This window comes from Cellulomonas sp. SLBN-39 (genome assembly GCF_006715865.1).
Lineage (GTDB): Bacteria > Actinomycetota > Actinomycetes > Actinomycetales > Cellulomonadaceae > Cellulomonas.
Genome location: NZ_VFOA01000001.1, coordinates 2686423 through 2743368 on the forward strand (window position 1 = coordinate 2686423; position 56946 = coordinate 2743368).

52 protein-coding genes (2 of these 52 cut by a window edge) are annotated in these 56946 nt (G+C 75.4%); 35 read left to right on the forward strand and 17 right to left on the reverse strand.

The genetic code is table 11. The features are described 5' to 3' along the window. Nucleotides 1-455: the 3' portion of a hypothetical protein gene (locus tag FBY24_RS12430; protein ID WP_142160966.1), read on the forward strand. Its footprint begins 115 nt before the window's first position; 455 of the gene's 570 nt are visible here — the last part of the coding sequence; the start codon falls outside the window, past its left edge; the stop codon is at nt 453-455. 9 nt (nt 456-464) lie between these two features. Here the strand turns inward: FBY24_RS12430 and coaA are convergent, their stop codons facing one another. Then, nucleotides 465-1442, reverse strand: coding sequence for a type I pantothenate kinase (gene coaA / locus FBY24_RS12435; protein WP_142160968.1), 978 nt, complete (start codon nt 1440-1442; stop codon nt 465-467). A gap of 99 nt (nt 1443-1541) precedes the next feature. On the opposite strand from coaA, the gene glmS reads away from it, so the two are divergent. Together glmS and FBY24_RS12445 are read left to right on the forward strand one after the other, a co-directional pair. Next, on the forward strand, nt 1542-3398 hold the full coding sequence (glmS, locus tag FBY24_RS12440) for a glutamine--fructose-6-phosphate transaminase (isomerizing) (RefSeq protein ID WP_142160970.1): 1857 nt from the start codon (nt 1542-1544) through the stop codon (nt 3396-3398). Then, nucleotides 3395-3751 carry a holo-ACP synthase gene (locus FBY24_RS12445; RefSeq protein WP_142160972.1) on the forward strand — a complete coding sequence of 119 codons (357 nt, stop codon included), beginning with the start codon at nt 3395-3397 and terminating at the stop codon, nt 3749-3751. The genes glmS and FBY24_RS12445 overlap by 4 nt, the downstream gene beginning before the upstream one ends. A gap of 35 nt (nt 3752-3786) precedes the next feature. Here FBY24_RS12445 and FBY24_RS12450 read toward each other — a convergent pair whose 3' ends face one another. Then, nucleotides 3787-4773, reverse strand: coding sequence for an LLM class F420-dependent oxidoreductase (locus tag FBY24_RS12450; RefSeq protein ID WP_142160975.1), 987 nt, complete (start codon nt 4771-4773; stop codon nt 3787-3789). 83 nt (nt 4774-4856) lie between these two features. Between FBY24_RS12450 and FBY24_RS12455 the strand changes: the two genes are divergently transcribed. From FBY24_RS12455 to FBY24_RS12485, 7 genes are all read left to right on the forward strand, one after another. Beyond that, nucleotides 4857-6365, forward strand: coding sequence for a bifunctional ADP-dependent NAD(P)H-hydrate dehydratase/NAD(P)H-hydrate epimerase (locus tag FBY24_RS12455; protein WP_142160977.1), 1509 nt, complete (start codon nt 4857-4859; stop codon nt 6363-6365). Next, nucleotides 6362-7030, forward strand: coding sequence for a nucleoside/nucleotide kinase family protein (locus FBY24_RS12460; protein WP_142160979.1), 669 nt, complete (start codon nt 6362-6364; stop codon nt 7028-7030). Before FBY24_RS12455 ends, FBY24_RS12460 begins: the two co-directional genes overlap by 4 nt. A gap of 13 nt (nt 7031-7043) precedes the next feature. Beyond that, complete coding sequence (gene alr / locus FBY24_RS12465) at nt 7044-8261, forward strand: alanine racemase (protein WP_142160981.1); 1218 nt, start codon at nt 7044-7046, stop codon at nt 8259-8261. Continuing rightward, entirely contained in the window at nt 8258-8815 is a 558-nt protein-coding gene (gene tsaE, locus FBY24_RS12470) for a tRNA (adenosine(37)-N6)-threonylcarbamoyltransferase complex ATPase subunit type 1 TsaE (protein WP_142160983.1), read from the forward strand. Before alr ends, tsaE begins: the two co-directional genes overlap by 4 nt. Further along, complete coding sequence (tsaB, locus tag FBY24_RS12475; RefSeq protein ID WP_142160985.1) at nt 8812-9489, forward strand: tRNA (adenosine(37)-N6)-threonylcarbamoyltransferase complex dimerization subunit type 1 TsaB; 678 nt, start codon at nt 8812-8814, stop codon at nt 9487-9489. The genes tsaE and tsaB overlap by 4 nt, the downstream gene beginning before the upstream one ends. After that, a complete protein-coding gene (gene rimI, locus FBY24_RS12480; protein WP_255432374.1) occupies nt 9486-10001 on the forward strand; it encodes a ribosomal protein S18-alanine N-acetyltransferase in 516 nt (171 codons plus the stop codon). Before tsaB ends, rimI begins: the two co-directional genes overlap by 4 nt. A 106-nt stretch (nt 10002-10107) precedes the next feature. Then, a complete protein-coding gene (locus FBY24_RS12485; RefSeq protein WP_142160987.1) occupies nt 10108-10989 on the forward strand; it encodes a sulfurtransferase in 882 nt (293 codons plus the stop codon). 58 nt (nt 10990-11047) lie between these two features. On the opposite strand, the gene FBY24_RS12490 is transcribed toward FBY24_RS12485, so the two are convergent. After that, nucleotides 11048-11671 carry a malonic semialdehyde reductase gene (locus FBY24_RS12490; RefSeq protein WP_142160989.1) on the reverse strand — a complete coding sequence of 208 codons (624 nt, stop codon included), beginning with the start codon at nt 11669-11671 and terminating at the stop codon, nt 11048-11050. Nucleotides 11672-11795: 124 nt separating this feature from the next. Between FBY24_RS12490 and tsaD the strand changes: the two genes are divergently transcribed. Further along, nucleotides 11796-12836: a tRNA (adenosine(37)-N6)-threonylcarbamoyltransferase complex transferase subunit TsaD gene (gene tsaD / locus FBY24_RS12495; protein WP_142160991.1), complete on the forward strand. Its 1041-nt coding sequence runs from the start codon at nt 11796-11798 to the stop codon at nt 12834-12836. Nucleotides 12837-12876: 40 nt separating this feature from the next. Here the strand turns inward: tsaD and FBY24_RS12500 are convergent, their stop codons facing one another. Beyond that, nucleotides 12877-14025 carry a glutamate--cysteine ligase gene (locus FBY24_RS12500; RefSeq protein WP_142160993.1) on the reverse strand — a complete coding sequence of 383 codons (1149 nt, stop codon included), beginning with the start codon at nt 14023-14025 and terminating at the stop codon, nt 12877-12879. After that, nucleotides 14025-15209 carry a class I SAM-dependent methyltransferase gene (locus FBY24_RS12505; RefSeq protein ID WP_142160995.1) on the reverse strand — a complete coding sequence of 395 codons (1185 nt, stop codon included), beginning with the start codon at nt 15207-15209 and terminating at the stop codon, nt 14025-14027. Before FBY24_RS12505 ends, FBY24_RS12500 begins: the two co-directional genes overlap by 1 nt. Nucleotides 15210-15494: 285 nt before the next feature. Between FBY24_RS12505 and groES the strand changes: the two genes are divergently transcribed. Next, nucleotides 15495-15788, forward strand: coding sequence for a co-chaperone GroES (groES, locus tag FBY24_RS12510; protein ID WP_140457262.1), 294 nt, complete (start codon nt 15495-15497; stop codon nt 15786-15788). A gap of 211 nt (nt 15789-15999) precedes the next feature. Here the strand turns inward: groES and FBY24_RS12515 are convergent, their stop codons facing one another. Beyond that, nucleotides 16000-16296, reverse strand: coding sequence for a WhiB family transcriptional regulator (locus FBY24_RS12515; RefSeq protein ID WP_142160997.1), 297 nt, complete (start codon nt 16294-16296; stop codon nt 16000-16002). A 242-nt stretch (nt 16297-16538) separates the two neighbouring features. Between FBY24_RS12515 and FBY24_RS12520 the strand changes: the two genes are divergently transcribed. The 14 genes from FBY24_RS12520 to FBY24_RS12585 all read left to right on the forward strand — a co-directional run bounded on the left by FBY24_RS12520 (nt 16539) and on the right by FBY24_RS12585 (nt 32680). After that, nucleotides 16539-17579 (forward strand): MerR family transcriptional regulator, encoded by a 1041-nt coding sequence (locus FBY24_RS12520; protein WP_142160999.1) that lies wholly within the window; start codon nt 16539-16541, stop codon nt 17577-17579. 308 nt (nt 17580-17887) lie between these two features. Beyond that, nucleotides 17888-18547: a response regulator transcription factor gene (locus tag FBY24_RS12525; protein WP_142161001.1), complete on the forward strand. Its 660-nt coding sequence runs from the start codon at nt 17888-17890 to the stop codon at nt 18545-18547. 106 nt (nt 18548-18653) lie between these two features. Next, on the forward strand, nt 18654-20174 hold the full coding sequence (gene guaB, locus FBY24_RS12530; protein ID WP_140457258.1) for an IMP dehydrogenase: 1521 nt from the start codon (nt 18654-18656) through the stop codon (nt 20172-20174). A gap of 81 nt (nt 20175-20255) precedes the next feature. Next, the gene (locus FBY24_RS12535; RefSeq protein WP_142161003.1) at nt 20256-21380 is read left to right on the forward strand and encodes a GuaB3 family IMP dehydrogenase-related protein; all 1125 of its coding nucleotides are present in this window, start codon (nt 20256-20258) and stop codon (nt 21378-21380) included. A 388-nt stretch (nt 21381-21768) separates the two neighbouring features. After that, nucleotides 21769-22809, forward strand: a complete 1041-nt coding sequence (locus tag FBY24_RS12540; protein WP_142161005.1) for a zinc-dependent dehydrogenase — start codon at nt 21769-21771, stop codon at nt 22807-22809. A gap of 184 nt (nt 22810-22993) precedes the next feature. Next, nucleotides 22994-24574 (forward strand): PTS mannitol transporter subunit IICB, encoded by a 1581-nt coding sequence (locus tag FBY24_RS12545; RefSeq protein WP_142161007.1) that lies wholly within the window; start codon nt 22994-22996, stop codon nt 24572-24574. Next, the gene (locus FBY24_RS12550) at nt 24571-25005 is read left to right on the forward strand and encodes a PTS sugar transporter subunit IIA (protein WP_142161009.1); all 435 of its coding nucleotides are present in this window, start codon (nt 24571-24573) and stop codon (nt 25003-25005) included. The genes FBY24_RS12545 and FBY24_RS12550 overlap by 4 nt, the downstream gene beginning before the upstream one ends. A 240-nt stretch (nt 25006-25245) precedes the next feature. Then, nucleotides 25246-26007: a DeoR/GlpR family DNA-binding transcription regulator gene (locus FBY24_RS12555; protein WP_142161011.1), complete on the forward strand. Its 762-nt coding sequence runs from the start codon at nt 25246-25248 to the stop codon at nt 26005-26007. Continuing rightward, a complete protein-coding gene (gene pfkB, locus FBY24_RS12560; protein WP_142161013.1) occupies nt 26004-26957 on the forward strand; it encodes a 1-phosphofructokinase in 954 nt (317 codons plus the stop codon). Before FBY24_RS12555 ends, pfkB begins: the two co-directional genes overlap by 4 nt. Before the next feature lies 1 nt (nt 26958). After that, nucleotides 26959-27420, forward strand: a complete 462-nt coding sequence (locus FBY24_RS12565; protein WP_140457251.1) for a PTS sugar transporter subunit IIA — start codon at nt 26959-26961, stop codon at nt 27418-27420. Further along, nucleotides 27417-28931: a PTS fructose transporter subunit IIC gene (locus FBY24_RS12570; RefSeq protein ID WP_142161015.1), complete on the forward strand. Its 1515-nt coding sequence runs from the start codon at nt 27417-27419 to the stop codon at nt 28929-28931. Before FBY24_RS12565 ends, FBY24_RS12570 begins: the two co-directional genes overlap by 4 nt. A gap of 41 nt (nt 28932-28972) precedes the next feature. Then, entirely contained in the window at nt 28973-29266 is a 294-nt protein-coding gene (locus FBY24_RS12575) for an HPr family phosphocarrier protein (protein WP_142161017.1), read from the forward strand. Next, a complete protein-coding gene (gene ptsP, locus FBY24_RS12580) occupies nt 29263-30984 on the forward strand; it encodes a phosphoenolpyruvate--protein phosphotransferase (RefSeq protein WP_255432375.1) in 1722 nt (573 codons plus the stop codon). The genes FBY24_RS12575 and ptsP overlap by 4 nt, the downstream gene beginning before the upstream one ends. Before the next feature lie 82 nt (nt 30985-31066). Beyond that, nucleotides 31067-32680, forward strand: a complete 1614-nt coding sequence (locus tag FBY24_RS12585) for a succinic semialdehyde dehydrogenase (RefSeq protein WP_142161019.1) — start codon at nt 31067-31069, stop codon at nt 32678-32680. 32 nt (nt 32681-32712) lie between these two features. Here the strand turns inward: FBY24_RS12585 and FBY24_RS12590 are convergent, their stop codons facing one another. The 7 genes from FBY24_RS12590 to FBY24_RS12620 form a co-directional block, all read right to left on the reverse strand. Beyond that, nucleotides 32713-33477 carry an ABC transporter ATP-binding protein gene (locus FBY24_RS12590; RefSeq protein WP_142163503.1) on the reverse strand — a complete coding sequence of 255 codons (765 nt, stop codon included), beginning with the start codon at nt 33475-33477 and terminating at the stop codon, nt 32713-32715. A gap of 101 nt (nt 33478-33578) precedes the next feature. After that, nucleotides 33579-34634 carry an iron chelate uptake ABC transporter family permease subunit gene (locus FBY24_RS12595; RefSeq protein WP_142161021.1) on the reverse strand — a complete coding sequence of 352 codons (1056 nt, stop codon included), beginning with the start codon at nt 34632-34634 and terminating at the stop codon, nt 33579-33581. Beyond that, entirely contained in the window at nt 34631-35680 is a 1050-nt protein-coding gene (locus FBY24_RS12600) for an iron ABC transporter permease (RefSeq protein ID WP_142161023.1), read from the reverse strand. Before FBY24_RS12600 ends, FBY24_RS12595 begins: the two co-directional genes overlap by 4 nt. Further along, nucleotides 35677-36732: an iron-siderophore ABC transporter substrate-binding protein gene (locus tag FBY24_RS12605; protein WP_142161025.1), complete on the reverse strand. Its 1056-nt coding sequence runs from the start codon at nt 36730-36732 to the stop codon at nt 35677-35679. The genes FBY24_RS12600 and FBY24_RS12605 overlap by 4 nt, the downstream gene beginning before the upstream one ends. A 139-nt stretch (nt 36733-36871) precedes the next feature. Then, a complete protein-coding gene (locus tag FBY24_RS12610) occupies nt 36872-38080 on the reverse strand; it encodes an acetate kinase (protein WP_142161027.1) in 1209 nt (402 codons plus the stop codon). Further along, on the reverse strand, nt 38077-40188 hold the full coding sequence (gene pta / locus FBY24_RS12615) for a phosphate acetyltransferase (RefSeq protein ID WP_142163505.1): 2112 nt from the start codon (nt 40186-40188) through the stop codon (nt 38077-38079). The genes FBY24_RS12610 and pta overlap by 4 nt, the downstream gene beginning before the upstream one ends. Nucleotides 40189-40293: 105 nt before the next feature. Next, the gene (locus tag FBY24_RS12620) at nt 40294-42804 is read right to left on the reverse strand and encodes a phosphoketolase (protein ID WP_255432376.1); all 2511 of its coding nucleotides are present in this window, start codon (nt 42802-42804) and stop codon (nt 40294-40296) included. Between the two features lie 376 nt (nt 42805-43180). Here FBY24_RS12620 and FBY24_RS12625 point away from each other — a divergent pair, with 376 nt between their 5' ends. Then, complete coding sequence (locus tag FBY24_RS12625) at nt 43181-44053, forward strand: SURF1 family protein (protein ID WP_255432377.1); 873 nt, start codon at nt 43181-43183, stop codon at nt 44051-44053. Between the two features lie 53 nt (nt 44054-44106). Here FBY24_RS12625 and FBY24_RS12630 read toward each other — a convergent pair whose 3' ends face one another. Continuing rightward, nucleotides 44107-45858, reverse strand: a complete 1752-nt coding sequence (locus FBY24_RS12630; protein ID WP_142161029.1) for an ABC transporter ATP-binding protein — start codon at nt 45856-45858, stop codon at nt 44107-44109. After that, entirely contained in the window at nt 45855-47720 is a 1866-nt protein-coding gene (locus tag FBY24_RS12635; protein ID WP_142161031.1) for an ABC transporter ATP-binding protein, read from the reverse strand. The genes FBY24_RS12630 and FBY24_RS12635 overlap by 4 nt, the downstream gene beginning before the upstream one ends. A gap of 150 nt (nt 47721-47870) precedes the next feature. On the opposite strand from FBY24_RS12635, the gene guaA reads away from it, so the two are divergent. The 4 genes from guaA (at nt 47871) to FBY24_RS12655 (ending at nt 51748) form a co-directional block, all read left to right on the forward strand. Then, nucleotides 47871-49457, forward strand: coding sequence for a glutamine-hydrolyzing GMP synthase (gene guaA / locus FBY24_RS12640; RefSeq protein WP_142161033.1), 1587 nt, complete (start codon nt 47871-47873; stop codon nt 49455-49457). Between the two features lie 43 nt (nt 49458-49500). Continuing rightward, nucleotides 49501-49932, forward strand: coding sequence for a DUF3817 domain-containing protein (locus tag FBY24_RS12645; protein ID WP_255432378.1), 432 nt, complete (start codon nt 49501-49503; stop codon nt 49930-49932). 10 nt (nt 49933-49942) lie between these two features. After that, a complete protein-coding gene (locus FBY24_RS12650) occupies nt 49943-51076 on the forward strand; it encodes a glycosyltransferase family 4 protein (RefSeq protein ID WP_142161035.1) in 1134 nt (377 codons plus the stop codon). A gap of 207 nt (nt 51077-51283) precedes the next feature. Continuing rightward, entirely contained in the window at nt 51284-51748 is a 465-nt protein-coding gene (locus tag FBY24_RS12655; protein ID WP_142161036.1) for an aromatic ring-opening dioxygenase LigA, read from the forward strand. A gap of 126 nt (nt 51749-51874) precedes the next feature. Here the strand turns inward: FBY24_RS12655 and FBY24_RS12660 are convergent, their stop codons facing one another. Both FBY24_RS12660 and FBY24_RS12665 read right to left on the reverse strand, forming a co-directional pair. After that, nucleotides 51875-52255, reverse strand: a complete 381-nt coding sequence (locus tag FBY24_RS12660; protein ID WP_142161038.1) for a hypothetical protein — start codon at nt 52253-52255, stop codon at nt 51875-51877. Continuing rightward, nucleotides 52252-53709, reverse strand: a complete 1458-nt coding sequence (locus FBY24_RS12665; RefSeq protein WP_160158502.1) for a PspC domain-containing protein — start codon at nt 53707-53709, stop codon at nt 52252-52254. The genes FBY24_RS12660 and FBY24_RS12665 overlap by 4 nt, the downstream gene beginning before the upstream one ends. 159 nt (nt 53710-53868) lie before the next feature. Here FBY24_RS12665 and FBY24_RS12670 point away from each other — a divergent pair, with 159 nt between their 5' ends. The 4 genes from FBY24_RS12670 to pcrA all read left to right on the forward strand — a co-directional run. Beyond that, entirely contained in the window at nt 53869-55200 is a 1332-nt protein-coding gene (locus FBY24_RS12670; protein WP_142161042.1) for an ATP-binding protein, read from the forward strand. After that, nucleotides 55197-55889, forward strand: a complete 693-nt coding sequence (locus tag FBY24_RS12675) for a response regulator transcription factor (RefSeq protein ID WP_142161044.1) — start codon at nt 55197-55199, stop codon at nt 55887-55889. The genes FBY24_RS12670 and FBY24_RS12675 overlap by 4 nt, the downstream gene beginning before the upstream one ends. Before the next feature lie 101 nt (nt 55890-55990). After that, nucleotides 55991-56338 carry a hypothetical protein gene (locus FBY24_RS12680; protein WP_142161046.1) on the forward strand — a complete coding sequence of 116 codons (348 nt, stop codon included), beginning with the start codon at nt 55991-55993 and terminating at the stop codon, nt 56336-56338. Nucleotides 56339-56408: 70 nt separating this feature from the next. Continuing rightward, a protein-coding gene (gene pcrA, locus FBY24_RS12685; RefSeq protein WP_174243492.1) for a DNA helicase PcrA crosses the window boundary here: on the forward strand, nt 56409-56946 show its beginning. It continues 2042 nt past the right edge of the window; 538 of the gene's 2580 nt are visible here — the first part of the coding sequence; it begins with the start codon at nt 56409-56411; its stop codon lies off the right edge, out of view.

Sequence of the window (56946 nt, forward strand, 5' to 3'; positions counted from 1 at the left end):
CCGGGGCGTCGTGCCTGGCCGCGCCCGTGCTCGACGTCCTGGGCCTGAGCCTCGACCCGTCGCTCGCTCCCTCGGCGGCCGCCACGAGCGGCGTCGAGACGGCACGGGGCGCGCCGCCCGAGGGCTTCGTCCCTGACACGGTGCTCGTCTGCGAGCGGGGGGCGACCCTCAAGGACTCGGCAGGGGAGTGGCGCTCGGTGCGTGCGACCCGGCTCGAGGGTGACCTGACCCCGCTCCTGGCGGGCGTCGACCACGCGTCGACCGTCTGCACCGGCGGCCCTGGCCCGCAGGTCTGGCTGCTGGACGCGCTCGAGGACGCGGTCCTGCTCGAGCCGTGGGCGGTGTGCGGCGCCGAGGGCGTGGCGGCGGCGCTCGACGACCTCGACGTCGTGGCCGTCACCGAGCACCCTGTCGCGCTCGTCGCGGACCCCGGACCCGGGTCCGTCGCGGGCTGAGCCCCGGCTTCAGAGCTTGCGCAGGCGGACCCGCTGCACGGCGTGGTCCGGTCCCTTGCGCAGCACGAGCGTGGCCCGGCTGCGGGTCGGCAGGATGTTCTGCTCGAGGTTGGGCGCGTTGATCGAGTCCCAGATGCTCTCGGCCCGGGCGACCGCCTCGTCGTCGTTCAGCGCCGCGTAGCGGTGGAAGTACGACGTAGGCCGGGCGAACGCCGTCGCGCGCAGCGACAGGAACCGGTCGACGTACCACTGCTTCACGTCGGGTGTGCGCGCGTCGACGTAGATGGAGAAGTCGAAGAAGTCGCTGACCGCCAGGTTCGACGTGCCCTCGGGCGTGGGACGGGCCGGCTGCAGCACGTTCAGGCCCTCGACGATGAGGACGTCGGGCTGGCGGACCACCACCTGGGCGTCCGGGACGATGTCGTACGTCAGGTGGTCGTACACGGGCACCGCGACCTCCGGGCGCCCGGCCTTGACCTTGGAGACGAACCGCAGCAGCGCCCGCCGGTCGTAGGACTCGGGGAACCCCTTGCGCTGCAGCAGGCCGCGGCGCTCCAGCTCGGCGTTGGGGTGCAGGAAGCCGTCCGTCGTCACGAGCTCGACCCGGGGCGTGTCCGGCCACCGGGCGATGAGCTCGCGCAGGATCCGCGCCGTCGTGGACTTGCCGACCGCGACGGACCCGGCCACCCCGATGACGAAGGGCGTGCGGCCCACGTCCTCGCGCAGGAACGTGCTCGACGCCTGGTGCAGGCCCTGCGTCGCCCCGATGTAGAGGTTCAGCAGGCGCGACAGCGGTCGGTAGATCGCGTCCACCTCGGCCAGGTCGATCGGGTCGCCGAGCCCGCGCAGGTGCTCGACGTCCGCGTCGGTCAGCGGCAGGGGGGTGGACGCCGACAACCGGGTCCAGGCCTCCCTGTCGAGGTCGACGTAGGGCGTCGAGGGGGCGACGGTGGGGGTCGACGTCGGCACCCGTCGATTGTGGACCATCGCGCGGACCTGCGCGGACCGGCGTCCGCGGCGGGGACGCCCACCCGGCGCCCGGCGGACCGGGACGTGCCGTCCCGACCGGCAGCTAGGATCGGCGCCATGTGTGGGATCGTCGGATACGTCGGGGACCAGCTGCCCAGCGCTCGCCCGCTCGAGGTCGTGCTCGAAGGGCTGCGGCGCCTCGAGTACCGCGGCTACGACTCGGCGGGCGTGGCGCTCGTCGCCCCCGGCAGCGAGCTCGCGACCGCGAAGAAGGCCGGCAAGCTCGTCAACCTCGTCGACGAGCTCGAGGCCCGGCCCCTGCCCGCGGCGACGGCCGCGATCGGGCACACCCGGTGGGCGACGCACGGCGGCCCGACCGACGCGAACGCCCACCCGCACGTGTCGGGCGACGTGGCGGTCATCCACAACGGCATCGTCGAGAACTTCGCGCTGCTCAAGGCCGAGCTCGTCGCGGACGGCGTGACGTTCGCGTCCGAGACCGACACCGAGGTCGTGGCGCACCTCGTCGCCCGCGCCTACGACGCGACCAAGGACCTCACGGACGCGCTCACCCAGGTCGCGCGGCGCCTCGAGGGCACGTTCACGCTGCTGGCCGTCCACGCGGCGCTGCCCGACACCGTCGTCGGCGCGCGGCACGACTCCCCGCTCGTCGTCGGGCTCGGCGAGGGCGAGAACTTCCTCGGGTCGGACGTGTCGGCGTTCATCGCCTCGACGCGCGAGGCCCTCGAGCTCGGCCAGGACCAGGTCGTGACGATCACGCCGACCTCGGTGACCGTGACGGGCTTCGACGGCGAGCCCGCGCACGCGCGCCGCTTCACGGTCGACTGGGACGCGAAGGCCGCCGAGAAGGGTGGCTTCCGCTCGTTCATGGACAAGGAGATCCACGACCAGCCGCAGGCGGTCGCGGACACCCTCCTGGGCCGCACCGACACCACGGGCCGCCTGGTGCTCGACGAGATGCGCATCGACGAGTCGGTGCTGCGCTCCGTCGACAAGATCGTCGTGGTCGCGTGCGGCACGGCCGCCTACGCGGGGCACGTCGCGAAGTACGCCATCGAGCACTGGTGCCGCATCCCCGTCGAGGTCGAGCTCGCGCACGAGTTCCGCTACCGCGACCCCGTCGTCGACGACCGCACGCTCGTCGTCGCGGTCTCGCAGTCGGGCGAGACGATGGACACCCTCATGGCGGTGCGTCACGCCAAGGAGCAGGGCGCCACGACCCTCGCGATCGTCAACACCCACGGGTCGACGATCCCGCGCGAGTCCGACGCGGCGCTGTACACGCACGCGGGGCCGGAGATCGCCGTCGCGTCGACGAAGGCGTTCCTCTCCCAGATCACGGCCGCCTACCTGCTGGGCCTGTACCTGGCGCAGCTGCGCGGCAACAAGTTCCCCGACGAGATCAGCGCGATCATGGCCGAGCTGCGCCAGATGCCGGAGAAGATCCAGCAGGTGCTCGACCGCGCGGACCGCGTGCGCGAGATCGCCCGGTGGATGGCCGACACGCAGTCGGTGCTGTTCCTCGGCCGGCACGTCGGGTACCCCGTGGCGATGGAGGGCGCGCTCAAGCTCAAGGAGCTGGCGTACATCCACGCCGAGGGCTTCGCGGCGGGCGAGCTCAAGCACGGGCCGATCGCCCTCATCGAGCCCGGGCAGCCGGTGTTCGTCGTGGTGCCGTCCCCGCGCGGACGGGACTCGCTGCACTCGAAGATCGTCTCGAACATCCAGGAGATCCGGGCCCGCGGCGCCCGCACCCTCGTGATCGCCGAGGACGGCGACGAGGCCGTCGTGCCGTACGCCGACGAGGTGTTCTCGGTGCCGCAGTCCTCGACGCTGCTCGCGCCGCTGCTGACCGTGGTCCCGCTGCAGGTGTTCGCGGCCGAGCTGGCGACCGCGAAGGGCCTGGACGTCGACCAGCCGCGCAACCTGGCCAAGTCCGTCACGGTCGAGTGATCGTCGGGGTCGGCATCGACGTCGTCGACGTCGCCCGGTTCGTCGCGACGCTGGAGCGGGCCCCCGGGCTGCGCGAGCGCCTGTTCACGCCCGCCGAGCGGGACATGCCCGCGACGTCGCTGGCCGCCCGGTTCGCGGCCAAGGAGGCGATCGCCAAGGCGCTCGGCGCGCCGCCCGGCATGAGCTGGCAGGACGCGACCGTCCGCCGGGTCGCGGGCGCGCAGCCGGTCGTCGAGGTCACGGGCACCGTCCGGGCCCGGGCCGACGCGCTGGGGGTGGACCGGTTCCACCTGTCGATCTCCCACGACGCGGGCATCGCGTCCGCGATGGTCGTCGCCGAGCGCGACGCCTGACGCCCCGGCGAACGGTGGCGTCAGGCGTCTGCGGCTCAGCGCAGGTGTGGCACGACCTCGCGCGCGAACAGCTCGATGCCGGAACGGTCGTACGCGGCCTCCGCGAAGTACGTGATCGCGTACGTCATGCCGAGCTCCTGCAGGGCGCGGAGCCGTTCGACGATCTGCTCGGGCGTGCCGACCAGGGGGCCGTCACGGAACTGCGCCGCGACCTCGGCGGCCTTCGTGGGCACGGTCGCGGCGTAGTGCTGCTCGATCCACGCGAGGCGGTCGTCCACCTCGGCCTGCGTGGCGCCGACGACCACGTTGTAGTTGGCCGAGCGCGTGATCTCGTCGAAGTCGCGCCCGACGTCCGCGCAGTGCCCGCGCAGCACCTGCGACTTGTGCGCGAAGCCCTCGAGGGACCCGTCGAAGTTCGTGTAGCGCGCGTGCTTCGCCGCGATGCGCAGCGTCTTCTTCTCGCCGCCGCCGGCGATCCACAGCGGCGGGCCGCCCGCCTGCAGGGGCAGCGGTGACAGCTGCGCGCCGTCCACCTGGTAGTGCTCGCCGTGGAACGTCGCGGTGCCCGTGGACCACAGCTGCTCGAAGATCTGCACGCCCTCGTCGAGCATCGCGATCCGGGTGCCCGCGGTCGGGAAGCCGTACCCGTACGCGCGCCACTCGTGCTCGTACCAGCCGGCGCCGATGCCCATCTCGACGCGGCCGCCGGAGATGACGTCCGCGGTGGTGGCGACCTTGGCCAGGTACGCCGGGTTGCGGTAGGCCATGCACGTGCACATCTGGCCGAGGCGCACCCGCGACGTCGCCGCGGCGAAGGCGCTGATCAGGCTCCACGCCTCGTGGGTCGCCTCGCCGTTGGGCTCGGGGACGGCGTGGAAGTGGTCGTAGACCCAGACCGACTCGAAGGCGTCGCCGTCGTCGGCCCACGTCGCGAGGTCACGCATGACCGGCCAGTGCTCGCGGGCGTCGATGCCCGTGAGGTCCTGCCGCCAGCCCTGGGGGATGAAGAGTCCGAAGCGCATGGGTCGCACGCTACCGGCGGGCCCCGGCCCGCGCCGCACGGTCGCGCCTCGCACCGTCGCCCCGGACGCGCAAGGATGGGCGGGTGCTGCTGACCTGGGACGCCGCGGCCGTGCGCGCCGCCGAGGAGCCGCTGCTGCGCGACGGCGTGCCCCTGATGACCCGTGCGGCGACGGGGCTCGCGCACCACGTGGCCCGCCTGCTGCGCCGTGCGCGCGGTGCCGTGCGCGGTGCGCACGTGGTGCTGCTCGTCGGCGGGGGGAACAACGGCGGCGACACGCTGCACGCCGGGGCGCTCCTCGCGCGCCGCGGGGTGCGCGTGACGGCGCTGACGACCGTCGCGGACCCCCACGCCGAGGGGCTCGCCGCGGTGCGGACCGCCGGCGGGCGCGTGCTGCCGGTGCCGGACGGCGACCTCCCCGCGCCCGTGCGCGACGCGCTCGGCGCCGCGGACGTCGTGCTCGACGGCCTCCTCGGGCTGGGCGCCCGCGGCGGGGGCGTGCGCGGGCCCGGGGCGGGGCTCGTGGCCGCGCTCGCGGACCTGCGGGGCCACGCGGGCCCCGGCCCGCTCGTCGTCGCGGTGGACCTGCCCTCGGGCGTCGGCGTGGACGACGGCACCTGCGCGGGTCCGGTACCCGTCGCCGACGTGACCGTGACGTTCGGGGTGCCGCAGCCCGCGCACGTGCTGCCCCCGGCGGCCGCGGCGGTCGGCCACCTCGTCGTCGTCGACATCGGGCTCGACCTGGCCGGCCCGCCCGCCGTCGCCCGGCTCGAGGCCGCCGACGTCGTCGACCTGTGGCCCGTCCCGCCGGCGTCCGGGCACAAGTACGTGCGCGGCGTCGTCGGCGTCGTCGCCGGCTCGGCCGCGTACCCCGGGGCCGCGGTCCTGGCGACGTCGGGCGCGCTGCGCGCGGGCGTCGGGATGGTCCGGTACCTCGGCGACGCGCCCGTCGTGGCCGCGCACCCCGAGGTCGTCGCGGGCCCCGGGCGCGTGCAGGCGTGGGTGGTGGGCCCGGGCGTGGGACCGGACGACGACGTGCAGCGCTCCCGGGCCCGGGACGCCGTGGCACGCGCCGCGTCGCACGGCGAGCCGGTCGTGGTCGACGCCGGTGCCCTCGACGTGCTGCCCCCGCGCGTCCCGCCGCACGTGGTGCTGACCCCGCACGCCGGCGAGCTCGCCACGCTCCTCACCGCCCGCGGCGCAGCGGTGTCCCGCGCCGACGTGGAGGCGTCGCCCTGGGAGCACGCGCGGCGTGCCCACGAGGTCACGGGCGCGACCGTGCTGCTCAAGGGGCCTGTGACGGTCGTCGTCGGCCCGCACGGTGCGGCCTACGCCCAGGCCGACGGCCCGCCGTGGCTGGCCACGGCAGGTGCCGGCGACGTCCTCGCCGGCGTGCTGGGCGCCGTCCTCGCGGGACGTGCGGCCGACGCCGCGGCCGACCCGACGCTGCCCGCCGCGCTCGCCGCCCTGGCCGCGCTCGTGCACGGGCGGGCGGCGCACGCGGCCAACCCCGGCGGGCCCGTCACGGCGTCCGCCGTCGCCGACGCGGTCCCGGCGACCGTCGCGGCGCTGCTCGGCGGGGCGGCGCGGTGACGACCCCGCTGCCCGCGCCGCTCGCCGCCCGGGTCGACGCGCTGCTGGGGCGGGGCGGACGGCGGCTGCTCGGGATTGCCGGCGCGCCCGGGGCCGGCAAGTCCACCCTCGCGGCCCGTGTCGCCGCCGCCCGGCCCGGCCGGGTGGTCGTCGTGCCGATGGACGGCTTCCACCTCGCGCAGCGGACGCTCGAGGCGCTCGGGCGCGCCGACCGCAAGGGCGCCCCCGACACCTTCGACGCCGACGGGTTCGTCGCGCTCCTGCACCGTCTGCGCGAGCCGCGGCCCGGCGCCACCGTGTGGGCGCCGGAGTACCGCCGCGACCTGCGCAACCCGCTCGCCGGGGCGATCGGGGTCCCGGCGGACGTGCCGCTCGTCGTGGTCGAGGGCAACTACCTGCTGCTCGACGCGCACGGGTTCGGTCCCGTCGCCGACCTGCTCGACGAGAGCTGGTTCGTCGCCCCGGACGACGGCGTGCGCCTGGCCCGCCTCGTGGCCCGCCACGAGGCGTTCGGCAAGACCCCCGACGCCGCACGGGCGTGGTCGACGGGCCCCGACGAGGCGAACGCCCGGCTCGTGGCCGCGGGAGCGGCCCGCGCGGACGTCGTGGTCGACCCGGACGCCCCCGACGCCGTGCGCACGGGTGGGCGCACGCCCGGGCGGTGAGAGACTGGCGCGCGTGAACGACTTCCCCGCGCGCGTGGTCGTCGACCTCGGCGCCGTCCGTCAGAACGTCAGGTCGCTGGCCGCGCACGCCCCGACCGCCCAGGTCATGACCGTCGTCAAGGCCGACGCGTACGGCCACGGCCTCGTGCCGTGCGCGCTCGCGGCCCTCGAGGGCGGGGCCACGTGGCTCGGCACGGCCCAGGTCTCCGAGGCCCTGCACCTGCGCCGCGCCGGAGTCACCGGTGCGCGCGTGCTGACGTGGCTGTACGCCCCGGGCGCGCCCCTGCGCGAGGCCGTCGAGGCTGACGTGGACGTCTCCGTCGCGGCCCCCTGGGCGCTCGACGAGCTGGTCGCGGCGGCGCGCGCCGCCGGGCGGGCCGCGCGCGTGCACCTGAAGGTCGACACGGGGCTGTCGCGCAACGGCCTGGTCCCCGCGCAGCTCGACGACGTGCTCGCCGCCGCGCTCGCGGCCCAGGCCGAGGGCGTGCTGGAGGTCGTCGGGGTGTGGTCGCACCTGGCCTACGCCGACGACCCCGGCCACCCGTCGGTGCGTGCGCAGGCCGCGGTGTTCACCGACGCGGTCGCGGCCGTCGAGCGCGCCGGGGCCCGCCTCGAGGTCCGGCACCTGGCGAACTCCGCCGCGACCCTCACGGCCCCGGACCTGCACTGGGACCTCGTACGCCCGGGCATCGCGGCCTACGGGATCTCGCCCGTGCCGCAGGTCGGTGGCCCCGAGCGCTTCGGCCTCGTGCCGGCGATGACGTTCGAGGCGCGGCTCGCCACGGTCAAGCCCGTGCCCGCCGGTGCGGGCGTCAGCTACGGGCACGAGTACACGACCCCGGCCGACACGGTGCTGGGCGTCGTCCCCGTGGGCTACGCGGACGGGGTGCCGCGGCACGCGTCCGGACGGGCCGGCGCCCTCGGCGGACCGCTGCAGGTCGGCGGGCGGCGCCTGGGCGTCGCCGGGCGCGTGTGCATGGACCAGGTCGTCGTGGACCTCGGTGCGGGTGCGCGCGAGGTCGCGGGCGACCGCGTCGAGCTGTGGGGCCCCGGCACCGACGGAGCGCCGACCGCGCAGGACTGGGCCGACGCCGCGGGGACGATCGCGTACGAGCTCGTCACCCGCGTCGGGGCCCGTGTGCCGCGCGAGTACGTCGACACGGACGCCGCCCACGGTGGCGCCCGGGCCGTCCCGTCGGTCGTCGCCGCGGGCGTCGGCGGTGACCGGTGAGCGCCGCCGCGGAGCCGCTCGTCGTGCGGCTGCCCGACGCCGACGCCACCCGGGCGTGGGGTCGCGCGCTGGCCCCCCTGCTGCGCGCGGGCGACCTGCTCGTGCTCACCGGCGACCTCGGCGCCGGCAAGACGACCCTCACCCAGGGCCTGGGTGCCGGCCTCGGCGTGCGCGGGCAGGTCGCGTCACCCACGTTCGTCATCGCGCGCGAGCACCCGGCGCTCCCGCGGCCCGACGGCACCCGTGGCCCGGCGCTCGTGCACGTCGACGCGTACCGTCTGGGCTCCCTCGACGAGGTCGAGGCGCTCGACCTGGAGGCGTCCCTCGACGAGGCCGTGACGGTCGTGGAGTGGGGCGAGGGGTGGGTCGAGGGCCTGACCGACGACCGGCTCGAGCTGCGGCTCTCGCGCCCCCACGGCGGGCTCGCCGCCGACGCGGACGTGCAGGACGCCGCGGCGGGCGAGCGCACGCTGACGGTGCAGGGCGTGGGCGCACGGTGGGCGGGCGTCGCCCTGCCCGGCGCGCCGGCCCCGACGACGACGGAGGACGCATGAGCTACCTGGGCATCGACACCTCGGCCGCGGTGGCGGTGGCCGTGGTCGCCGACGACGGCACGACCCGCACGCTGGTCGACGCGGCGCCGCGCCGGCACGTGGAGCACCTGGCACCGCTCGTCGTGCGGGCGCTCGCCGAGGCCGGCACCGACGCGGCGGAGCTGCGCGGCGTCGCCGTCGGCACCGGGCCGGCCCCGTTCACGGGGCTGCGCGTCGGGCTGGTCACGGCCCGTGTGCTGGGCCTCGCGCGCGGCATCCCCGTGTGGGGCGTGCCCAGCCTGGACGCGCTGGCCGCGACCGCAGCCGTGGCGCTGCCCGCCGGGACGTCGCTGCTCGTCGTGACCGACGCGCGCCGGCACGAGGTGTACTGGGCCCGGTACGTCGTGCGCGACGGCGGTGCCGACCTCGTCGCGGGTCCCGACGTGGCGGCGCCCGCCGACGTGCCGCGCGTCGACGGCGAGGTCGTGGTGGGTGCGGGCCGGGACGGCTACCCCGACGTGCTCGGCACCTCCCCGCTGCCCGAGGGGCTCGGCGGCCTCGTGCTCGACCCCGCCCGGCTGGTGGGGCTCGCGCTGGAGCGCCGCGACGCGGGCGCGGACCAGCCCGTCGACCCGCTGTACCTGCGCCGACCCGACGCGCAGCCACCCGCCGCGCGCAAGCGGGTCCTCGCGTGAGCCAGCCCTTCCCGGCGCCGTCCGCTCGTGCGGCCGACGACGTCGAGGTCCGGCCGCTGACCGCCGCCGACCTCCCGGCCCTCGAGCGCATGGAGGCCGAGCTGTTCGGCCCGGCCGCGTGGTCGACGCAGTCGCTCGCCGACGAGATCGTCGGGCCGGGGCGCACGTACGTGGGCGCCGCGGTCGGCGACGGTCGACTCGTCGGCTACGCGGGGCTGTGGTTCGACGGGTACGACGCGCAGGTCATGACGGTCGGCACGGACAGCGCCTACCAGGGCCGCGGGATCGCCCGGCGGATGCTCACGGTGCTGCTCGACCACGCCCGGACCGTCGGTGCGGACGCGGTGCTGCTCGAGGTCCGCGTCGACAACGACCCCGCGATGCACCTGTACGACACGCTCGGCTTCGTGCGGCTCGGCCGGCGCCGGGCCTACTACCAGCCGGGTGACGTCGACGCCTGGACGATGCGCCTGGACCTGCGGGCGCCGACGCCGGCGGCGACCACGGGGTGAGGACCGCGCGACCCGCACCGGGCGGCGACCGCACGACGGCGACCCGGCCGCGACGGCGGGGCCGCGACGGCACGGCTGCCACGACCAGGGGACCACGGAGGCGACGATGACCGGCACCACGACTCCCGCAGGGGCGGACGAGCAGGCGCTGCGACGGGGCGTGCTCGTCGACGTCGACGAGCTCGCCGCCCGTCTCGCGGACGACGACCCGCCCCTCGTGCTGGACGTGCGCTGGGCGCTCGGCCGGACGGACGGGCACGAGCAGCACCTGGCGGCGCACGTGCCGGGTGCCGTCTACGTGGACCTCGACACCGAGCTCGCGGCCCCGCCCTCGTCGGCCGACGGGCGGCACCCGCTGCCCGCCGTCGCCGACCTGGAGCGCTGCGCCCGGGGCTGGGGGCTGCGGGAGGGCGCCGCGGTGGTCGTCGCCGATGCCGGTGGCGGCACGTCGGCGGCGCGCGCGTGGTGGCTGCTGCGGTGGGCGGGGGTGCGGGACGTGCGTCTGCTCGACGGCGGCCTGGCGGCGTGGGTGGCGGCCGGCCACCCCGTCGAGGCGGGTGCGGTGCCCGTGGAGCCGGGCGACGTCGTGCTCACGGGCGGGGCGCTGCCCACGGTCGACGCCGACGGCGCGGCGGACCTCGCGGCCCGCGGCGTGCTGCTCGACGCCCGGGCGGTCGAGCGCTACGCGGGCGAGGTCGAGCCCGTCGACCCGCGGGCCGGCCACGTGCCCGGTGCGCGCAGCGCCCCCACGACGGACAACCTCGGGCCGGACGGCCGGTTCCTGCCGGCGGGGGCCCTGCGGGAGCGGTTCGCGTCCCTGGGGGTGCGGCGCGGCGGGGACGCCGTCGGCGTGTACTGCGGGTCGGGCGTGACCGCGGCCCACGAGGTCGCGGCGCTCGCGTCGCTCGGCGTGGACGCGGCGCTCTACCCGGGCTCGTGGTCGCAGTGGTCGCACGACGCGTCCCGCCCGCTCGCCGTGGGGCGCTGACCCCGGTCCGCCGTCCGGAGGGCGGACCGGCCCGCAGGCCGACCCCGCCCGGGGCGGCTCAGAGCGTCGTCGAGGCCTGCTCGAACGTCAGGCGCGGGGCGCGCGGGCGCGTCGTGCCCTCGCCCTCCGGGTGGCCGACCGTCAGGACCAGGAGCGTGCGCCAGCCCTGGTCGGCGAACAGGTCGGCGTCGACGCCGGCGGCGTCCATGCCGCCCATCGCGCCGACGCCCAGGCCGACGCCGCGCAGCGCCAGCAGGAGGTAGCCGGCCTGCAGCCAGGCGTTGTCGCGGGACATCCGCTCGCGGGCCTCGACCTGGGGCTCGAAGGACGCCTCGAAGTCGGGCGCGTGGGGGACCAGCGTCGCCCCGTACCGGTGGAAGGCGGGGTCGGCGGCCAGGACCAGGGCCAGGGGAGCGGCCAGGACGCGGTCGCGGTTGCCGGGCGCCATGTGCTGGACGAGGCGCTCGCGGGCCGCGCCCGAGCGGACCAGCGCGACGCGCAGGGGCGAGGTGTTCATGGCGGTGGGCGCCCACCGGGCGAGGTCGTAGGCGGCGGCGACCTGCGCGTCGGTGACCTCCTGCGACGTGAACGACTGCACGGTGCGCGCGTCGAGGAACAGCGAGTGCACGGCCGCCTCGTCGAGCAGGGCGCCGTCGGGCAGGGGCAGGGTCTGCGTCGTCATGCTCGGTGAACGTTCAACGACCCGCAGGGCATGCCCCGGAGCGACGTGAGGTGGCCCACACCCGGCCGTCGGTGGCGTCGTCCCGGTGCGCCGGCAGAGGCGTCTGCGACCTATCCTGGGCGCCGTGAGCGCACCCCTCGTCCTGGGCATCGAGACGTCGTGCGACGAGACGGGGGTCGCGCTCGTGCGCGGTCACGAGCTGCTCGTCGACGCCGTGGCCAGCTCCGTCGACGAGCACGCACGGTTCGGCGGGATCATCCCCGAGATCGCCTCGCGGGCGCACCTGGAAGCCATGGTCCCCACGATCGAGCGCGCGCTCACGACGGCGGGCGTCACGCTCGGCGACGTCGACGCTGTGGCCGTCACCGCCGGTCCCGGGCTCGTCGGGCCCCTGACGATCGGAGCGGCCGCCGCCAAGGCCCTCGCGATCGGGCTCGACCGGCCGCTGTACGGCGTGAACCACGTCATCGGCCACGCGGTCGTCGACGAGCTCGTCGACGGCCCGTTCCCCGAGCGGGTCCTCGCGCTCGTCGTCTCCGGGGGCCACTCGTCCCTGCTGCGCATCGACGACACCGTGCACGTCACCGAGCTCGGCTCGACCCTCGACGACGCCGCGGGGGAGGCGTTCGACAAGGTCGGCCGGCTGCTGGGCCTGCCGTACCCCGGCGGCCCGCACATCGACCGCCTCGCGCGCACGGGCGACCCCGACGCGATCCGCTTCCCGCGCGGCCTCACGGCCCCCAAGGACCAGGCGGAGCACGCGACGGACTTCTCGTTCTCGGGCCTGAAGACGGCCGTGGCCCGCTGGGTGGAGGCCCGCCAGGACGCCGGCGAGCCCGTCCCGCTCGAGGACGTCGCCGCCTCGTTCGCGGCCGCCGTGGCCGACGTGCTCACCGCCAAGACGATCGCGGCGTGCCGGCGCGAGGGCGTCTCGACCCTCGTCGTCGGCGGCGGGTTCTCGGCGAACTCCCAGCTGCGGGAGATGGCGGCCGAGCGCTGCGCCGCGGCGGGGATCGAGCTGCGCATCCCGCCGATCCGCTACTGCACCGACAACGGCGCGATGATCGCCGCGCTGGGGTCGGCCGTCGTCCGCCGGGGCATGCGCCCCTCCCCGCTCGACCTGCCGGTCGACTCCTCGATGCCGCTGACGCAGGTCCTGGTCTGACCGGCGGCCCCGGTCCGGCCGGGGCCCCGTCGGGTCGGCGTCAGAGCGGACGGCCGGCCGCCATCTCGGCGACGAGGGCGCGCACGACCGGCTCGAGCTCGCCGGCGTTCCTGCGCGCCACGGCCCGCTGCCGCTGGTACGACGCCCCGCGGCGCAGGATCGTGCGGACCTGCTCCAGCTCGGCGCTGCACCCCAGCCGCTCGGCCACCGGCGCGAGCTCGACGAGCCAGCGGCCGACGGCGTCGGTCACGAGCTCCTCCTCGCCGGCGGCGTCGGTGATGAGGATCGCGTCCATGCCGTAGCGCGCCGAGCGCCACTTGTTCTCCTGCACGAACCACGGCGGCATCGTGGGTACCGGCTCGCCCGCGTCGAGCAGCGTGGAGAAGTGCTCGACGAAGCAGTGCGTCAGCGCGCTGATGGCGGTGACCTCGAGCAGCGAGGGCGCGCCGTCGGCGATGCGCATCTCGAGCGTGCCGAACCGGGGGGCGGGGCGGATGTCCCAGCGGACCTCGTCGACCTGCTCGATCACGCCGGTGTGCCGCATGTCGCCGACGTACTGCTCGAGCTCCTCCCAGCGCTCGAGCTGCGGCGGCAGCCCGGCGGTCGGCAGCTGCTGGAAGAGCAGTGCCCGGTTGGACGCGTAGCCGGTGTCCTTCCCGCCCCAGAACGGCGACGACGCCGACAGCGACTGGATGTGCCCGAACACGGTCAGCATGGCGCGCGACAGCGGCAGGACCTTCGCGCGGTCCTCGATGCCGACGTGCACGTGCACGCCGTAGATGAGCATCTGCCGGCCCCACCACTGCGTGCGGTCGATGAGCGTGGCGTACCGCTGCTTGTCGGTCACGCGCTGCGTCGCCCAGCTCGCGAACGGGTGCGTGCCGCCGCCCATGAGCTGGATGCGCAGCGGCTCCGCGGCGGCGGCGACCTCGTCGAGGGCCCGCTGCAGGTCGGCCCCGGCCTCGCCGACCGTGCGGCACTTGCCGGACGACACCTCGACGGTGTTGAGCAGCAGCTCGGACGTGATGTGCGGGTGGTCGGCGCCGTCGGCGGGACGTACCGCCTCGAAGATCGCCTGGGCGGCCTGCCGCAGGTCGCCGGAGTCGGCGTCGACGAGCGCGACCTCCCACTCGATGCCGACCGTCGAGCGCTCCGACCGGGCGAACGGCAGGGGGACCGGCGCGGCCATCAGACGGGCTCCACGACCAGGACGCGCTGCTGCCCCGCGACCCGCGTGAGGACGACCGTGCCCTCTGCCGGGCCGCGCAGGTCGAGCTGCTTGCGCAGCTGCTCGGGCACCACGGCGGTGCCGCGCTTCTTGACGGTCAGGCGGCCGACCCCGCGCTCGCGCAGGTACGCGCGCAGGCGCTTGAGGCCGAACGGCATGTCGTCGAGGACCCGGTACGCGGTGGCGGTCGGGTCGGGCGTGAGGTCGTCGGCGGTCACGTAGGCGATCGTGCTGTCCACGAGCCGTCCGCGCACCCGCTGGGCCACCGTGCCGACGAGGCCGGCGCGGATGACGGCGCCGTCGGGCTCGTAGAGGTAGGCGCCGAGCGGCCCGACGGGCGGGGCGTCGTTGGCGGCGGCGTCCGCGGCGCGCAGCGTGTGCGGCGTCCCGCCCCGCAGCACGAGCGCGGTGCGCCCCGGGCCCTGCGGGGCCAGCGGCCCGAACCAGAGGCCGACCTCGACGACGTCGCCGTCGACGGAGACCCACTGGGCCTCGCCGTCCGGCGGCAGGTCGCGGTGCGCCAGGCCGGGGCCGAGCTTGAGGCCCAGCGCGGGGACCGTGCTCCGCAGCGCGAGGAGGGCGTCGAGCGGGGGCGCGTAGGCGCTCGGGTCGAACACCCGCCGCCCGGTGCCGGTGCGCCGGGCGGGGTCCGCGAACACGCCGTCGACGCCGGCGAGGTCGAGCGCGAGCCCGTCGCCGTGCCGCACCTCGACCTCGGGCAGCGCGCGCAGGTTGACGGTGGCCAGCGCCGCCGTGGTCTCGTCGACGTCGGTGGCGACGACCCGCAGGCCGACGCCCCCGAGGGCGAGGGCGTCGGCGCCCAGCCCGCAGGTGAGGTCCGCGACGTAGGTGCAGCCCGCGTCGAGGTAGCGCCGCGCGTGGTGGGCGGCGACCTCGAGCCGGCTGGCCTGCTCGAGCCCCGCGGGGGTGAACAGCATGCCGTCCGCGAAGTCGCCGAGCTTGCCGCGGGCCTTGGCCCGCAGCCGCGACTGCGTGAGCGCCGCGGCGACGAGCGAGCGGTCGAACCCGTCCCGCTGCAGGCGCTCGGCCAGCACGAGGGCGTGCTTCTCGTCGTAGGGCGGCAGCGCCCCGAGCAGCGCCCACCCCTGCGGGCTCAGCACCTGGGCCAGGCCCGCGTCGTCCATCCGCCCAGCCTGCCACGACCGCGCCCGGAGACGTGCCGGACCGGGCTCCGGCGTGCCGGGCGCCCCGGCCGTGGGGCCCTGCCCGGTGCCGGCCCGACGTGCGGGCGCGAACCCGTGCTGGCACTCGGGTTGACCGAGTGCTAACGCGTTCCTAGAGTGAGGAGCTGGCACTCTCCTCGTGAGTGTGCCAACCGTGCCCGTGGTCCCGGCACCCGCGACGACGGCGACCGGCGGTGCGGCGCAGACATGTGGCTCACCAACTCAGATGCGAAGGGGAGGTCCGCTGTGTCGGTCTCCATCAAGCCCCTCGAGGACAAGATCCTCGTCAAGACCCTCGAGGCAGAGACGACGACCGCGTCCGGTCTCGTCATCCCCGACAGCGCCAAGGAGAAGCCCCAGGAGGGCGAGGTCCTGGCGGTCGGCCCGGGTCGGATCGACGACAAGGGCAACCGTGTGCCGCTCGACGTGGCCGTCGGCGACAAGGTCATCTACTCCAAGTACGGCGGCACCGAGGTCAAGTACGCGGGCGAGGAGTACCTCATCCTCTCCGCGCGCGACGTGCTGGCCGTCATCGGCTGACACCCGCTCGGCGCCCTCGCGGCGCCTGACGTGACGAGAGGCCCCCTCCCGACGGGAGGGGGCCTCTCGTGCGTCCTGGCCGTGTGCGTCCTTGCTGTGCTGCGCGCGGCTCGCCGTCGGCCTGCCGGCCTGCGGACCCGGACGGCGCCGTCGGCGCCCGGGCCGCCGTGGGTCCGGCGGGACGAGGAGCGTGCGTCAGGGACGTCGTGGGTCAGACGACGGCGCGGCGTCCGGCGCGCTCGGCGAGCACGGCGGTCCGCTCGTCCTCGGACAGGCCGCCCCACACGCCGTAGGGCTCACGGACGGTCAGGGACTGCTCCCGGCACTCGTTGATCACCGGGCACGTGGCGCAGATGGCCTTGGCGGCCTCGGCGCGGCGACGACGCGCCGCTCCGCGCTCGCCCTCGGGGTGGAAGAAGAGGTCCTGGTCCGCGTCGCGGCAGGCGCCGTCGAACTGCCACTCCCACAGGTCCATCACCGGTCCGGGCAGTCGCGAGATCTCCGCCATGGGTTCCTCCTGGGGGTCCTGCAGGTCGCACCCCGGCGGGATCGCCGGGTGGGGTCGGTCTCGCCGCCCGATCGAAGCGATGCGGTGGCGATGTGTCGTCACGTTAGCAACCGTTTCAGAAGTTGTTCAAGACCCGGTCGCGATCTGATTCACCCGGGTGACGTGCGCTGCGTCACGTCGGTCCTTCCCCAGGTGGCGGATCGTCCCCCGCGCCGGACGCGCCCGGCTGGCACAATCGCGCCATGACCGAGTCGCGACCGTCGGCCCGCCCGACGGACGGCCCGGCGCACCCGGGTCTGCCGGGCGACCGCCCCGACGCCGCGGGCGTCGCCGACCTCCCGGACACCCAGCCCGCGCCCGCCGACCCGTCCGACGACGCCGACGCGCCTGCCCTCGCCGTCGCCGCCGTCGCCCGGCGCCTCGGCGTCGCCCCCGCCACGCTGCGCACCTGGGACCGCCGGTACGGGCTCGGCCCGTCCGCCCACAGCGCCGGCGCCCACCGGCGGTACAGCGCACGCGACGTCGAGCGCCTGCTCGTCATGCGACGGCTCACGATCGAGGGCGTCGCCCCGGCCGAGGCTGCGCGGCGGGCGCTCACCGCGGACGTCAGCGCCGCGTCCCCCGCCCCGTCCCTGCCCTCGCCCCGGCCCGCGGGCCTGCCCGGGGGCGGTGGCGTGGACGCCGTCGTCGACGCCGCGCTCGCGGGCCAGCACGACCGGTGCGCCGGGCTGCTCGCGGTCGCGGAGACCGACGACGTCGCGACCTGGTGGACCACGCTCGTCGAGCCCGTGCTCGCCGCGCTCGCGCTGCGCACCGTCGTCGACCGTCCCGGCGTCGACGCCGGGGCCACCGTGACCGCCGCGGCCCTGGGCGCCCTGCGCGCCCGGACCGTGCGCCCGCCCCGTCCCGGCGCACCGGTCGTCCTCGTGCTCACCACGCCGGGCGAGCCGCGGCCGCTGCTCGCCCACGCGCTGGCCGCCGCCCTCGCGGTCGCGGGAGTCGACGCCCGCACCGTCGGCGGGCCGGTCTCGTCGCGCCACGCGGGGGAGCTGGTCGTCATGACGCGCCCGGGCGCGCTCGTCACGGTCACGAGCCGCGACGAGCCGGACCTGGGCGTCGTCGCGTGGCTCGCGCGTGAGCACCCCGGGCTCGCGCAGTTCGTCATGGTCCCCGACGCCGCGGTCGAGCGCGTGCCGCTCGACCGGACCGTGCACCGCTCGCGGTCGTTCCGGGGGCTGCTGCACGAGTGCGTCGCCGCCGTGGTGCCGTCGGCCCACGGCTGACCGCGCCGTCGAGCGCCGGTCGAGCACCCGTCGCGACGGCGGGGCGGGCGGCGCGCTCCCGACGCACCCTCCGGCCGGCCGCGGGGACGTCAGGCCGTTGGGCCGTCCGGGGAGCCGTCCCGGACGGCCGCCCGGGACCGGTCCGGCCCGGACGCACCCGAACGCGTGACGACATATCACGTGCGGGCCCTCAACCGGGAGGAAACGGTGCGGGGGAATTCACCGCCGTCCCTCTCCAGGGCTAACGTGACCCACCGGTAACGCCGATGGGGCCTCAGATCCGTGCAAGGCCTTTCGAGGAGGAACTGATGGCTGGCGTCGTGGTGTGCCACGGCTCGTCGAGCGTGCGAGAGCGGCTGGTGGTGACGTCGATCGGCGTCCCCTCCCTGGCCCCGGTGCGTGCTGCGGCGAGTGCTGACGAGCTGCTGGCCCTGGCCCGCCGCATCCCTCCGACCGTGGTGCTGCTCGACGCGCACCTGCCGGCCCCCGGCCCGGCGGAGGCGATCCGCCGCCTGCGCACCGTCGCGCCGTCCGCGGCCGTGGTCGTGCTCGCCGGGCCCGACGACGGCGAGGCCCTGGACCGTGCGCTCGCCCTCGGCGCGCGCGGGTTCCTCGCGCCCGACGTGGGCCGGGCCGAGCTCGCCGCCGTCGCGGCGCACGTCCAGGCCAGCCCCGTGACGTCGGCGCCGCTCGTGCCGCAGCCCGTCGGCCCGGCGCCCGCTGCGCCCTACGAGGGCCGTCCGGCGACGTCGCTGCGTCCGGGCGACGTGCCCGCACAGCTGACCAAGCGCGAGATCGAGGTGCTCGTCGGCATGAGCCACGGGCGCTCGAACGCCCAGATCGGCCAGGAGCTGTACCTGTCCGAGGACACGGTCAAGACCCACGCGCGACGGCTGTTCCGCAAGCTCGGGGCGTCCGACCGGGCGCAGGCCGTGGCGATCGGGCTGCGGCGCGGCATCATCGACTGACCCCGGCCGCGCCCGACGGGTCCCTGCCGCGGCCGGCGCCGCCGTGCCCTGCCGCCCGCGCTGCCGTCGGCCACGGGGCGGCCCGTGCGGCACGTATCCTGGGACGATGACGGAGCAGGCACACGGCGCCCCGGCCGACCCGTTCGCCCGGGTCGGGCTCACCTACGACGACGTCCTCCTCCTGCCCGGGGAGACCGACGTCATCCCGAGCGAGGTCGACACCACCTCGCGCCTCACCCGCGAGATCTCCGTGCGCGTGCCGCTCGTGTCGGCCGCCATGGACACCGTCACCGAGGCGCGCATGGCGATCGCCATGGCGCGCCAGGGTGGCGTCGGCATCCTGCACCGCAACCTGTCGATCGCCGACCAGGCGCACCAGGTCGACCGGGTCAAGCGCAGCGAGTCGGGCATGGTGTCCGACCCCGTGACCGTCTCGCCGGACGCGACGCTCGCCGAGCTCGACGCCCTGTGCGGCACGTACCGCGTGTCCGGCCTCCCGGTCGTCGACGACCAGCGCCGGCTGCTGGGCATCATCACCAACCGCGACCTGCGCTTCGTGCCGCCCGGCGAGTTCGAGACCCGCCTCGTGCGCGACGAGATGACGTCGATGCCGCTCGTCACCGCGCCCGAGGGCATCGGCCGGGCCGACGCGGCCGCTCTGCTCGCCAAGCACAAGGTCGAGAAGCTGCCGCTGGTCGACGACGCGGGCGTGCTGCGCGGGCTGATCACCGTCAAGGACTTCGTGAAGTCGGAGCAGTACCCCGACGCGACCAAGGACGCCGACGGGCGCCTGGTCGTCGGCGCGGCGATCGGCTTCTTCGGCGACGCCTGGGAGCGGGCGTCCGCGCTGGTCGAGGCGGGCGTCGACGTGCTCGTCGTCGACACGGCGAACGGTCACGCCCGACTGATGCTGGAGATGGTCAGCCGCCTCAAGTCCGACCCGGGCACGGCGCACGTGCAGGTCATCGGCGGCAACGTCGCGACCCGCGAGGGTGCGAAGGCGCTCGTCGACGCGGGCGCGGATGCGGTCAAGGTGGGCGTGGGCCCGGGCTCGATCTGCACGACGCGGGTCGTGGCGGGCGTCGGCGTGCCGCAGGTCACGGCCATCTACGACGCGGCCCAGGTGTGCCGCCCGGCGGGTGTGCCCGTCATCGGCGACGGCGGGCTGCAGTACTCGGGCGACATCGCCAAGGCGCTCGTGGCGGGTGCGGACACCGTGATGCTGGGCTCGCTGCTGGCCGGCTGCGACGAGTCGCCCGGCGACCTCGTCTTCGTCAACGGCAAGCAGTACAAGCACTACCGCGGCATGGGCTCGCTCGGTGCCATGGCCTCGCGCGGGCGGGTCTCGTACTCCAAGGACCGCTACTTCCAGGCCGACGTCGCGTCGGACGAGAAGATCGTCCCCGAGGGCATCGAGGGCCAGGTGCCCTACCGGGGCCCGCTCTCGGCGGTCGCGCACCAGCTCGTCGGCGGGCTGCACCAGTCGATGTTCTACGTCGGTGCGCACACGGTCCCCGAGCTCCAGGCGCGCGGGAAGTTCATCCGGATCACGCCGGCGGGGCTCAAGGAGTCCCACCCGCACGACATCCAGATGACCGTCGAGGCGCCGAACTACACGGGTCGCTGACGCGCGGGCCCGCGCGCCGGCACGTCGCCGCCGTGCCGGCCCGTGCCCCGTCGTGCTGCGGGACGCCGGTAACCTGGGACGGTGACCAGCGACATCGAGATCGGGCGCGGCAAGCGCGGGCGCCGGGCGTACTCCTTCGACGACATCGCGGTGGTGCCCTCGCGCCGCACGCGTGACCCCGAGGAGGTCTCGGTCGGCTGGCAGATCGACGCCTACCACGTCGACCTGCCCGTGCTGGCCGCGCCGATGGACTCGGTGATGAGCCCCGCCACCGCGGTCGCCCTGGGGCGGGCGGGTGGCATCGGGGTGCTCGACCTCGAGGGCCTCTGGACCCGGTACGAGGACCCGGCGCCGCTGCTGGAGGAGATCGCCGGGCTCGACGCCGCCCGCGCGACGGCGCGCATGCAGGAGATCTACGCGCGCCCGATCCAGCCCAAGCTGATCCGGGCGCGCCTCCAGGAGGTCCGGGAGTCGGGTGTGACGGTCGCCGGTGCGCTGAGCCCGCAGCGCACGCAGGAGCACTGGCGCACCGTCGTCGACGCGGGTGTCGACCTGTTCGTCATCCGCGGCACGACCGTCTCGGCCGAGCACGTGTCGGGCCGCGCGGAGCCGCTCAACCTCAAGCGCTTCATCTACGAGCTCGACGTGCCCGTGATCGTGGGCGGTGCGTCGACGTACACGGCGGCCCTGCACCTCATGCGCACCGGGGCGGCGGGGGTGCTCGTCGGCTTCGGCGGCGGCGCGGCGCACACGACGCGCGTGTCGCTCGGCATCCACGCGCCGATGGCGACCGCGGTGGCGGACGTCGCCGCGGCACGCCGCGACTACCTCGACGAGTCGGGCGGCCGCTACGTCCACGTCATCGCCGACGGGGGCGTCGGTCGCTCGGGCGACCTGGTGAAGGCGATCGCGTGCGGCGCGGACGCGGTCATGCTCGGCGCCGCGCTGGCCCGGGCGTCCGAGGCGCCGGGACGCGGGTTCCACTGGGGCCCGGAGGCGCACCACCCGCACCTGCCGCGCGGCGAGCGCGTGCACGTGGGCACCGCGGGGACGCTCGAGCAGATCCTGTTCGGCCCGGGCCGGACGGCGGACGGCACCCTGAACCTCATCGGGGCGCTGCGTCGTGCGATGGCGACGACCGGCTACTCCGACCTCAAGGAGTTCCAGCGCATCGAGGTCGTGGTCTCGCCCTACCAGCCCTTCTGAGCACCCGCCGACCAGCCGTCGGCGTACCGACCCTGCACGGGCCGGCCCCACCCCGGGGCCGGCCCGTCGTCGTCCCGGCGGTCGTCGAGGCCGCCGAGGGGTGTCCTGACCCCGCCGCCGGTCCGTCCGGCCGGGTCGCCCACCCGGGACCCTGGACCGTTGTCCAGCCGTGCTCGATCGTCTGATCTGCCCGTTCTCACATTTCTGAGGTCCGTTTGCCGCCGACCGTGTGGGAATGGGTTGACACTGCTGTGAGCCCGGGGCCATCCTGACGACGGATGCGGGGAGCGACCCCGCCTCCGCACCGAGGGACACCGAGGTCCCCGGCCGCGCACCCCGGTGCGCCGGCGGGCCACGGACGCCCCGCGACACCCCTGCGAGGAGAGCGATGAAGGTCTTCCGTTTCTACGCCCCCGGTGACGTCCGGCTCGAGGACGCCCCCGAGCCGGAGGCGGGCCCGGGAGAGGTGAAGATCCGCGTCCGCGCCTGCTCGATGTGCGGCACGGACGTCAAGATCTCGACCGCGGGCCACCTGCGCATCGTGCCGCCCCGCGTCATGGGTCACGAGATCGCGGGCGAGATCGTCGACGTCGGCGACGGTGTCGAGGGCTGGGCCGCCGGCGACCGTGTCCAGGTCATCGCCGCCATCCCGTGCGGCACCTGCGACTGGTGCCGGGCCGGCATCATGACGATCTGCCCGAACCAGGTCTCCATGGGCTACGACTTCGACGGCGGGTTCGCCTCCCACATGGTCGTCCCGAAGGAGGTCCTCGCGGTCGACGGCCTCAACCGGATCCCCGAGGGCGTCTCGTACGCCGAGGCGTCCGTGGCCGAGCCGTTCGCCTGCGCCATCAACGCCCAGGAGCTGGCCGACGTGCACGACGGCGACACGGTCGTGGTCGTCGGGTCCGGGCCCATCGGCTGCCTGCACGTGCGGCTGGCCCGGGCCCGCGGGGCGTCGACGGTCTACCTCGTCGAGCTCAGCCGCGAGCGGCTCGACATGGCCGCCGAGGCGGTCAAGCCCGACGCGGCGATCTGCGCGGCGGACGTCGACCCCGTCGAGGCGGTGCTCGAGCTCACGGGCGGGCGCGGTGCGGACGTCGTGATCACCGCGGCGGCGTCGGGCGCGGCGCAGGAGCAGGCGCTGCGGATGGTCGCCCCGCGCGGCCGGATCAGCTTCTTCGGCGGGCTGCCCAAGGACCGTCCGACGATCACGCTCGACTCGAACGTCGTGCACTACCGCGAGCTGACCATCGTCGGTGCGAACGGCTCGAGCCCGCAGCACAACAAGCAGGCCCTCGGCATGATCGCCGACGGCTCGGTGCCCGTGAACGACCTCATCACCCACCGCCTCCCGCTCGACCAGGTGCTCGACGGCATCGACGTCGTGCGGCAGGGCACGGGCATCAAGGTCACGATCGAGCCCTGACCTCCGGGGCCCGCGCCCCGGGCGCCCGCACCGACGTCGACGCCGGTGCGGGCGCACGGCGGGACCGGCCCCTCCCGGGCCTGCCACCACCACGCACGACCTGCACCACCACCCCAGCACGACCCGCGCCCGCACGGCGGACGCAGCGGATCAACGACGATCACCAGCGGAGTGTGAACTGGCCATGACGACCACCGCATCGGCCGCACCGACCCTGAGCCGAGGCCGGACCGCCCAGGTCCGCCTCCAGCGCTTCGGTGCCTTCCTCACCGGCATGATCATGCCGAACCTCCCCGCCTTCCTGGCCTGGGGACTGATCACGGCGCTGTTCATCAGCGTCGGGTGGCTGCCCAACGAGATGCTCGGCGGCTTCGGCAACGCCGACCTGCCTGGCGCCTGGCAGGGCGCCGCCACCCAGCTCGTCCTCGCCGACGACGGGACCACGTTCCGGCAGTACCTCGGGCTCGTCGGCCCGATGGTCACGTACCTGCTGCCGCTGCTCATCGCGAACTCCGGCGGCCGGCTGGTGCACGGCGAGCGCGGCGGCGTCGTCGCGACGATCGCGACCCTCGGCATCATCGTGGGCAGCACGGTGCCGATGTTCCTCGGCGCGATGATCGTCGGCCCGCTCGCCGCGTGGGTCATGAAGCTCGTCGACAGCCTCTGGGACGGCAAGCTCAAGCCGGGCCTGGAGATGCTCGTCAACATGTTCTCCGCCGCGATCGTCGGCGGGGCCATGTCCGTGGCCGCCTTCTTCGGCATCGCCCCCGTCGTCTCGCAGATCAGCACGTGGCTGGGCGACATCGTGGCGTGGCTCGCCGACAACGGCCTGCTGCCGCTGATGAGCATCATCGTCGAGCCGGCCAAGGTGCTCTTCCTCAACAACGCCATCGGCAACGGCGTGCTCGTCCCGCTCGGGGCGCAGCAGGTCGTCGAGCAGGGCAAGTCGCTGCTGTTCCTCGTCGAGGCCAACCCCGGTCCGGGCCTGGGCATCCTGCTGGCGTACACGCTGCTGGGCGTCGGCGCGGCGCGGTCGACCGCGCCCGGGGCGATGTTCGTGCACTTCATCGGCGGCATCCACGAGGTCTACTTCCCGTTCGTCCTCATGAAGCCGGTGCTGATCGTCGCGGCCATCGCGGGCGGCATGACCGGGGTGGCGACGAACGTCGTCTTCGGCAGCGGGCTCGTGGGCCCGGCGGCACCGGGCAGCATCATCGCGGTCCTCGCCCAGACGTCGCGCGACAGCTACCTCGGCGTGATCCTCTCGGTCGTGCTGTCCGCGACCGTGTCGTTCCTCGTCGCCGCCGTCATCCTGCGGGCCAGCCGCAAGCGCGACCTGGCCGCCGGCGAGAGCGGGGACCTCGCCGCCGCCGTCGCGCAGACCGAGGCCAACAAGGGGCGCAGCAGCGCGGCGCTGTCCTCGCTGGTGGGCGCCACGGGCACGGCGGCGCCGGTGCGCACGATCGTCTTCGCCTGCGACGCCGGCATGGGGTCGTCGGCGATGGGCGCGGCCGTCCTGCGCGACAAGCTGCGCAAGGCCGGGATCGAGGGTGTGACCGTCGTCAACAAGGCGGTCGCGACCCTCGACGACGACGCGGCGGACCTGGTGATCAGCCAGCGCGAGCTCACCGAGCGGGCCCGGCAGCACGCGCCGACCACCCGGCACGTCTCGGTGGACAACTTCATGAACAGCCCCGTGTACGACGACGTCGTCTCCGAGCTCGGCGCGTCGCGTGCGGCCGCCGGGGCGGGGGAGGCGCCGTGAGCGAGGTCCTGACGCGGGCCGCCTGCCGGGCCGAGGGCACGGCCCGCACGTACGAGGAGGCGATCCGGGAGGCCGGTGCGCTGCTCGTCGAGGGCGGGGCCGTCGAGCCGGCGTACGTCGAGGCGATGCTCGAGCGTGAGCGGACCATGACGACGTTCATGGGCAACGGCCTGGCGATCCCGCACGGCACGCTCGACGCGACCGACCAGATCCGACGGTCGGCGATCTCGGTGGTGCGGTACGCCGAGCCCCTCGACTGGAAGGGCTCGCCCGTCCGGGTCGTCGTGGGGATCGCGGGCGTGGACGGGCAGCACCTGGAGGTGCTCTCGCGGATCGCGCTCGTGTTCGCGGACACCGACCAGGCGCAGCGGGTCGCCGAGGCGGGCACGACCGACGAGCTGTACGGCCTGCTCGCGGGCGTCAACGCCTGACCCGACGGTGCGCGGGGTCCGTCCGGGCCCCGCGCGCCGTGCTGCCCGGCGCGGTGTCCGTCCTGGTCGCGGGCCTGCGCGACCCGGCACGACCGGCGATCTGGGACCGATGTCCGTTGCCACAAGAACGGATGTCCGTGCACATCCGTTTGTGTCCGACTCGGCTTGACATCCCGGCACGGCGGGATGATCCTGGACACAGGCCGCCCGAGACGGGCGGCACGGGACGACGGAGTCGATGTGTACGCACCGGAGCGACACCAGCAGATCCTCACGCGGGCGCGCAGCGAGGGCCGCGTGGACGTCACCGCCCTCGCGGGCGAGCTCGACGTCACCCCCGAGACCATCCGGCGCGACCTCACCGCGCTCGAGCGGCACGGGCTCGTGCGCCGCGTGCACGGCGGCGCGATCCCCGTCGAGCGCCTCGGCTTCGAGCCCGGGCTGGCGGACCGCGAGGGCCTGCTCTCGGGGGAGAAGGAGCGCATCGCCAAGGCCGCGCTCGAGGAGCTGCCCGACGGCGGCGCCGTCATCCTCGACGCCGGCACGACCACCGTGCGCCTCGCCGAGCTGCTCCCCACCGACCGCGAGCTCACGGTCGTGACCCACGCGCTGCCCGTGGCCACCGTGCTCGCCACCCGCCCGGGCACCACGCTGCACCTGGTCGGCGGGACCGTGCGCGGACGCACGCTCGCCGCCGTCGGCTCCTGGGCGCTGCGCGACCTCGCCGAGATCCACGTCGACGTCGCGTTCCTCGGCGCCAACGGCATCACCGCCGACCACGGCGTCACCACGCCCGACCTCGCCGAGGCCGCCGTCAAGCGGGCGCTCGTCACCGCCTCGCGGCGCACCGTCGTGCTCGCCGACCACACGAAGGTCGGCCGCGTCGACCTCGCCCGCGTCGCCGACCTCGCCGACGTCGACACCCTCATCACCGACGCCGCGGTCGAGCCCGAGCTCGCCGACGAGATCGAGGCCGCCGGCACCCGGGTGGTGCGCGCATGATCGTCACCGTCACCCCCAACCCGAGCGTCGACCGCGCCCTCGACGTCGACGCGCTCGAGGTCGGCGAGGTCAACCGTGCGCACACCACGCACGTGCACGCCGGCGGCAAGGGCATCAACGTCGCCCGGGCGCTGGTGCGGCACGGGCTCGACGCCGTGGCCGTGGTGCCCAGCGGCGGCCCGGACGGCGCGCGGCTCACCACGCTCATGGCCGAGCAGGGCGTGCCCGCGGTGCCCGTGCCCGTCACCGGCGACACCCGCACCAACATCACGCTCCAGGAGCGCGACGGCACCACGACCAAGGTGAACGCGCCCGGTCCGCGGCTGTCGGCGGCCGAGGTCGACGCGCTCCTCGCTGCCGTCGACGCGCAGCTCGCCGGCGCCCCGCGCGCCGTCGTCGCCGCCGGGTCGCTGCCCGCCGGCGCCGGGGACGACTTCTTCGTCCGGCTCGCCGGTGTCGCCGGCCGCCACGGCGTGCCGCTCCTGCTCGACACGTCCGGCGCACCGCTCGGGCAGGCCGTGCGCGCCGGTGGTCTCGCCCTCGTCAAGCCGAACGAGGACGAGCTCGCCGAGATGGTCGGGCGCGACCTCGTCACCGTCGGCGACGTCGTCGGCGCGGCCCGCGAGGTCATCGCCCTGGGCACGCGCGAGGTGCTCGTCAGCCTCGGCGCGCACGGCGCGCTGCTCGTCTCCGCCGACGCGGCCGAGCCGGTCTGGGCGGGCGGGCCCGCGCTCGTGCCGCTGTCGACCGTCGGCGCGGGCGACTCCACGCTGGCGGGCTTCCTCGCGGCCGACGGCACCGCCGCCGACCGGCTGCGGACCGCGGTGGCCTGGGGCCGGGCGGCCGTGCTGCTGCCGGGCACCGAGGTGCCCGGCCCCGACGACGTCGACGTGGACGAGGTCCGCGTCGTGCTGGACCCCGACCCGCACCTCGCGATCAAGGAGCTGTGACGTGACCTCGTCGACATCCCTCATCACCCCCGAGCTGGTCGCCGTCGACCTCGTCGCGGGCGACCGCACCGCTGCCACGCGGCAGCTCGTCGACCTGCTCGCCGCCGCGGGCCGGGTCACCGACGCCGACGGCTTCGCCGCCGACGTCGCCGCGCGCGAGCAGCAGATGGCCACGGGCATGCCCGGCGGCGTCGGCCTCCCGCACGCCCGCTCGGCGCACGTCACCGCCCCCAGCCTCGCCGTCGGCAAGCTCGCGCAGGGCGTGGACTGGGGCGCACCCGACGGGCCCGCCCGCCTCGTGTTCCTCATCGCCGCGCCCGCCGAGGGCGACGCCGACCACCTGAAGATCCTCGCGGCCCTGGCCCGGCGCCTCGTCCACGAGTCCTTCCGCCAGTCCCTCCTCGACGCGCCGGACGCGCAGACCGTCGCGGAGATCGTCACCCGAGAGGTCGTGCCGTCATGAAGCTCGTCGCCGTCACCTCGTGCCCCACGGGCATCGCCCACACCTACATGGCCGCCGAGGCCCTGGAGCAGGCCGGCAAGGCCGCCGGGCACGACGTCCAGGTCGAGACGCAGGGCGCCGCCGGCTCCACACCGCTCGACCCCGCGGTCGTCGCGGCCGCCGACGGCGTGATCTACGCCGCCGACCTCGAGGTCAAGGACAAGGCCCGGTTCGCCGGAAAGCCGTTCGTCGACGTCGGCGTCAAGAAGGCCGTGCACGACGCGCCCGGCGTCATCGCCGCCGCCGTGGCCGCGGTCGAGGCCGGCGTCCCGGCCTCGGCCGGGCCCGCGCCCGCCGCGCCGGCCACCAAGGTCGACCGTGACGCCGGCGCCGGCACGAAGGTCCGGCAGTGGCTCATGACCGGCGTGTCGTACATGATCCCGTTCGTCGCCGCGGGCGGCATCCTCATCGCCCTGAGCTTCATGCTCGCGCAGGTCGCCTGGGGCGGGGCCGAGGGCGCGATCGAGGTCACCGGCGTCGACGCCGGCACGGTCGTCGCCGCGTTCGACCCGCTCTCGCTGCAGCACTGGGCGGTCATCCTGCTCAAGACCGGCCAGCTGAGCTTCGGCTTCCTCGTGCCCGTGCTCTCCGGCTTCATCGCCTACGCGATCGCCGACCGGCCCGGCCTGGTGCCCGGGTTCGTCGGTGGCGCGGCCGCCGGGTTCGTCGGCGCCGGCTTCCTCGGTGGCCTCGTCACCGGCTTCCTCGCCGGGTTCGTGGCGCTGTGGATCAGCCGCTGGAACGTCCCCAAGGGTGTGCGCGGCATCATGCCCGTCGTCGTGATCCCGCTGCTGTCGTCCGCGATCGTCGGCATCACGATGCTCGTCCTCATCGGCCGGCCCATCGCCTCGGCCATGACGGGCCTGACCAACTGGTTGAACGGCCTGTCCGGTGCGAACCTCGTGCTCATGGGCGTGATCCTCGGGGCGATGATGGGCTTCGACCTCGGTGGTCCGATCAACAAGGTCGCGTACACGTTCGCCGTCACCGGCCTGGCCACCGAGGGCCTGCAGCCCGGTGCCGTGCAGTACCAGGTCATGGCCGCCGTCATGGCCGCCGGCATGGTCGCCCCGCTCGCCCTCGCGCTGGCCACCACGGTCCGCAAGCAGCTGTTCACGCACGCCGAGCAGGAGAACGGCAAGGCCGCCTGGCTGCTGGGCATCTCGTTCATCTCCGAGGGCGCGATCCCGTTCGCCGCCGCGGACCCGTGGCGGATCATCCTGTCCTCCGTCGTCGGGTCGAGCGTCACCGGTGCGCTGACCATGGCCTTCGGGTCCACGCTCGTCGCCCCGCACGGCGGCCTGTGGGTCCTGCCGCTCATCGGCAACCCGCTCGGGTTCGTCGCCGCCGTCGCGATCGGCACGGTCGTCACCGCGCTGCTCGTCGTCGTCCTCAAGACGTTCAAGCACGACCCGCTCGTCGCGGCCGACCGGGCCGCCGACGACCAGGCCCTGGCCGCCCAGGCCGCCTGAGGCCCGCACGACCCGTCCCCGTCCCGAAGGAGAGACACCCCATGGCCGAGCGCACCGTCGCCGTCGCCTCCCGCGTCGGGCTGCACGCCCGCCCCGCGATGCTGTTCACCCAGGCCGTCGCCGCCACCGGCGTCCCGGTCACGATCGCCACCGCGGGCGGGGCGCCCGTCGACGCCTCGAGCATCCTGTTCGTGATGTCGCTGGGCATCCCGCACGGCGCCGAGGTCACCCTCGCCGCCGACGGCCCCGACGCGGACCGGGCCCTCGACGAGCTCGTCGGCCTGCTCGCGACCGACCTCGACGCGCCCGAGGCTGACGCGGGGGCGACGTCGTGACCGCGGCGACCGTCGGTGCCCCCGCCGGCGGCGTGCTGCACGGCGTCGGCGTGGGGCGCCGGTCGGTCGTCGGCCCCGTCGCCCAGGTCCGGCCCGCACCGTCCGTGCCGGCCGACGCGCCGCTGCTCGTCGACGGCCGGCCGGCCGGGCCCGAGCAGGTCCACGCGGCCGTCGAGACGGCCTTCGCCGACGTGGCCGCGGGCCTGCGGGTCCAGGCGGACGCGGCCACCGGCACCGTGCGGGACGTCCTCGCGGCGACCGCCCAGATGGCCGCCGACAACGCCCTGCGCACGCAGGTCCTCGCGCGCGTCGACGCCGGCGAACCGCCCGTCGCGGCCCTCGACGCCGTCGTGCAGATGTTCGCCCAGATGTTCGAGCAGGCCGGCGGCTACCTCGCCGAGCGCGTCACCGACCTGCGCTCGGTCCGCGACCGGGTCGTGGCGCGCACGCTCGGGCTGCCCGACCCGGGCGTGCCCGCGCTGACCCGCCCGTCCGTCGTGGTCGCCCGCGACCTGGCGCCGGCGGACACGGCGGCGCTCGACCTCGACAACGTCCTGGCGATCGTCACCGAGCTCGGCGGCCCCACCGGCCACACGGCGATCATCGCCGGGCAGCTCGGGCTGCCGTGCGTCGTGCGCGTCGCCGGGGCGACCGACCTCGAGGACGGGGTCGACGTCGCGGTCGACGCGGCCGACGGCACGGTCGTGGTCGCCCCCGGCGACGAGGTGCGGGCCGCCGTCGCCCGCCGTGCCGAGGCCGACCGGCTCCTCGCGCGGGAGACCGGGCCCGGGGCGACGGCCGACGGGCACGCCGTCGCGCTCCTCGCGAACATCGGCACGGCCGCCGACGCCGAGCGCGTCGGGGCCGGCCCCGTCGAGGGCGTCGGGCTCTTCCGGACCGAGGTGATCTTCCTCGAGCGGACGACCGCCCCGACCCAGGACGAGCAGGCCGAGGCCTACGCCCAGGCCCTGCGGGCGATGGGCGACCGCAAGGTCGTGGTCCGCACGCTCGACGCCGGTGCCGACAAGCCGCTGGCGTTCGCCAGCCAGCCCGACGAGGAGAACCCGGCGCTCGGGGTGCGCGGCTACCGGCTCGTGCGCTCGAACCCTGCGCTCGTCGAGACCCAGCTCGCCGCCCTCGGCGCCGCGCAGGCCGCGACCGGGTCGACGCCGTGGGTCATGGCGCCGATGATCGCGACGCCCGCCGAGGCGCGGGACTTCGCGGGCCGGGCCCGCGCGGCCGGCGTCGCGACCGTCGGGGTCATGGTCGAGATCCCCGCCGCCGCGCTGCGGGCCCGCGAGATCCTCGCCGAGGTGGACTTCGTCTCGATCGGCACCAACGACCTCGCGCAGTACACGATGGCCACCGACCGGCTGCGCGGCGAGCTCGCCGACCTGCTCGACGTGTGGCAGCCCGCCGTGCTGGACCTCGTCGCGGCCACCGCCCGGGCCGGGCAGGACCTCGGCAAGCCCGTCGGGGTCTGCGGGGAGTCCGCGGGCGACGCCCTCATGGCCCTCGTCCTCACCGGCCTCGGCGTCACCAGCCTGTCGATGTCGCCCGGCGCGCTGCCGGCCGTGCGGTTCGCGCTGCGGCACCACACGCGCGAGCGGTGCGAGCAGATGGCCCGCGCCGCGCTCGCGGCGTCGTCCGCGCCGCAGGCCCGGGCCGACGCGCTCGCCCTCGCCGAGGCCCAGGTCCGCGAGACCCTCGGCTGGTGAGCGGCCCGCGACGCGGGTGAACGGGCGGGTGGGCGGTGCGTGTGCACCGCCCACCCGCCCGCACCGCGCGTACCCTGACGCGATGGCGCACGAGCACGCGGACCTGCACGACCCCGAGACCGACCCGCTCGCCACGTACGTCCTGGAGCCCGACGACGTGCGGAGCCTCCTCGCGCGCGTCGTCGCCGGGCCCTCGGCGGCGACGAGCACCTCGCACACGCCCTTCACCGGCGCCCCCATCGCGGCCGTCCCGCTGACGACGCCCGACGACCTGCCGGAGGCCGCGCGGCGGGCCCGCTCCGCGCAGCGCACCTGGGCGGCCCGCCCCCTGCGCGAGCGCACCGCCGTGCTCGGCCGCGTGCACGACCTGCTGCTCGAGCGGCAGAGCGACGTGCTCGACCTCGTGCAGATCGAGACCGGCAAGGCTCGCGCGCACGCGTGGGAGGAGGTCGGCGACGTCGCCAACGTCGCCCGCCACTACGCCGTGCGCGCCCGCCGCTACCTCGCGCCCCGCCGTGAGGCCGGCGTGCTGCCGCTCGTCTCGTCCGCACGCGTGCTGCGGCACCCCGTCGGCGTCGTCGCCGTCGTCGCGCCGTGGAACTACCCCCTGACCCTCGGGCTCGGTGACGTGCTGCCCGCGGTCGCCGCCGGCAACGCCGTGCTCCTGCGCGCCGACCCGCGCACCGCGCTCACGCTCCTGTGGTGCCACGAGCTGCTCGAGGACGCCGGGCTGCCGGCCGACGTCGTGCAGGTCGTCGTGGGCGGCCCCGACGTCGGCATGGGCCTGCTCGAGCACGTGGACCACGCCTCCTTCACCGGCTCGACCGCGTCGGGCCGGGTGTTCGCCGCGCGCGCGGGCGAGCTCGGGGTGCCCGTGGTGCTCGAGCTCGGCGGCAAGAACCCGATGTACGTCGCGGAGGACGTCGACGTCGACGTGGCCGCCGAGGGCGCGGTACGTGCCTGCTTCGGCTCCGCCGGCCAGCTGTGCCTGAGCGTCGAGCGGATCTACGTGCACGAGGCGGTGCGCCGCGACTTCACCGACGCCTTCGTGCGTCGGGTGCGCCAGCTGCGGGTCGCACCCGGGCTGGACTACCGGTCCGACATGGGCTCCCTCGCGTCGGCCGCGCAGCTCGCGACCGTCGTCGAGCACGTCGAGGACGCCGTCGGGCTGGGTGCGACCGTGCTCACGGGCGCCGAGCAGCGCACCGACCTCGGACCGTGGTTCTACGCCCCGACGGTGCTGACCGACGTGCCCGAGCACGCCCGCCTGGCCCGCGAGGAGACGTTCGGCCCCGTCGTCGCCCTGTACCCCGTCGCGTCGGACGACGAGGCCGTCGCCGCCATGAACGACACCGAGCACGGGCTGTTCGCCAGCGTCTGGACCGCCGACACCCGCCGGGGCGCCCGCCTCGCCGCCCGCGTGCAGGCCGGTGCCGTCGTCGTCAACGAGGGCTACGCCGGTGCGTACGGCGCCGTGGCCGCGCCCCTCGGCGGGACGAAGGCGTCCGGGTACGGGGCGCGCCACGGCCGCGAGGGCCTGTGGGCCACCACCTCGTTGCAGACCGTCGTGGTGCACCGCGGCGCCCACGGGGGGCGGCTGCCGCGCACCGGTCACGTCTACGGGCTCGGGCACCACGTGTGGCCGCAGGTGCTGACCCGCTGGCTCGAGCTGCGCCGGGCCCTGCGCATCCCCTGACCTGCCCGGGGCCGACCGCGCCCCGGAGCGGCTCAGGCCTGCTCGACGAGCTGGCGCAGCGGCGCCGACGCCCCGGCGTGGTGCCGGCCCACGGGGACCACGAGCGGCGTGCCCGACACGGGGTCGGGCACCACCTGCGCCTGCATGCCGAAGACCTCCTCGACGAGCGCGGGCGTCACCACGTCCGCGGGGGCGCCCTCCGCGACGAGCCTGCCCTCGCGCAGCGCCACGAGGTGGTCCGTGTACCGCGCCGCCAGGTTGAGGTCGTGCAGCACCATGACGATGGTCGTGCCGCGGGACCGGTTGAGGTCGGTGAGCAGGTCCAGCACCTCGACCTGGTGGGCGACGTCGAGGAACGTCGTCGGCTCGTCGAGCAGCAGCACGTCGGTCTGCTGCGCGAGGGCCATGGCGATCCACACGCGCTGGCGCTGGCCGCCCGACAGCTCGTCCACCGGGCGGTCGGCGATCTCGAGGGTGTCCGTGACCCGCAGCGCCTCCTCGACGGCGGCGTCGTCCTGCGCGGTCCAGCGGCGGAACCAGCCCTGGTGCGGGTACCGCCCGCGCCCGACGAGGTCCGCCACGGCGATGCCCTCCGGGCACACCGGGGTCTGCGGCAGCATGCCCATCACGGTGGCGACCTGCCGGGGCGGCAGCTGCTCGACCGGCGTGCCGTCGAGCAGCACGTGCCCCGCGCGGGGCTTCAGCAGCCGGGCCATCGCCTTGAGCAGGGTCGACTTGCCGCACGCGTTGGCGCCGACGATCGTCGTGATCCGCCCCGACGGGATCGTCAGTGTCATGTCGTGCACGACGACGCGGTCGTCGTAGCCGATGGTCGCGGCCTCGACGGCGAGCGTGTGCGTCGCGGCGTCCCGCGGCTGGCCGGTGTGCTCGTGGCTCGTCACAGACGTCCTCCGGAACGGTTGGTCCTGGCCAGCAGCCAGAGCAGGTAGGGGGCACCGAGCACGCCCGTGACCACGCCCACGGGGAAGCGTGCCACGAGCAGGTGCTGGCCGACGAGGTCGCCGGCGAGCACGAGGACCGCACCGACGAGACCGGCGGGCACGAGCAGGGAGCCCGTGCCGCGCAGGAGGCGGTGGGCGATCGGCCCGGACAGGAACGCGACGAACGCGATGGGCCCCGTCGTGGCCGTGCCGACCGACACGAGCGCGACAGCCACGAGGAGCAGGGCGAGCCGCGCCCGGTCGGGCCGGACGCCCAGCCCGGCCGCGGCCTCGTCGCCGAGCTGCAGGATGGGCAGGCGGCGCGCGACGACGAGCAGCAGCGGCACGAGCACGGCCATCGCCGCGGCGAGCGGGCCGAGGCCCGCCCAGAACGCCGAGTTCAGGCTGCCGGTGAGCCAGCGCAGCGCCTCGTTCGCGTCGTAGACCCCGGCGCGGGTCATCGCGTAGTTGATGACGGAGTCGAGCATCGCGCCGACCGCGATGCCGATGAGCACCAGTCGCGCCCCCTGGACGCCCCGCCGCCACGACAACGCGTAGATCAGACCCGCGACGACGAGCCCGGAGACGACCGCGACGACGGACACGCCGGGGCCGGACGCGCCGAGCAGCGTGATCGCCACGACGGCAGCGGCGCTCGCACCGGCGCTGACGCCGATGATGTCCGGGCTCGCCAGCGGGTTGCGCAGCATCGTCTGGAACACGGCGCCGCCCATGCCGAACGCGACGCCCGCCAGCAGGCCCGTGAGCACGCGCGGTCCGCGCAGCGTGCCGATCGTGAACGACGCGCCGGGCACCCGCTCGCCGAGCAGCAGCACGCGTACCGCGTCGACGGGGGAGTAGAGGCGCTCGCCGACGCACAGCCCGACGACCACGAGGGCCAGCACGGTCACGACGAGGCCCGTGACGACGAGACGGCGGTGGCGCGTGCGACGACGGCGGCCGGCCGCGACCGGCGAGGCCGCCGGTGCGGCGGGCGCGAGGGCGGCGCTCACAGCTCACGCACCTGACGGCGCCGGATGATCGCGATGAACACGGGCGCACCGAGCACGGCGGTGACGATGCCGACCTCGATCTCCTGCGGCCGGGCCACGACGCGGCCGACCACGTCGGCCACGAGCAGCAGCGCGGCGCCGAGCACCGCGGAGTACGGCAGGAGCCAGCGGTGGCTCGGCCCGGTGAAGGCGCGGGCCAGGTGCGGGACGACCAGGCCGACGAAGCCGATGGGGCCGGCGATCGCGACGGCCGTGCCGCACAGCAGCACCACCGCCAGTGCGCCGACCAGCCGGACGACGAGGGTGCGCTGACCCAGACCCGTCGCGAGCTCGTCACCGAGCGCGAGGGCGTCCATGCCCCGTGCGCAGCCCACGGCCAGCACGGCGCCGACGAGGAGGAAGGGGGCGACCCGGGCGATGTCCGCGAGGTCCGCGCGCCCGATCGAGCCGATCTGCCAGAACCGGAACGTGTCGAACACGTCGGTGCGCGAGAGCAGCACCATCGAGACCGCCGAGCTCAGCGCGGCGCTCGTCGCGGCACCGGCGAGCGCGAGCTTGAGGGGCGTGGCGCCCTCGCGGCCCAGCGACCCGATCCCGTACACGAGCGCCGACGCCGCGGCCGCACCGGCGAACGCGAGCCACACGTACTGCGTCAGCGTCGACAGCCCGAGCCAGGCGATGCCCATGACCACGAACAGGGACGCGCCCGAGCTGACCCCCAGCAGCAGCGGGTCCGCGAGGGGGTTGCGGGTCAGGCCCTGCATCACGGCGCCGGCGAGACCGAGCGCGGCGCCCACGAGCAGACCCAGCACGGTCCGGGCGACGCGGGACTGCACGGCGGCCTGGGCGATGACGTCCATGTCCGGGTGCAGGACGCCGGCGACGACGTCCTGCCAGCCCACCACGCGGGTGCCGAACGCGAGCGACGCCAGCACCGCCAGGGCGAGCCCGGCCACGGCGACCGTCAGCCCGACGGAGCGGCGGCGGCGCAGCGACGCCGACCGCCCCCCGGAGGAGGCGGTCGGCGTCGGGTGGAGCAGGGTCACCCGACCTGCTCGGCGGCGGCCTGGAACAGGTCCAGGTAGTCCTCGAGGACCCACGGGATCGAGAGGACCGTCGGGCCGGACGTCGCGGCCGAGATCGGCTCGGCGTTCGGGACCACCACGACGGAGCCGCGCTCGACGGCGGGGATCTTGCCGATCAGCGGGTCGGCCTGCAGCGTCTCGAGCGTGGTGTCGTCGCCGTAGGTGACGAGCACGTCGACGTCGGCCAGGGTGTCGGCCTCCTCCGCGGACAGGTTCACGTAGAACTGGTCCGTGTCGCCGGCGAGCTCGACGACCGACGGCGCGTCGACGAGGCCGAGGTCGCTGAGCAGCTGCACGCGGGCGTCGAGCGGGGTGTAGACACCGATCGTGCTCGGGTCGGCGGGGTCGATCCACGTGTAGGCGACGGTCTTGCCCTCGACGTCGGGCCGCTCGGCGAGCGCCTCGTCGATCTGCGCGAGGACGTCGTCGACGAGGGCCTGGGCCTCGGCCTTGAGGCCGAGCGCCTCGCCGTCGATGAGCGCCATGTCCTTCCAGCTCGTGCCCCACGCGAACTCGGGGTAGGAGACCGTCGGGGCGATCTCGGACAGCGTCGTCCAGTCCTCCTCGGTCAGGCCGGAGTAGGCCGCCAGGACGACGTCGGGCTCGGTGTTCGCGACCTGCTCGAACGGGATGCCGTCGGTCTCGTCGAACAGCTCCGGCAGCGCGTCGCCGGTGGCGTCCAGGGCCTCGAGGCCCGCGAACGTCCAGGGCAGGACGCCGTCGCCGTCGTCGTCGCCGTAGGTCGTCAGCTGGATCCCGACGGGGGCGACGCCGAGCGCGATCGGCACGTCGTGGTTGCCCCAGTTGACGGTCGCGACCCGCTCGGGCTGCGCCTCGACGGTGGTCTCGCCGAACGTGTTCGTCAGGGTGACCGGGAACGTGCCGGACGCGCTCGCGGCGGTCTCGGTCGCGTCGGTCGTGGTGCCGGACGTCGTGGCGCAGGCCGTGAGCGTGAGCCCGACGGCGGCGACGGCGGCGACGGCCCGGAGCGGGCGGAGGTGTGCGGGGCGCATGGGATCCCTCGGTGGTGCGGACGATAAGGCCAGGCTCACCTTACTGCCGTGGGGAGGGTGCGCGGGCGCGGTGTTCGTCACACAGGACGGGCCCGCCACCGCGCCGGTCGGCGCGGGGCGGGCCCGTGGGGTCCTGCAGTCAGGCGCCGATGACGTCGACGGCCTGGCGCGCGATCGCGAGCTCCTCGTTCGTCGGCACGACCAGCACCGTGACCGGCGCCCCGTCGGGCGAGATGACCGTCGGCACGCCGATGCGCCCCTCGTTGCGGACCGGGTCCACGACGATCCCCATCGGCTCCAGGCCCTGGCACACGCGCAGGCGGACGATGTCGTCGTTCTCCCCGACGCCCGCGGTGAACGTCAGCACGTCCAGGCGCCCGAGCACCGCGTGGTACGCGCCGATGTACTTGCGCAGCCGGTGCAGGTACACGTCGAGCGCGAGCGCAGCCTTCTCGTCGCCCGCCGCGACCAGGTCGTGCAGCGTGCGGAAGTCGTTCTCGCCGCAGATGCCCTTGATCCCGGACCGGCGGTTGAGCAGGTCGTCGATCGCGTCGATGCTCATGCCCGCGTTGCGGTGCAGGTGGAACACGACCGCCGGGTCGATGTCGCCCGACCGGGTGCCCATGACCAGGCCCTCGAGCGGGGTCAGGCCCATCGACGTCTCGACGGCCGCGCCACCGCGCACCGCCGACGCCGACGCACCGTTGCCCAGGTGCAGGACGATCTGGTTGAGCTCGTCCAGCGGCCGGTCCAGCACCTCGGCCACGCGGCGCGAGACGAACTGGTGCGACGTGCCGTGCGCCCCGTACCGGCGGACCTGGTGCTCCGCGGCCACGTCGGCGTCGATCGCGTAGGTCGCCGCCGCGTCGGGCAGCGTGCGGAAGAACGCCGTGTCGAACACCGCGACGTGCGGCACGTCCGGCAGCAGCGCCTGCGCGACGCGGATCCCCGTGAGGTTGGCCGGGTTGTGCAGCGGCGCCAGCGGCGCGAGGTCCTCGATCTGCTTCTCGACCTGCGGGTCGATGAGCACGGGCCCGTCGAACAGGGCCCCGCCCTGCACGACCCGGTGCCCGACCGCCACGACGTGCGACCCCGCGAGGTCCGGTCCGATCTCGTCGAACAGGCCGAGCACGATGCGCAGGCCGACGGCGTGGTCCGGGACGGGCACCTCGCGCTTGGTCGTCGTGCCGTGCGCCACGTGCTTGACGGCGCCGAGCTCCTCGCCGATGCGCTCGACGATGCCCGAGGCGACGGCCTCGCCGCCCGCGGGGTCGACCAGCTGGTACTTGATCGACGACGAGCCGGAGTTGATGACCAGCACGGTGCTGGTCGGGTGCGGTGCGGTCATCGTGCGGCTGCCTCCGGGTCGGTGCTGGTGGGGGTGTCGAGCGACGCGGCGGCCAGGGCCTGCGCCTGGATCGCCGTGATCGCCACGGTGTTGACGATGTCCTGCACGAGCGCCCCGCGCGACAGGTCGTTCACGGGCTTGCGCAGGCCCTGCAGGACGGGGCCGATCGCGACCGCGCCCGCGGAGCGCTGCACGGCCTTGTACGTGTTGTTGCCCGTGTTCAGGTCGGGGAACACGAAGACCGTCGCACGGCCCGCGACCGCCGAGTCGGGCATCTTCGTCTTCGCCACCGAGGCGTCCACGGCGGCGTCGTACTGGATCGGTCCCTCGACGGACAGGTCCGGGCGGCGCTCGCGCACGAGGGCGGTGGCCTCGCGGACCTTCTCCACGTCGGCACCCGTGCCGGACTCGCCCGTGGAGTACGAGAGCATCGCGATCCGCGGCTCGATGCCGAACTGCGCGGCCGTCTCCGCCGAGGAGATCGCGATGTCCGCCAGCTGCTCGGCCGTCGGGTCGGGGATGACCGCGCAGTCGGCGTAGACGAGCACCCGGTCCTCCAGGCACATGAGGAAGGCGCTGGAGACGTTGTTCGTGCCGGGTGCGGTCTTGATGATCTCGAACGACGGCTTGATGGTGTGCGCCGTGGTGTGGATCGCGCCCGAGACCATGCCGTCCGCGAGGCCGAGCTGCACCATGAGCGTGCCGAAGTACGACACCGACGAGACGATCTCCCGGGCCCGCTCCACCGTCATGCCCTTGTGCTTGCGCAGCTCGGTGTACGCCTCGGCGAACCGCTCCAGCGTCTCGCCGTTCTTCGGGTCGATGACCTGGGCCTCGTCCAGGTCGAGCCCCAGCTCGGTGGCCCGGGCCCGGATCGACGCCTCGTCGCCCAGGATCGTCAGGTCCGCCACGTGACGCTGCAGCAGCGTCGACGCCGCCCGCAGGATCCGGTCGTCGCCGCCCTCGGGGAGCACGATGTGCTTGCGGTCCGTGCGCGCCCGGTCGAGCAGCTGGTACTCGAACATCAGGGGGGTGACCACGCTCGGGCGCTCGACCTCCAGCGCCGCGAGCAGCGCCGCACCGTCGACGTGCTGCTCGAACAGCGCCAGCGCCGTGTCGACCTTGCGCTGCGAGTCCTGCGTCAGCCGGCCCCGCGTGGCCGCCGCCGCGCTCGCCGAGCGGAACGTGCCGAGGTTCGTCGTGATCAGCGGCAGGCGCGAGCCCAGGCCGCCCACGAGGCGCTCGATCGACGGCGCCGGGGCCAGGCCGCCGTTGAGGATGATGCCCGCCAGCGACGGGAAGCCCTCCGCCTGGTGCGCCATGAGCAGTCCCAGCAGCACGTCCGCCCGGTCGCCCGGCGTGATGACGACGGCACCGTCCTGCAGGCGGTCCAGCAGGTGCTCGATCGACATCGCGCCGACCAGCACGTCGAGGACCTCGCGCTGCAGCAGCACCTCGTCGCCGCCCACCAGCGTGCCGCCGACGGCCTCCATGAGCTGGCGCAGCGTCGGGGCGTACAGCAGCGGGGAGTCCGGCAGCGCCCACACCGGCACGGGGCCCGAGAGCGCCTGCTGGATCTGCGGCAGGTACCCGGGCGCGCAGCGGTTCGCCACCACCGCGACGACCTGGGCGTGGTTCGCGGCGATCTCGGAGTGCGCGACCTCGGCCGCGTGCCCCATCTCGTCGGGGGAGCGGTTCGCGCCGTTGACGACCAGCACCACGGGGGCGCCGAGGTTCGCGGCGATCCGCGCGTTGTACGCCAGCTCCGTCGGGCCGGCGACGTCCGTGTAGTCGGTGCCGACGACGACCACCGCGTCGCAGCGGCGCTCCACGTCGTGGAACCGCGAGACGATCCGCGACAGCGCCCCCTCGGGGTCGGCGATGACCTCCTCGTACGTGGCGCCCACCGCCTCGTCGTACGCGACGTCCACGCCGTCGTGCTCCAGCAGCAGGTCCAGGACGTAGTCCCGCTCCTGCGTCGATCGGGCCACCGGCCGGAACACCCCGACCCGCTGCACCGACCGTGTCAGCAGGTCGACCAGGCCGAGGGCGACCACCGACTTGCCGGTGTTCCCCTCGGCGGACATCACGTAGATCGTGCGGGCCACTGTCGCGCTCACTCCCCGTCGCGGCCCCGGTGGGGGCCTGTCGTCGTCGCGGGGCGGGCGGTCCCACCGGGTCGGCCGGACCGCCCTCCCCACGACGTGCTGCTGCTACTCGTTGTCGCCGCCCGTGAAGACCGTCGCCGCGATCTCCCCCTCGGCTGCCGCGTCCCCGGCGTCCGGCCACACCCAGTCGCGCACCTCGGGGAGGTCCTCCCCGTGCTCACGGGTGTGCTGGCGCGCCGCCAGGCGTGCGTCGACCATCCGCTGGCGCAGACCCGCCTGCGAGGCGCGCAGGCCCTTGACGTGGTCGATCACGTCGATCACCAGGTGGTACCGGTCGAGGTCGTTGAGCATGACCATGTCGAACGGCGTCGTGGTCGTGCCCTCCTCCTTGTACCCCCGCACGTGCAGGTTCTTGTGCCCGTTGCGGCGGTACGTGAGGCGGTGGATCAGCCACGGGTACCCGTGGTAGGCGAACACCACCGGCCGGTCCGCGGTGAAGATCGTGTCGAACTCCCGGTCGGACAGGCCGTGCGGGTGCTCGCGCTCGTCCTGCAGGCGCATGAGGTCGACGACGTTGACCACGCGCACCTTCAGGTCGGGCAGCTCGCGCCGCAGGATGTCCGCCGCCGCGAGCACCTCGAGGGTCGGAACGTCGCCGGCGGCGCCGAGCACGACGTCCGGCTCCTCGCCGGGCACCTCGGTGCCCGCCCACTCCCAGATGCCCAGCCCGCGCGTGCAGTGCGCCACGGCCTGGTCCATCGTCAGGAAGTTCGGCGCCGGCTGCTTGCCCGACACCACGACGTTCACGTACTGACGGCTGCGCAGGCAGTGGTCGTACGTGGACAGGAGCGTGTTCGCGTCCGGCGGCAGGTACACCCGGACGACCTCGGCCTTCTTGTTGACCACGTGGTCGATGAAGCCGGGGTCCTGGTGGCTGAAGCCGTTGTGGTCCTGCCGCCACACGTGGCTCGAGAGCAGGTAGTTCAGGCTCGCGATCGGCCGCCGCCACGGGATGTGGTTGGTGACCTTCAGCCACTTCGCGTGCTGGTTGAACATCGAGTCGACGATGTGGATGAACGCCTCGTAGCTGGTGAACAGCCCGTGGCGGCCGGTGAGCAGGTAGCCCTCCAGCCAGCCCTGGCACTGGTGCTCCGAGAGCATCTCCATGACGCGGCCCGCGCGGGACATGTGCTCGTCGACGTCGGCGCCGAGGAAGTCCGCGTTCCACTGCTTGTCCGTGACCTCGTACACCGCCTGGAGGCGGTTCGACGCGGTCTCGTCCGGGCCGAAGATCCGGAAGTTGTCCGGGTTCCGGCGGATCACCTCGGTCAGGTACTGGCCGAGGACGCGCGGCGCCTCGGAGATCGTCGCGCCCGGGGCCGGCACGTCCTGCGCGAAGTCCCGGAAGTCCGGCAGCCGCAGGTCCTTGAGCAGGAGCCCGCCGTTGGCCTGCGGGTTCGCGCTCATGCGGAGGTCGCCCACCGGGTTGATGCGGCGCAGGTCGTCGTCGATGCGACCCGTCGCGTCGAACAGCTCCGCCGGGCGGTACGACTGCAGCCACTCCTCGAGCACCGCCAGGTGCTCGGGGGTGTCCCGCGCGCTGGCGAGCGGCACCTGGTGCGCGCGCCACGAGCCCGTCGTCTTCTTGCCGTCGATCTCCGCCGGTCCCGTCCAGCCCTTGGGGGAGCGCAGCACGATCATCGGGTACATCGGGCGCGACTCGTCGCCGCGCGCCGCCCGCTCCTTGATGTCCGCGATCTCGTCGAGGACCTCGTCGAGCAGCGCCGCGAAGCGGCGGTGGATGCTCAGGTCGTCCTCGTCGTCGAAGCCCGCGACGAACACGTGCGGCTTGTGGCCGTACCCGACCATGAGCGCCTCGAGCTCGTCGTCGCTGATGCGCGCCAGCACCGTCGGGTTCGCGATCTTGTACCCGTTGAGGTGCAGGATCGGCAGGACGATGCCGTCCTGGCGCGGGTTGACGAACTTGTTCGAGTGCCAGCTCGTCGCCAGCGGGCCCGTCTCGGCCTCGCCGTCGCCGACGACCGCCGCGACCAGCAGGTCCGGGTTGTCGAACGCCGCGCCGTACGCGTGGCTCAGCGCGTAGCCGAGCTCGCCGCCCTCGTGGATCGAGCCCGGCGTCTCCGGGGCCACGTGGCTCGGGATGCCGCCCGGGAACGAGAACTGCCGGAACAGCCGGCGCAGGCCCTCCTCGTCCTCCGTGATGTCCGAGTAGACCTCGGAGTACGTGCCGTCGAGGTAGGCGCTCGCCACCAGGCCCGGACCGCCGTGGCCGGGGCCCGTGACGTAGATGGTCGACTGCTGCCGCTCCGCGATCGCGCGGTTGAGGTGCGCGTAGAGGAAGTTCAGGCCCGGGGTGGTGCCCCAGTGGCCGAGCAGACGGGGCTTGACGTCGTCGCGCGAGAGCGGACGACGCAGCAGGGGGTTGTCCAGCAGGTAGATCTGGCCGACGGACATGAAGTTGGCGGCACGCCACCACTTCTCGATCCGTCGGAGGGTGGCATCGTCGACCTCGCCGCTGCCGCGCCGCCATGCGCGGGGCGCATCGACGTCGGCCGGCGGTCCGCCGGTGCCCTGTGGTGCTGTGGTGGTGCTCATGTCGCTCCGTTCGCTCGCGACGCCGCCGGGTGCGCACCCAGCCTTCCGTGAGGCCACGGCCGTCGACGAGGACGTCCGACCCAGCCGACCTGTGCTCCTGGCCACATGTCATGAAACCCCACGTGGTCCGGCCCCGCAGGAGGGGCCCGGAGGAGCGTCGGTGACCGTCGGACGAACGGGCGGGGCCCGGACCTGCCGCGTCGTCGTGCCGGTCCGCGCCGTCGCAGGTCGTGCCGTGGCCACCGCGTGCTCCCGTGCAGGTCACGAGCGGTGCCGCCGCGACGCCAGACTACGCCCGGCCGACCCGCGCACCCGGCCGCGGACGGTGTGGGACCGGACACGTCCGGAGCCCGCCGCGCGCGGGTTACCGTGGGACGTGGCCCAGACCTCCTGGTGGCGCGCGGCGCTGCGCCCGCGCATGCTCGGCCTGCTCGTGGTCCTCCTCGCCGCTGCAGCGGTGTGCGCCCGGCTGGGCGTCTGGCAGCTCGAGCGGGCCGAGATCCGGGGCGCGTCCGCCGAGGAGCGTCGCCTGGCCCAGATCGCCGACGCCCCGCCCGAGGACCTGGCCGCGGTGCTGCCCGCCGGGGCGTCGTTCACCGGTGACATGGTCGCGCGCAAGGTCGAGGCGACCGGCACCTACGACGTGGCCGGGCAGCTGCTCGTCACGGGTCGGGCCCACGACGGGTCGACGGACGGCGTCCTCGTGGTCGCACCGCTGCACGTGGACGGTCCCGACGGCGAGGTCGTCCTGCCGGTCGTGCGCGGCTGGCTCGACGCCGGCGCGGAGATCCCGCCCGCGCCGGGCGGCGAGGTGCGCGTGGTCGGCTGGCTGCAGGCGGGGGAGGAGGCCGGGACCCCCGTCGTCGACGGGAGCACCGACGCGATCAGCCCCGCGCAGCTCGCTGCGACGTGGGGCGGGCGTCTGCTCACCGGGTACCTCGTGCTCCAGTCCGCCGACCCTGCCGACGCGGCGCAGCTCGAGCCCCTGGACCCCCCGACCCGCGCCGGGACCGGGCTCAACGTGCAGAACCTCGCCTACGCGGCGCAGTGGTGGATCTTCGGTGCGTTCGCCGTCGCCCTGTGGGTGCGCCTCGTCCGTGACGAGGCGGCGGGACCCGTCGCGCTGCCCGGCGACGCACCCGCCGCCGGCCCCGACCCGGACGGCGCCCCGGACCCGGACCCGGACCCGGCCACGAGCACCGACCGGGACGACGGCCGGGGCACCGCCCGTCCGACCGTGTCCGCCTGATCGACCGTGTCCGCCTGATCGACCGTGTCCGCCTGACCGGCCGTGCCGTCCGGTCAGGCGGACTCGTGCTGCCAGGACCGCCACAGGGCGGCGTACTCCCCGCCCGCGGCGACGAGGTCCTCGTGCGGTCCGATCTCGCTGATCCGCCCGCCGTCGACGACCGCCACCCGGTCGGCGTCGTGCGCCGTGTGCAGACGGTGCGCGATCGCCACGACCGTGCGTCCGGCCAGCACCGCGGACAGGGACCGCTCGAGGTGCCGGGCCGCGCGCGGGTCGAGCAGGGACGTGGCCTCGTCGAGCACCAGCGTGTGCGGGTCGAGCAGCACGAGCCGGGCCAGCGCGACCTGCTGCGCCTGCGCCGGGGTCAGCGGTGCACCGCCCGAGCCGACCTCCGTGGCCAGCCCCTGCGGGAGCGCCTCGACCCAGTCCCACGCGTCGACGGCCCGCAGCGCCCGCTCCAGGTCGGCCTCGGTGGCCTCGACGCGCGCCAGGCGCAGGTTGTCCGCGAGCGAGCCGACGAAGACGTGGTGCTCCTGCGTGACGAGCGCGACCTGGCCGCGCAGCTCGTCCAGCGGCAGGTCGACCAGCGGGACGCCGCCGACCGTGACGGTGCCGCCCGTGGGCGGGTGGATGCCGGCGAGCATGCGGCCGAGGGTCGACTTGCCCGCACCCGAGGGGCCGACGACGGCCAGCCGCTCGCCCGGGGCGAGGTCGAGGTCGATGCCGTGCAGCACGTCGTGACCCTCGCGGTACGCGTACCGCAGGTCGCGCGCGCTGACGCGGTCGTCGGCGGGGCGCTCGCCGGTGGCGGTGCGGTCGGCGTCGACCAGGCCGACGCCGACGATGCGGGCCAGCGCTGTCGCCGCCACCTGGATCTCGTCCACCCAGAAGATCAGCTCCCAGACGGGGCCGGTCACCTGGTACGCGTACAGCACGATGGTCGTGACCACCCCGAGCGTGACCTGCCCCTGCGTGGCCAGGTAGCCGCCCCACACGAGTACCGCCACGGGCGCCAGCACGAACGCCAGGTCGACGGCGGGGAACAGCACGGTCCGCAGGTCGAGCGTGCGGCGCTCGGCGTCGAACGCGTCGGCGAGGTCGGCGTCGATCCGTTCGGTCCGTCGGCGCGCGAGGCCGAGGGCGTCGACGGTCCGCGCCCCCTCGACGGTCTCCGTGATCGTGCCGTTGAGCACGGCGTACGTCGCGGCCTCGCGCTCGTACGCCGGCGTCGCGCGCCGCAGGTACCAGCGGACCACGAGCAGCATGGTCGGGACGCCGACGAACAGCGCGACCGCCACGAGCGGCGACAGCAGCACCGACGCCGTCACGGTCAGCGTGATCGTCACCACGGCCACGATCACGCGGGGCACGCCGAAGCGCACCGCGTGCTGCAGCTTGTTCACGTCGTTGGTCGTGCGGGCCACCAGGTCGCCCGTGCCCGCGCGCTCGACGGTCGACAGCGGCAGCGCGGTCACGGTCTCGACGAACTCCTCGCGCAGCTCGGCGAAGACCTTCTCGCCGAACAGCATGGACGCGCGCTGCGCGTACCGGATGAGCCCGGTCTGCGACAGCACCGCGACCACGCCGACACCGATGTACGTGTTGACCGTGCGGGCGTCCGTGCCCGTGGTGATGGCGTCGACGAGACGGCCGAGCAGCCACGGCCCGGCGAGCCCCGCGACCGCGGCCAGGGTGTGCAGCGCCGCGACCCGGGCCAGCGGCCGTCGGTGCCGGCGCAGCAGCCGGCCCGCGTAGCGCCGTGCCGTCGCGCTGTCCGCGATCGGCAGCGTCGTGGCCGTGCTCATGCCGCACCTCCCGTGCTCTCGTCGCGGGCCCCGGACCGGGCCGGTGCACCGTCCGCCAGGAGCGCGCGGTCGCGCCACTCCTCGTCCGGCCCGTCGGCGTCGAAGGCGCCCTCGACGGGCCGGTCGTCGTCCATCCGGCGCCCGACGACGCGCCGGTAGGTGCGCGCGACGCCGGGCCCCGCCTCGCCGTCGAGCAGCCCCGCGTGGGTGCCGCGCGCCAGGAGCGTGCCGTCCTGCACCAGCTGCACCTCGTCGACGTGGTCGAGCACCAGGGGGCTCGCGGTGACCACGAGGGTCGTCCGACCGCGCCGGGCGTCGGCCAGGCGGGCCGCGATCCGGGCCTCCGTGTGGGCGTCGACCGCGCTGGTCGGCTCGACCAGCACCAGCACCTCGGCCCCCGTCAGCAGCGCGCGCGCGAGCGCCACCCGCTGCCGCTGGCCGCCGGACAGCGACCGGCCCTTCTCCGGCAGCTCGCCGTCGAGCCCGTCGGGCACCGAGTCGAGCACGTCGTGCGCGTCGGCGAGGTGCACCGCCGCGAGCAGGTCCTCCTCCGCGGTGGTCCCGCGCACGTCGAGGCCGCTGCGCAGGGTGCCGGAGAACAGGTGCGGCGTGGCCTCCGCGACGACGATCCGCTCGCGGACGACGTCCTTGGGCAGGTCGGCGAGCAGCACGTCCCCGAAGCGCACGGGCGTCGCCGCCTCCGCCTCGTCGTCGAACCGACCCAGCCGGGTCGCGATCGCGGCGGTCTCGTCCGGGTCGTCGCTGACCAGCGCCACGACGCGGCCCGGCTCCAGCACGACGCCGCTGACCTCGTCGACGAGCACGGCGCCGACCGGGGGAGCCGCGGCCGTGCCGGCGCGCGCCCCCGTGGAGGGGACGACCCGCAGCACCGCGAGCACCTTGCGCGCCCCGACCACCGCGCGCGTCGTGGCCTGCAGCATCATCGTCGCGTTCTGCACCGGCCAGGCCAGGAACGCCGCGTAGCCGTAGGTCGTCACGAGCTGCCCCGGCGTGATCGTGCCGTCCAGGGCCATGTGCGCGCCCAGCCACACCAGCGCCACCACGAACATGCCCGGCAGCAGCACCTGCAGCGCGTCCAGCCAGGACTGCGTCACGGCGACGTCCTCACCCTTGCGCCGGACCACCTGCGACTGCTCGCGGTAGCGACCGGTGAACACCTGCTCGCCCCCGATGCCGCGCAGGATCCGCAGGCCCGAGACGGTGTCCGCCCCGAGGGTCGTCAGGCGCCCCGACGCCTCGCGCTGGGCGACCTGACGGCGCTGCAGCGGCCTGACCAGCAGGCCGAGCGCGAGGGCCACCGTCGGCAGCCCGACGAGGACGACGACGCCCAGCGGCACCGAGACCTGCAGCATGAGCACCGCGACGGCCCCGTACGCCACGAGCGACCCGACGAAGCGGGCGAGCTGGGCGTAGACCTCCCCGACCCGCAGCGCGTCGTTCGCGACCGCCGAGACCACCTCGCCGGTCGGCAGCTCCGCCGTGATCGCTGCGCCCGAGCGAGCGGTCGTGCGGCCCACGAGCTGGGACGTGGTGAATGCCGCACGCAGCCAGTTCGCCACGTCGTACCGGTGCCCGACCGCGGAGGCCGCGGCGCTGACGAGGCCCAGCACGAGGAGCATGCCGGCGGCGCGGAACAGGTCCGGGCCGAAGCCCCGCTCCAGGCCGTCGTCGATCGCGCGCCCGGTGAGGTACGGCAGGAACGCCTGGCACGCGAACATGACGACGCCGCAGGTCACGGCGCCGAGCAGGATGCCCCACTGCCGACGGGCCAGCCACCACAGGTAGGTGAGCGGGCCGCGCAGGGGCGGGGTGCCGGGATCGGCCAGGGGGAGCTGTCGCACGAGCGTCCACGGTACGACCGCCCACCCACAGCCCCCAGGGAAATACGCGCCGCCGCCGCGGTCCTGACCGCCCCGCACGGTGCCGGCGCGCCCGGCGGCACCGCCGCCGCCCGCCCCGGGTCGCCCCGGACGGCCACTAGGCTGGGCGCCGTGACGCAGACCCCCGAGCCCGCCACGTCCCACCGGCCGGTCCTCGTCGTCGACTTCGGCGCCCAGTACGCCCAGCTCATCGCGCGCCGCGTGCGCGAGGCGAACGTGTACTCCGAGATCGTGCCGCACACGGCCTCGGTCGCCGACCTCCTCGCCAAGGACCCCGCCGCGATCATCCTGTCCGGCGGGCCCTCGTCGGTCTACGCCGACGGTGCGCCCTTCGTCGGGCCCGAGCTGTTCGAGGCCGGGGTCCCGGTGCTCGGGATCTGCTACGGCTTCCAGGCCATGGCGCAGGCCCTCGGCGGCACCGTCGCCCAGACCGGCCAGCGCGAGTACGGCGGGACGGCCGTCGAGGTCACCGCGGCCGGCACGGTGCTCGCGGGCAGCCCCGCGCAGCAGACGGTCTGGATGAGCCACGGCGACGCCGTGCACGCCGCGCCCGCCGGGTTCGAGGTGCTCGCGACCAGCGCCGGCAGCCCGGTCGCCGCGTTCGAGGACCGCGAGCGGCGCCTGTACGGCGTGCAGTGGCACCCGGAGGTCAAGCACTCCCCGCTCGGGCAGAAGGCCCTGGAGAACTTCCTCTACGAGGGCGCGGGCCTGGCCCCCGACTGGAACCCCGGCAACGTCGTCGCCGAGCAGGTCGAGCGCATCCGGGCCCAGGTCGGCGACGCGCGCGTGATCTGCGGGCTGTCCGGCGGCGTCGACTCGTCGGTCGCCGCCGCGCTCGTCCAGCGGGCCGTCGGCGACCAGCTCACCTGCGTGTTCGTCGACCACGGGCTGCTACGGTCCGGCGAGGCCGAGCAGGTCGAGAAGGACTTCGTCGCCAGCACGGGCGTGCAGCTCAAGGTCGTCGACGCGCGCGAGCGGTTCCTCACCGCGCTCGCCGGCGTGTCCGACCCCGAGACGAAGCGCAAGATCATCGGCCGCGAGTTCATCCGCGTGTTCGAGGACGCCGCGCGCGAGGTCGTGGCCGAGGCCGGGGCGCACGGCGAGTCCGTGGAGTTCCTCGTGCAGGGCACCCTCTACCCCGACGTCGTCGAGTCCGGCGGCGGCGAGGGCGCCGCCAACATCAAGTCCCACCACAACGTTGGCGGCCTGCCCGACGACCTGCAGTTCGCGCTCGTCGAGCCGCTGCGCACGCTCTTCAAGGACGAGGTCCGCGCGGTCGGCCTCGAGCTCGGCGTGCCCGAGGCGATCGTCTGGCGCCAGCCGTTCCCCGGCCCGGGGCTGGGCATCCGGATCGTCGGCGAGGTGACCGCCGAGCGCCTCGACACGCTGCGCGCGGCGGACGCCATCGCCCGCGAGGAGCTCACCCGCGCCGGTCTGGACCGCGAGATCTGGCAGTGCCCCGTGGTGCTGCTCGCCGACGTGCGCTCCGTGGGCGTCCAGGGCGACGGGCGCACCTACGGACACCCCGTCGTGCTGCGCCCCGTCTCCAGCGAGGACGCGATGACCGCCGACTGGACGCGCCTGCCCTACGACGTCCTGCAGGTCATCTCGACCCGCATCACGAACGAGGTGCCCGAGGTCAACCGGGTCGTCCTCGACGTCACGAGCAAGCCGCCGGGCACGATCGAGTGGGAGTGACCGCGGCACGCCCGCGACCCGACCGCCCGACGAGAGGACCCGAGTGACCACCGCGAGCACCGCCCCCGACCCGGCCGCGTGGGCCCGCCGCGCCCGCGGCGCCCTGACCCGGTACCGCGTCATGGCGTGGATCACCGGGTCGATGCTGGTGCTGCTGTGCGTCGAGATGGTGCTGAAGTACCTCCTTCGGCTCAACGGTGTCGACGCCGAGGGTCACCCGAACCCCGTGCTCGGGGCGTGGATCGCGTTCGCGCACGGGTGGATCTACGTCGTGTACCTCGTCACCGTGTTCGACCTGTGGTCGACGCTGCGCTGGAAGGTCGGCCGCCTGGTCACCCTCGCGCTCGCGGGCGTGGTGCCGGTGATGTCGTTCGTGCTGGAGCGGCGCGTGCACGCCGACGCGCAGGCCCGGGTCGACGCCGTGCAGGCCACGATCCCGGCGGGCGACGCGGGCGCGGGCTCCGCCGCCGGTTAGCCTGGCGCGCGTGCGCATCGTCCACGTCTCCGACTGCTACGCGCCCCGGACCGGGGGGATCGAGTCGCAGGTCGCGGACCTCGCGCACCACCAGGTGCGCGCCGGGCACGACGTCCACGTGCTCACCGCCACGCTCGGCGAGGGCGGGGAGCGCGGCGGCGTCGTCGACGTCGACCGGGGCGTCCACGTGCACCGGCTGGGTGCGCGCCTGCCGTTCGACCTTCCCGTCAACCCGCTCGCCGGGCCCCGGCTGCTCCGGGCCGCGCTGGCGGACCTGCGCCCCGACGCGGTGCACGTGCACGCCGGCGTGCTCTCGCCGTTCGCGTACGACGGCGCCCGGATCGCGCTCGGCGCCCGGCTGCCCACCGCCATCACCTGGCACTGCATGCTCGACGGCACCGTCGACGTGCTCCGCCGGCTCGTGCGCGCGACGCGCTGGCGGACGGCGCCCGTCGCGCTGAGTGCCGTCAGCGCCGCCGCGGCCGCCCGGGTCCGCGCCGTGTTCGACGCCCCCGTCGACGTCGTCCCCAACGGGCTGGACCTCGACGCGTGGGCGCCGACGGGTGCGCCCGCGGTGCACGACGGGCCGCTGCGCGTGGTCTCGACCATGCGTCTGGCGCCCCGCAAGCGCGCGGTGCCCCTGGTCGACGCGGTGGCCTCGGCCGCGGGCCGCCTGCCCGCGGGCGCGCTGCGGCTGGAGGTCGTCGGCGACGGTCCCGTGCGCGACGCGGTGCAGGCCCGGGTCCGCGACCGCGGTCTCGGCGACGCCGTGCACCTGCACGGCCGCGTGGCGCGCGACCGGCTGCGGGACCTGTACGCGCACGCCGACGTGTTCGTCGCCCCCGCGCACCTCGAGGCGTTCGGCATCGCGGCCCTCGAGGCCCGCACGGCCGGCCTGGCCGTGGTCGCGCACCGGGGGACCGGCATCGCGGAGTTCGTCACCGACGGCGTCGACGGGCTCCTCGTCGACGACGACGGCGGCATGTCGGACGCGCTGGTCCGGCTCGCGCAGGACGCCGACCTGCGGTCCCGGCTGCTGGCGCACAACCGGGCGGTGCGCCCGCCGTTCGGCTGGGCCGACGTGCTCGACGCCGCGCAGGCCCAGTACGCGCGCGCCGGCGCCCTCGTGGGTCGTCCCGCCTGAGGTCGCGGCCCCGCCCCGGGCCCTAGGTCCCCCGTCGGGGCCGCCGGGGCCGGGCCCGCCCCGCCCCGCCCCGTCCTGCGGGACCTGGGTCCCACTGGATACGCTCGACCTGCGTGGACGCTGTGAGACATGAGCCGATGGCTCGTCGGGGTCGCACCGATGCGGGCCCGAGTCCGTGGGGGCACCAGAAGGATCGGGGAGAACGACATGTCGAACGCAGTCAGCAAGCCGCAGCACATCAAGATCCTGGCCATCGTCGTCATGGTCTTCGGCGCGATCTTCGCGGTCGCCGGTACCGGGACCTGGATCGCGGTGTCGAGCAACCTCGCCTCGGAGAAGATCGTCGTGTCCGAGGACGCGGCGGCGTTCGCCGGCGCGACGGTCGACACGCCGTGGGAGGCGTGGGCGCAGGCCGACATCATCAACCACCACGCCCTGGAGGCCTCGGGCGGCCTGACGTACTCCGAGCTGGACCGTGAGGACCCGGTCCGCGAGACGATGATGAACGGCTCGTTCCTGCGGGCTTCGCTCTTCACGTCCGTCGTCGCGTTCGGTGTCGCGCTGCTGGTCTTCGGCCTCGGCGTCGTCTTCATCATCGTCGGCGAGACCCTGCGCCGCGTGGCCGCGACGGTCGAGACCTCGGCCGCCGCTCCGGAGCTGGCGAAGGTCTGACCGGCTCTTCCCCCTCACGGGCCGCCGACCGCGGCTCCGTCGAGCCGCACGCCGCGCGAGGGCCGGCACCCGTCACGGGTGCCGGCCCTCGCGTCGTGCTCCCGGCGGGCGCCCGCCGGGGTCCGTTCACCGGCGGTCGCGCCGACCGGCGGCCACCAGGGGGCCGACGATCATCCCGAGACCGGCCGCGACGAGCAGCCCGATCGCGGCGAGCTGGACATCGATCGTGTAGCCCGCGGCGACGGCGAGGACACCGGCGCCGACGACGGCGACGATCACGCCCCAGACGACGGTGCCGACCCGGACCCGGCGGCGCCGGGGCCCGACGGTGGCGGGTGTCGTGGCGTCGCCGTCGGGGGTGGTGCCGGCCGTGGCCGCGGCGTCCGACGTGCCCGTGCGGTCCGCCGGCGTCGTGGTGGCCGGTGCGTCGGGGCCGTCCGTGGCCGCCGCGGGGGCGGGTGTCCCGGCGGCGAGCGGGGGCAGGGGGCGGGTGTCGTCGGTGCTCATGCTGCGTCCTCCTCGATGATCCGGATCTCGCCGGCGCCCACGTCCACGGTGAGGACGATCTGCGCGGCGCTGCCCGACTGCACGGCCTCGTCGTCCAGCTGCAGCCCGTCGAGCGCGACGCCCTCGTGCCGGAGCGTCTGCCCGTCGAGCTCCCAGCTGAGGGAGCCCGCCCCGACGGTCACGTCGGCGCTGACCGCGGCGTCGGCCGGGACGACGACGACCAGCTCGCCGGCGCCCAGGTCCACGGGCACCTGCAGCGGCTCGTCCTCGTCGAGCGGGACGGCCGTGAGGTCGACCCGCGAGCTGCCCATGCCCACGCTGACGCCCTGCGCGGCGTCCTCCCGCGACGTGAAGACCCGCTCGTCCGACGTGACCGGGCCGTCGTCGGACGTCCACCACTCGGAGTCGACCTGCGCCACCAGCGCCGACGGCACCCAGACCAGGGCGCCGGCGATCGCGAGGAACCCGACGAACCCGCTGCTGCGTCCCCGCAGGCCGAGGGTGACGATGCCGAGGCCGGCGATCACCAGGGCGATGCCGCCCGTGGTGAGCCACACCGACCCGGACCAGACGTCGGCGCGCTCGGCGAGCAGCAGCGCAGCCAGGCCCAGGGCGCTCAGACCGACGACGGCGCCGACGGTGGCGGCGTCCGCGCCGTTGCGCGGCGGGCGCGGGGGACGGGGCGGCGCCGGCGGCCGCGGTGCGGGCGGCGGCGACCCGTAGGGCGCGTAGCCGTACGGCGGCGGGGGCGGCGGGCCGACCGGCGGCACCGGCGCGCCGGGTGCCGCGACGGGCGGCAGCGGCACGGTGGCGGCGGGGCCGGCAGGAGCCGTCGCGCCCCAGGCGGCGCCGGCGGCGGGAGCCGGACCGGGGACGGGGACCGCCCCGGCGGCGGGCGCCGGGTACGGGCCGCCGGGCGGAGGCGTCGGCGTGCCGGGGCGACGTCGCACCGCGGTCACGACGAGCGCGCCGACGCCGACGAGGAACCCGAGCCACAGCAGGCCGGTGAACCAGCCCTCGCCGTCCCAGAACCACCACCACCCGTCGCCGCGGGCCAGCCCGACGACGAGGAACGCGAGGGCGCCGAGCAGGGCGACGTCGCTGCGGCCGGCGCCGAGCTCCTCGAGGTGGATGCGCCCGTCGGCCTGCTCGGGCAGCAGCGCCCAGGCGACGCCGTACAGCACGAGGCCGAGGCCGCCGAGCAGGAACGACACGGCGATCAGGCCGCGCACGAGCAGCGGGTCGACGCCCAGCCGTGCGGCGACGCCACCGGCGACGCCGCCGATCCAGCGGTCCTGCGTGCGGACCAGGCCCGTGCGGCGCACGCCGGCCCAGAACGCGTTCTCCTGCGGGGGCGGGGCGCCCGGCGGGGTGCCGTAGGGCGGTCGGGCGGTCTGCGGCCCGGGTCCGTGCCCGGGGGTGCCGGCGGCGCCGGCGGGGCTCTGCGTGTCCATGGCTCGATCCTGGGCCCGGCGGGTGCGCGCCGGCATCGGGGACGGGCCCTGACCCGACCCTGGTCCGCCGGGGTCGGACCCCGGGCCGGACCCCGACGTCCACCCTGGTCCTGCCGGCGACCGCGCCGCAGCGGGCCCGTGACGTGCTTCGATCAGGGCGTGACCACCGCACCTGCCGCACGCACGCCCGCCGCGCGCCTGCCCCTGCGCCGGCCCGAGCGCGGCCGGCTGCTCGGCGGCGTCGCGGCCGGTCTGGGCGCGCACCTGGACGTGCCGGTGCCTCTCGTGCGGGTCGTGCTCCTCGCGCTCGTGCCGTTCGCCGGGCTGGGCCTGGCCGTGTACGTGTTCTGGTGGGTCACGGTGCCGGAGGGCGACCCCGCGGCCACGGCGACGGCGTCCCGGCCCAGCGCGCTGCAGCGTCTGGCGCGCCGGCAGCCGGGGGAGCCCCTGCTGCCGGCGGGCCGGCGGCTGCCGGTCGCGGACCTCGCGCTGGGCGGGCTGCTGGTCGTCGCGGCGGCCGTCCTCGTGGCGATGCGCCTGGGGGTCGAGCCGGCGGGCCGCTGGGCGCTGCCCGTGCTGGTGCTGCTCGTCGGCGTGGGCCTGGCCTGGTCGCAGCTCGACGCGGTCCAGCACGGGCGTGGCGACGGGCGGCGGGTCAGCGTGCTGCGGCTCACCGGCGGTGTGCTGCTCGCGTCGGCGGGGGTGGTGCTGCTCGTCGGCGAGGGCGTGGGCCGCGGTGTCGAGCCGGCCCTGCTGGCGCAGTCGGCGGTCGCGGGGCTGGCGGTGCTGCTGGGGGTGGGCCTGGTGCTCGCGCCGTGGTGGGTGCGCCTGGTCCGTGAGCTCGGCGACGAGCGGGCGGCCCGCGCGCGCGAGGCCGAGCGCGCCGACATCGCGGCGCACCTGCACGACTCGGTGCTGCAGACCCTCGCGCTGATCCGGGCACGGGCCGACGACGCCGCGGACGTGGCGCGGATGGCGCGCGCGCAGGAGCGCGAGCTGCGCGAGTGGATGTACGACGACCGGCGCGCGCCGGGCACGTCGGTGGCCGCGGACCTGCGGGCCGTGGTCGCGGAGGTCGAGGACTCCCGCTCGGGCCCGGGCGGGGAGCCCGTCGCGGTGGACCTCGTCGTGGTCGGCGACCGGGCGCCCGACGAGGACACGCTGGCCCTGCTGCAGGCGGCGCGGGAGGCCCTGGTCAACGCGGTCGTGCACGGCCGCCCGCCCGTGTCGGTGTACCTGGAGGCGGGCCCGGACGTCGTCGAGGTGTTCGTCCGGGACCGCGGCGACGGGTTCGACCTCGACGAGGTGGGCCCCGACCGCTTCGGCGTCCGGGAGTCGATCATGGGCCGGGTGCGCCGTCGCGGCGGCACGGCCCGCGTGACGAGCAGCCCGGAGCGCGGCACGGAGGTGGCGCTGGCGATGCCGGTGGGCGACGCACGGGCGCAGGACGGGCAGGGGTCGTGGACGACGGACGAGGAGCACGGGGCATGAGCGCGACGGGGACGGGACCGGGCGAGGCGGTGCCCGCCGGGGGACCGGTGGACGTGGTGCTGGTCGACGACCACCACATGTTCCGCACCGGCGTGCGGGCCTCGCTGGACGCGCGGGTCCGGGTCGTCGGCGAGGCGGCGTCGGTGGACGAGGCGGTGCAGGTCGTGCACGCGCTGGCCCCGCCGGTGGTGCTGCTCGACGTGCACCTGCCCGGCGGTGACGGCGGCGGGGGGGCGGAGGTGGTCCGCCGCTGCCAGGACCTGCCTGGCACGCGGTTCCTCGCGCTGTCGGTGTCGGACGCGGCCGAGGACGTCGTGGCGGTGATCCGGGTGGGTGCGCGCGGCTACGTCACGAAGGCGATCGACCCGACCCAGCTCTCGGCCGCCGTGGTGCGCGTCGCCGGGGGTGACGCGGTGTTCTCGCCCCGGCTGGCGGGCTTCGTGCTCGACGCGTTCGGCGCGGCGGCGGGCGACGTGGCGACGGGCGACGACGAGCTCGACCGGCTCTCGGCGCGCGAGCGCGAGGTGATGCGGCTGATCGCGCGGGGCTACACGTACCGCGAGGTCGCGTCCGAGCTGTTCATCTCCGTCAAGACGGTGGAGACCCACGTGTCGGCGGTGCTGCGCAAGCTGCAGCTGTCGAACCGGCACGAGCTGACGCGGTGGGCGGCGGCCCGGCGCCTGCTCTGAGGCGGGGTGCCGTCCTGGTCCCGGCCGGGCGTGACGCGCACCACGCCGGCATCGCCGCCCAGGGGAAGTGACAAGGTGTCAGCACGTCTACGATGGGCCGCATGGAGATCGTCTACGGCGTCCTGGTCGTGCTGCACCTCATCGGCTGGGCGATGGTGCTCGGCGGCGCCCTCGCGGGCCTGCGCACCGCCACCCTCACCCCCGGGGCCTTCCACGGCGTCCTGACCGCCCTGGTCACGGGCATCCTGCTGGTCGGGCTCGCCTCCTCCGGCGTGGCCGGGCACGAGCCGAACAACGTCAAGGTCGCGGTCAAGCTCGTCGTCGCGCTCGTCGTCACCGGCCTCGTCGTGGTCGCCCGCCGGCGCCCCGAGGTGGTCACCTCCGGCTACCTCGGCGGGGTGGCCGGCCTGACGGCGCTGAACGTCGCGATCGCCGTCCTCTGGCGCTGACGCCCGTCCCCGTGCCGGGTGCGTGCGCGCGGCACGGGGTGTCGGTGGGGGCGCCTAGGCTGGGTCCGCCATGACGTCGCTGTTCGAGAGCCTCGACCTCCCCGTCCCTGCCGCAGCCGTGCCCGGGGGCGTGGTGCCGCGCACCGCGGGCCCGTCGGCGACCCCCGACGCGCGAGCCGCGGTCGCCCGGTCGCACGCCGGGGAGTCCTCCGGGCTCCCGCTGGTCGTGCCGCCCCGGCGGGACGACGACGACCCCCGGGCCGCCGACCGGGCGGAGCGGGAGGCCGCCCGCGCCGACGCGCTCCTCGACGGTCTCAACCCGGAGCAGCGCGAGGCCGTGCTGCACGCGGGCGGCCCGCTGCTCATCGTGGCCGGGGCCGGCTCGGGCAAGACGCGGGTGCTCACGCACCGCATCGCGTACCTGCTGGCCACCCACCGGGCCCGCGCGGGCGAGGTCCTCGCGATCACGTTCACCAACAAGGCCGCCGCGGAGATGCGCGAGCGCGTCGAGGCCCTCGTGGGGCCGTCCGCGCAGCGCATGTGGGTCTCGACGTTCCACTCGGCGTGCGTGCGCATCCTGCGCCGCGAGGCCGCGACGCTCGGGCTGC

What these genes read in the sequence shown, in the direction of transcription:
- FBY24_RS12570 (WP_142161015.1), top strand. Translation starts at nt 27,417, where the DNA reads ATGAAGCTCGTCGCCGTCACCTCGTGCCCCACGGGCATCGCCCACACC.
- FBY24_RS12505 (WP_142160995.1), bottom strand. Translation starts at nt 15,209, where the DNA reads ATGGACGACGCGGGCCTGGCCCAGGTGCTGAGCCCGCAGGGGTGGGCG.
- FBY24_RS12540 (WP_142161005.1), top strand. Translation starts at nt 21,769, where the DNA reads ATGAAGGTCTTCCGTTTCTACGCCCCCGGTGACGTCCGGCTCGAGGAC.
- FBY24_RS12575 (WP_142161017.1), top strand. Translation starts at nt 28,973, where the DNA reads ATGGCCGAGCGCACCGTCGCCGTCGCCTCCCGCGTCGGGCTGCACGCC.
- FBY24_RS12490 (WP_142160989.1), bottom strand. Translation starts at nt 11,671, where the DNA reads ATGACGACGCAGACCCTGCCCCTGCCCGACGGCGCCCTGCTCGACGAG.
- FBY24_RS12525 (WP_142161001.1), top strand. Translation starts at nt 17,888, where the DNA reads ATGGCTGGCGTCGTGGTGTGCCACGGCTCGTCGAGCGTGCGAGAGCGG.
- FBY24_RS12585 (WP_142161019.1), top strand. Translation starts at nt 31,067, where the DNA reads ATGGCGCACGAGCACGCGGACCTGCACGACCCCGAGACCGACCCGCTC.
- FBY24_RS12450 (WP_142160975.1), bottom strand. Translation starts at nt 4,773, where the DNA reads ATGCGCTTCGGACTCTTCATCCCCCAGGGCTGGCGGCAGGACCTCACG.
- FBY24_RS12675 (WP_142161044.1), top strand. Translation starts at nt 55,197, where the DNA reads ATGAGCGCGACGGGGACGGGACCGGGCGAGGCGGTGCCCGCCGGGGGA.
- FBY24_RS12545 (WP_142161007.1), top strand. Translation starts at nt 22,994, where the DNA reads ATGACGACCACCGCATCGGCCGCACCGACCCTGAGCCGAGGCCGGACC.
- FBY24_RS12605 (WP_142161025.1), bottom strand. Translation starts at nt 36,732, where the DNA reads ATGCGCCCCGCACACCTCCGCCCGCTCCGGGCCGTCGCCGCCGTCGCC.
- FBY24_RS12590 (WP_142163503.1), bottom strand. Translation starts at nt 33,477, where the DNA reads ATGACACTGACGATCCCGTCGGGGCGGATCACGACGATCGTCGGCGCC.
- FBY24_RS12665 (WP_160158502.1), bottom strand. Translation starts at nt 53,709, where the DNA reads ATGGACACGCAGAGCCCCGCCGGCGCCGCCGGCACCCCCGGGCACGGA.
- FBY24_RS12655 (WP_142161036.1), top strand. Translation starts at nt 51,284, where the DNA reads ATGTCGAACGCAGTCAGCAAGCCGCAGCACATCAAGATCCTGGCCATC.
- FBY24_RS12485 (WP_142160987.1), top strand. Translation starts at nt 10,108, where the DNA reads ATGACCGGCACCACGACTCCCGCAGGGGCGGACGAGCAGGCGCTGCGA.
- FBY24_RS12630 (WP_142161029.1), bottom strand. Translation starts at nt 45,858, where the DNA reads ATGAGCACGGCCACGACGCTGCCGATCGCGGACAGCGCGACGGCACGG.
- pfkB (WP_142161013.1), top strand. Translation starts at nt 26,004, where the DNA reads ATGATCGTCACCGTCACCCCCAACCCGAGCGTCGACCGCGCCCTCGAC.
- FBY24_RS12680 (WP_142161046.1), top strand. Translation starts at nt 55,991, where the DNA reads ATGGAGATCGTCTACGGCGTCCTGGTCGTGCTGCACCTCATCGGCTGG.
- FBY24_RS12660 (WP_142161038.1), bottom strand. Translation starts at nt 52,255, where the DNA reads ATGAGCACCGACGACACCCGCCCCCTGCCCCCGCTCGCCGCCGGGACA.
- glmS (WP_142160970.1), top strand. Translation starts at nt 1,542, where the DNA reads ATGTGTGGGATCGTCGGATACGTCGGGGACCAGCTGCCCAGCGCTCGC.
- FBY24_RS12515 (WP_142160997.1), bottom strand. Translation starts at nt 16,296, where the DNA reads ATGGCGGAGATCTCGCGACTGCCCGGACCGGTGATGGACCTGTGGGAG.
- FBY24_RS12520 (WP_142160999.1), top strand. Translation starts at nt 16,539, where the DNA reads ATGACCGAGTCGCGACCGTCGGCCCGCCCGACGGACGGCCCGGCGCAC.
- tsaB (WP_142160985.1), top strand. Translation starts at nt 8,812, where the DNA reads ATGAGCTACCTGGGCATCGACACCTCGGCCGCGGTGGCGGTGGCCGTG.
- FBY24_RS12620 (WP_255432376.1), bottom strand. Translation starts at nt 42,804, where the DNA reads ATGAGCACCACCACAGCACCACAGGGCACCGGCGGACCGCCGGCCGAC.
- FBY24_RS12500 (WP_142160993.1), bottom strand. Translation starts at nt 14,025, where the DNA reads ATGGCCGCGCCGGTCCCCCTGCCGTTCGCCCGGTCGGAGCGCTCGACG.
- FBY24_RS12610 (WP_142161027.1), bottom strand. Translation starts at nt 38,080, where the DNA reads ATGACCGCACCGCACCCGACCAGCACCGTGCTGGTCATCAACTCCGGC.
- coaA (WP_142160968.1), bottom strand. Translation starts at nt 1,442, where the DNA reads ATGGTCCACAATCGACGGGTGCCGACGTCGACCCCCACCGTCGCCCCC.
- guaB (WP_140457258.1), top strand. Translation starts at nt 18,654, where the DNA reads ATGACGGAGCAGGCACACGGCGCCCCGGCCGACCCGTTCGCCCGGGTC.